Raw genomic sequence first — 57,671 nt, forward strand, 5'->3', positions numbered from 1 at the left:
CAATCGTCCCCACGTTCACATGCGGCTTGGTACGCTCAAATTTCGCCTTGGCCATGACTTCTCCTTTCCGGATCGCGCGCGCCCGCGCGTAGCGTGTTGATCAGGTTGCAAAAAAAGCCCACAACCGGACTTGAACCGGTGACCTCTTCCTTACCAAGGAAGTGCTCTACCGACTGAGCTATGTGGGCGACGTATACCCCCTTCCGTTTGGAGCGGACGATGGGAATTGAACCCACATCATCAGCTTGGAAGGCTGAGGTTCTACCATTGAACTACGCCCGCAATGCTCCGCAAGCCCTGTTGTGTCCATTCCCGGCCGGGTACTCAAGAGATCCAGGGGAGCCACCACCTCGCAAACTGGAGGGGGTAGGATTCGAACCTACGAAGGCTGAGCCAGCAGATTTACAGTCTGCCCCCGTTGACCGCTTGGGTACCCCTCCGTGGACGTAACGTCCCATCATGTCACAACGACTTTGCCGATGTCAACCCGCAGCCCGCGTCGATTCTTGCCCCTGCCTGCCGGGAGACGCATGAATCCATCCATGGAGCTTGCTCCGCCATCCCTGGCTCCAATACTCCCTGCAGGCAGGGGCAAGAATCGACGCTCCCGCTGGTGCGCTTCGGTGCGAATCCGGGAGGACGGGCTGGGGCGAATTGGTTTATTGGAATTATGGTGGAAAATAAGGCCCCATGCGACGCATAACCCTTCCGCTGCTGATCGCCATGATCACCGCCGGACTCATCGCCCTGCTGGTGATCACGCGCCCCAGCATGGCGCCGGTCGAGCAGGCGGAAATCCGGTGGCCGGTGCGGGTCGCCGTCGCGCGGTTCCAGGACCTGCGCCCGGTGCTCGAACTGTACGGCGAAATCGTCGCCGGGCGCGAGAGCGAACTCAGGGCGCTGACGCCCGGGCCGATCGCGGTGGTCGGGGAAAACTTCCGGGAAGGCGCCAGGGTCGCGGAAGGCGAACTGCTGGTGCGCGTCGATCCGTTCGACTACGAGATTGCGCTGGCGGAGCAGAGCGCCGCCGCGGCCGAGGCCGAAGCGCAGTTGCGCCTGAAAGAGCAGGACATGGAGCGCATCGAGGCGCTGTACGCCGAGGGCAACGTCTCGGCCCAGCAGCGGGACACCGCGGAACTGGAGCTGGAAATGGCGCGTGCCGGCCTGGAGCGCAGTCAGGCAGCCGCGCGGCGGGCCGAGCGGGACCTGCGCGACACCCGGCTGGTGGCGCCGTACGACGGCGTCCTGGTGGACGTGAACGCCAACCTGGGCAAACAGTTGTCCACCTCGGACCGTGTGGCGCGCATCGTGGACCCGGCGTCGCTGGAGGTGGGATTCCCCCTTTCCAACGAACAGTATGGCCGGCTGATGTCCGAGGGAAGCCTGATGGGCCGGCCGGCGCGGATCTTCTGGAAGGTCGGCGAAGTCGAACTGGAATACGGCGCGCGGATTGAACGGCTGGGCGGCGAGATCGCCGCGGCCAGCGGCGGCGTGCGGGTCTTCGCGGAATTGCTCGACACCTCGATCGACACCCCGCTCCGCCCCGGCGCCTTCGTGCGGATCGAACTCGACGACCGGCTCTATCCCGCCGTCGCGGCGATCCCGGAGACCGCGCTGTACGGCGAGGACCAGGTGTTCGTGGTCGAGAGCGGGCGGCTGAAGTCCCGGCTTGTCGAACTGCACGGCTACGACGGCGAATTGATGTTGCTGGGCAGGGCACAGGAGAATGCGCTCAGGGACGGCGAGCAGGTGGTCATCACCCAGCTCCGCGAAGCCGGCGAGAACGCCCGGGCGGTGGTCGTCGAGTAATCGGACCGAACCGATATGGCCGCCAACCGCATGCTCGTCTTCTTCGCTCGCCACAAGGTGGCCGGCAACCTGCTGATGGCGCTGATGATCCTGTTCGGGCTGCTGGGACTCACTCAGCTCAACCGCCAGCTCATGCCCGATTTCACGCTGGAACAGATCCAGATCGACATCACCTGGCCCGGCGCCAGCACCCAGGACATCGAGTCGAACGTGATCGAGCCCATGGAACGCGAGTTCATGCTTCTGGACAACCTGGACCGGGTCTATGCCACCTCCTTCGAGGGACGCGCCGTGGTCCAGCTGGACTTCGATTACGGCAGCAACATGGCCAAGGCCCTCACCGACGTGCAGTCGGCGGTGGCGCGGGTGGCGACCTTCCCCCAGGAAATGGAACGCCCCATAGTCCGGCTGCTGACGCCCACCGAGGTCATTTGCAATATCGAGATTTCCGGCCCGTTCACGGAGAGCGCGCTGAAGGCGTACGCCTGGGAAATCCGCAACGCCCTGCTGCAGCGGGGCGTCAGTTCGATCCGCATGAGCGGCCTGCGCAAGAGCGAGCTTCGGGTGGAAGTGCCCGCGGAGACCCTGCGGCGGCTTGACCTGACGCTGGAGGACATCGCCCAGCGCATCGCGCGCTCCAGCCTCGACCTGCCCGGCGGGACGCTCGATACCGACCGCATCTCGCGCCAGATTCGCAGCGAACGGCGGGCCCGCACGGCGGCCGAACTCGGCGAACTGGAAGTCCTTTCCAACGAGTCCGGCGAACGGCTGCAATTGAAGGACATCGCGCGGATCCACGAAACTGCGGCCGACGGCGAGGTGGCCCGGAAGGTCGGAGAGCATGCCTCGATAAACATGAACGTCAGGCGCAGCCGCGGCGTGGATTCGATGCTGGCGCAGCAGGGGGTTGAGTCGTACCTGGACGAATTCCGCGCCACCGCTCCCGCCAGCCTCAAGGTGGAACTGTTCGACGTCTTCGCCGACCAGGTGACCCAGCGCGTGAACATGCTGCTGGTCAACGGCGCCGGCGGGCTGCTGCTGGTGCTGGCGGTGCTTTACATATTCCTGGGCGGACGGCCGGCCTTCTGGGTCGCCATCGGCATCCCGATCTCGTTCCTCGCGGCGATGGCCGGCATGGCGGCCATCGGACTGAGCCTCAACATGATCAGCATGTTCGCGCTGATCATGGGCATCGGCATCATCGTCGACGACGCCATCGTGGTGTCCGAACACGCCGGCACCCTCTACAACGCTGGCGTACCGGGAGGCGAGGCCGCCGAACGTGCGGCGCGCGTCATGTTTCCGCCGGTTCTGGCCGCGTCGCTCACCACGCTGGCGGCATTCCTGCCGATACTGCTGGTCCAGGAGGAAGTGGGCAGCGTCGTCAAGGAACTTCCGCTCACGCTGGGCTTCGTAATTGCAGCCAGCCTTGTGGAGTGCTTCCTGGTGTTGCCCATGCACCTGCGCACGGCGTTGACCAAGCAGGGCAAGCCGGCGCCCTGGCGCATCCGCTTCGACGAGGGCTTCGCGCGCTTCCGCCGGGGCGCGTTCAGCCGCTTGCTCAAGACGGCGCTGCGGCAACGCTACGCGAGCGTGACCACCGCGATTTGCCTGTTCCTTCTGTCGATCACGATGATGACCACCGGAAGATTGGGTTTCGACTTCTTCCCGGCGCCGGAATCCGACCTGGTGTTCGCCAATTTCTCCTTCACCCCCGGGGCCCCGCGGCGCGAATCCGAAGTCATGGTGGCCGAACTCGGCAGGTCATCGCGGGCCGCCGAGCGCAGTCTCGGCTATGCGCCCGGCGATTTGATCGCCTTCGGCGTGGGCTCGGTGGCCACGCGCGATCCCGGCGTGGGGAACGCGCCGCTGGAGGTCAGCGCCGACCACCTGGGCGTGTATACGCTCGAACTGGCGCCCGGCGATACGCGCGAGGTGCGCAACGAGGCGTTCATCGAGGCATGGAAGCGCGAGGTCACGCGTTCTCCCGGCGTCGAAAAACTCATTTTCTTCTCCCGGCAGGTGGCGGGGCCGCCGGGCAATGACGTGGAACTGAGCCTCTCCGGCGCCAGCCTGGAGGACATGAAGGCGGCCGCCGTCTATGCGGCCGGATGGCTGTCGGCGGTACCGGGCGTGGACTCGGTGGACGACGACCTGCCGCGCGGCAAGCAGGAAGTCCTGCTGGAGATCACGCCGGCCGGAGAAGCCATGGGATTCAGCGCGGCCGAGGTCGCGCGCCAGGTGCGCAACGCCTACGAAGGGGCGCTGGCCGACCGGGTTCCGCGCGACGAGGAAGAACTGCGGGTGCTGGTGAAGCTGCCGGAAGCGGGACCGGGCGAGGCCGGCCTGCGCAGTCTTTACCTGCGCTCCCGCTCGGGCGTGGAAGCGCCGCTGACCGAAGTCGTGGACCTGCGCCAGCGGGTGGGCTTCTCCCAGATCCGGCGCACCGACGGAGTGCGCCAGGTCACGGTGTCGGCCGACATCAACCCCACGATGACGACCAGCGGGCAGGTGATACGCGCCATGCAGGAACAGGGCGTCATGCGCACGATACGGGAACGGTATGGCGTCGCGATCAACTTTCTGGGACGCGCCGAGCAGCAGCAGATGGCGCTGGAGGACTTCCAGATGGCGGCGATGGTGGCCCTCGGCAGCATCTACATCGTGCTGGCCTGGGTGTTCGCCCGCTACGCAATGCCGCTGGTGGTGATGAGCGTGATTCCCTTCGGACTGGTGGGGGCGATCCTGGGCCACCTGGCGTTCGGCTTCAACCTGAGCATGTTCAGCCTGGTTGCCCTGCTGGGGCTGGCCGGCGTGCTCGTGAACGACTCGATCATCCTGGTATCGGCCGTGCAGCGCCACCGCGACGAGGGCGAGTCGATGATGGATGCGCTGGTGCACGGCGCGCAGGAGCGCCTGCGGCCGGTGCTGATGACCAGCATGACCACGATCGTGGGCGTTACGCCCATCCTTTTCGAAGGCAGCCTTCAGGCGCAACTGGTGCAGCCGCTGGCGATCACGCTGGTGTTCGGACTGGCGCTGGCGCCGCCGCTGGTGCTGGTATACGTGCCCTGCGTCATGGCGATCGGCGGCGACCTGAGCAGGCGCTCCCGCGCCCGCCGCACGCGCCGGCAACCGCGCGTCTCGCTGGGCGGGAGGGCGTCCTCGCCCTCCACGTAACGCAGCCTTTGCCGCCAGGGCGTCTTGAATACGTCGTGATGATCGAGGAGATGCGCGAAGTTGTCGCGCGCTGGGTGGCGGACCGGCTGGCGCCGCGGGCCGCGCAGATCGATTCCGACAATGAATTTCCGCGCGATCTCTGGCCTGAGCTGGGCGAACTGGGGGTCCTGGGCATTACGGCGGAGGAGGAGTTCGGCGGCGCCGGGCTGGGCTATCTCGCCCATTGCGTGGTCATGGAGGAGATTTCCCGCGGTTCCGGCTCGGTAGGGCTGTCCTACGGCGCGCATTCGAATCTCTGCGTCAACCAGATCAGCCTGCACGGCACCCGCGCGCAGAAAGCGAAATATCTTCCCCGGCTGATTTCGGGAGAGCACGTGGGGGCGCTGGCCATGTCCGAGGCGGGCGCGGGCTCCGACGTCATGTCGATGAAGCTGCGGGCCGAAAGAAAGCCGGACCACTTCCTCCTCAACGGCAACAAGATGTGGATCACCAACGGACCCGTGGCCGAAACCTTCGTCGTCTATGCCAGGACGGATCCGGATGCGGGCTCCCACGGCCTGTCCGCGTTTATCGTGGAGAGAGGCTTTGATGGATTCTCGACCGGACCGAAGCTGGACAAGCTCGGCATGCGCGGCTCCGACACCTGCGAGCTCGTGTTCGAAAACTGCGCCGTGCCCGAGGAGAACCTGCTCGGGGAAATCAACGAGGGCGTCGGGATCCTGATGTCGGGACTGGACTACGAACGCGCGATACTGGCCGCCGGGTCCGTCGGCATCATGCAGGCCTGCCTGGACGTGGCGGTGCCGTATACGCGCGAACGCAGGCAGTTCGGCGAGCCCATAGGTTCCTTTCAGCTCGTGCAGGGCAAGCTGGCGGACATGTACGCGGCGACCGGCGCCTGCCGCGCCTATGCGTATGAAGTCGCCAGCGCCTGCGACCGCGGCGACGCGTCACGAAAGGACGCCGCCGCCTGCATTCTGTTCGTATCCGAGAGGGCCACTCGCGTCGCGCTGGACGCGATCCAGCTACTGGGAGGCAGCGGCTACGTCAACGAGTATCCGACCGGGCGCCTGCTGCGCGACGCCAAGCTCTACGAGATCGGCGCCGGCACCTCCGAAATCCGCCGCATGCTGATCGGCCGCGAACTCTTCGAAGCCGCCAGCTAAAGCCCCGCGACCGCCCACTAAAGCCCTTCGTTCGTCCCCCTCCTCGTGGGAGCGTTGGAGCAGGGACAGCGAGAAACGAGCCAGGGATGGCGTCTCCAACGAGGAGGGGGACGAACGAAGGGCGAGGAAGCGCGAACAGCGGAACCGAGCCAGGATGGCGCCTCCCCAGAAGGGGTGACGCAGAAAAGGGCGAGGGCCGAGGCCCGGCTGTTTAGGCGCCGACGGCGCGCAGGGGTTGGGCGGTGGGCCTGGGCTCCACTAACGGCACCGGGTCCAGCACCCAGGCCTGCGACTTGCGCCGCGCCGGCGACGGAATCGCATAGACCACGTTGCGTTTCGCCCGCATGCGCTTGAGCTCGTCGGCGTCGATGCGCCAGCCCATGTCGTCCCACTGCTGCAGGCGCTCCCGGTAAAGCCAGATCACCTTGTCGGCCGGCATCAGCAACTCGCGGGTGCTGCGTTCGGCCGGCGTGCACACCGGGTCGAGCTTCTCGATCACCGTGCGGTCCTGCTCGGCGATCGCGAAGTTGCGCTTGTCCATGTTGTCGTCGGCGATCTTCAGGAACCACTTGTTCTTGGGGATCATGCAGTTGCGCATGGACACCAGGAAGGTGTGCAGGTAGTGCTCGTCCACCGGAGTCTCCCAGACGTACTGGTGGAACCACTTGGTGGGCGTGAGGTGGATGTAGGTGTAGAGGCCGTTCGGTCCGTGGTGGCCGGAGCCCGCGTCCAGCGGACCGTCGTAGTTGCGGATCCTCTTCATCAGCCAGTTCTTGAGCGGCGGCGACTGGAAAGTGTGCATGAACTCGAACCCATGGTCATGGTGATCGATCCGCAACTCGTTGACCTTGTACTCCGCGCGCTCGCCGGAGTAGCCGTGGGTGGGATGCACGAATTCGTTGTGGGCCGGGTCCAGGCCGTTCTCCACCGCGCGCTCGTAATTGGCGTTCCAGTGGTAGTCCATCGTGTTGGCCCGCCAGCCGTCCTTGCCCCACTCGGGAATCGGCATGATGGGCGGACGCTCCTCTTCCGGCAGGTCGCCGAGGAACACGAAGATCAGGCCGTAGCGCTCCTCTGTGGGATAGCCGTCCACCTGGCCGCGCGGCGGCACCTTCTTGCGGCCTTCGGGACCGAGCGAGGGGATGCTTACGCAGCGTCCGCTGCCGTCGTACTGCCAGCCGTGATAGGGGCACTGCACGCAGTCGCCCATGACCTTGCCGCCGGACAGCGCCGCCCCGCGGTGGATACAGGTGTCACTGAGACAATGCGCCTTGCCTTTGGAGTCGCGGAACAGCACGAATTCGTGGCTGAGCATGCGAACGCGAATCGGCTTGTCGGCAGTGAGCTTTTCGGAACGCTCCGCGGCGTACCAGAAATTGATATACATGATCTGCCTCCTCAAAGAAGGTCGGGTATCTGATTGTAGCGCAGCCCGCGCAGGGGGAAATTCGCCCTTTTCGCGGTTTTCGGATTCACCGGGTCGTTGCCGCCCACGGCCGCGCGTTCCGCCGTGTACCTTCCAGTATCGGCGGTGTCATATCTTCTCGAAGATCACAACAACGCGAAACCGGTGATTCGTGCTCTTGACCATCCCGATCAGGCCGACAATGCGCCATTGGTCTTTCCGATACATCGGCAGCACCTGGTCCAGCCACACGACATGCGTTCCCGCCGATGCCTTCCGCCCGAGGGCGCGCATCACCAGATTGCGCTTCACCATCGTGGGCTGATAGTGGTCCGCATCCTCTATGGAGTAGGGTGGATCGGCAAGAATCAGATCGTATTGGTCAACGGGAACGCCCGCCAGCTTTTGCGCGTCGTCAAGATAGGTCGGCTCGAGATCCGGATTCAGGTCCACGGTATCGCCCGGAAGAACGGACAGGTCCACCCGCCCCGAGAACAGGTGAAGGACCTTTTGCTTTTCCGGGAAAAGGGCCTTGATCCGCCTCAGATACCCGGCGGGATAACCGCCGTAGTAGCCACTGCGAACCTGGTAGTTGTTGCCCATGATCCACATACCAAGCAAGCGCCCGTCTTCCCCTATGTACAGACTTTGGGGAAAGGGCAGCGCCGCGTAATGATTGATACGATCTTCGATCGTTGTCGTCAGGTCCTCATCACGGGAAGGCGGGGTCTGCACAGGCCGCTCTCAGAAGTGGCCGGCCAGCAGCAGGACCAGTTGCCGGATCGATCGCGTAACGGGAATGATGACGGTCTGGAAAATGCTCCAGTTCCTGCCCATCTGGGCGCCCAGCCAGGGCAGCACGAACAACAGCAGCAGCAGGATCGCGAACCCGTGCCGCTCCAGGCGCGCCAGGGGCGCCGCCAGCGAGTTCGGCAACAGTCCCACGGCCACCCGGCCGCCGTCCAGAGGCGGCAGGGGCAGCATGTTGAAGACGGCCAGCAGCACGTTGAAGTAGATGGCCATCTGCAGCACGTCCACCAGCCAGGCGTCGAGGGCGGAGGTCAGCGGCCCGCCGGCGGCGTGCAGCAGCAGGGCGGCGACCCAGGCCTGCAGCAGGTTGCACGCCGGACCCGCCGCCGCCACCTTCACCATGTCGATGCGCGGATTGCGCAGGCGGTGGAAGGCCACAGGAACCGGCTTGGCGTAGCCGAACATGAAGCTGCCGCCGGACAGGGCCAGCAGGATCAGGGGCATGGCCACGGTGCCGATCGGGTCGATGTGGCGCAGGGGATTGATGGAAATGCGGCCCAGTCGCTGGGCCGTGTCGTCGCCGAGCTTCAGCGCCGCGTAGCCGTGCGCGGCCTCGTGCAGCGTGATGGCGAGCAGCAGTGGGACGATCCAGATGGACAGTCCATAGATCAGGTTTCCGAGCGAGTCCATTGTTCCGGGCGAGTCCATCTGCGCTTCCCTGCCGGAAGTCTATACGCGCCTAGTCTTCCCTGAGCAGATCGTCCATTTTCTTGAACCATTGATCGCTCTTGTAGCCGGGAAGCTCGTAGGCCCATCCCGCCAGTGCGGCGTTCAGTTCGCCGGCCCGCTCCTCGGCCGTAACGGGCGACGTCTCCGGCACCACGTCCCCGGCGCTGACGGCCGGCTCTTCCTGATCGGCAGCTTCAGCGGCGCCGGCGCTGAACAGCACCCAGTAGCGCGGGTCGGCGTCGTCTCCGGCAGCCCCGTCGTCCCCCGCTTCGACCGGCGGTTCTTCGCGCACGTCCAGCTCCAGCTCCAGCCCTTCGAAGGTCTCGTACAAAGCGCGGACCGCGCGCGGCAGGGCGGCCACTTCCGCGGCCGGGCGCACGTCGTTGGCCTCGACGTTGGCCAGGGCGCCGGCGATGCTGTTGGCCACGCTGCCGTAGCTCAGCTCCCTTCCCTCGGGAATGTCCCGGGGCGTGAAGTTGATGTCGTCCCGGTCCTCCTTGGCGATCTCCAGCCGGTCGCCTTCGCCGCGGTCCAGCTCTACCCGGCGCACTTCTCCGGAACCGAGATCGATGATGTCCCGGGCCACCCAGTCGCGCGTCTCGTCGGAAAGGCTCAGTTCGGCGCTCACCATCCAGCTCTGCTCCTCGCCGGCGGTGCGGATGTAGATCATTCCCGCGCCGGCCCGGTTGCCCAGGATGAAACGGTCCTCCGGGCGACTGCCGCCGTAGCCGAGTTCGAACAGGTAGCCGCCGGCGTCCGGATCGCTGACGTCCTCGACGCCGATCCGCGGGTAGAACTCGGACAGCGCGGTCTTCCTCTCCACCCGGCGGGCCTCGGACAGCGCGAGCAGGCTGCCCCGGAAGCGTTCGAAGTCCACCGGGTGCCCGCCCCTCTCGGCCACTCCCCAGCCCCGATCGGAACGTTCGATGGTGGCTACGACCTCGTTGCCGGCGCGCGTTACCCGCAACGATTCCAGTTCGCCCAGCCGGTCGGCCAGGCCCGGCGCATGCAGCGCGCCGAGCGAGTCGTCGCTCGGGAAGTCCAGCCGCGTCAGGAGCAGGACCCCCACCAGCACGGCGCCGACGACGCCCAGAACGACGAGCGAGCGCCGGGTCACGATCCGCGCCCTTTCCGGCCGCGGCGGCGCAGGAGGGCCACGGCCAGTCCGCCGACGCCGATCAGCAGCGGAATCAGCCCGATATTGATGACCTTGAGAAATGCGCCCAGGCGCTGGATGCTGGAGTCGAGGTTGCGGCGGACTTCGCGCAGCTCGCGGCGTATGCGCAGGCGCTCGTCGGTGAACTTCTCCAGCTCCGCTTCCTGCTCCGGCGTGAGGCTGAGGGCGAACTGGTCATCGCGCGCTTCCTGCAGCTCCGCCAGGCGGTTCTCCGTGCTGACCAGTTCCTGCTGCAACCGGTCCTCGGTGAGCCGGAATTGCGCTTCCGCCTCGAGACGCAACTCGTCGACTCGGTCGAAGGGCCGGGAAAAGGCGGCCCTTCCGCGCAGACTCATGAGATCGGAACTTCCGGCCAGCTGATCCAGGGCGTTGACGACAAAGTCGCCGTTGCTGGCGAAAGCGGTCACCAGGCGCTGGCCGAAAAGGCTTTGCGCCTGCGCCCACATCCGATCCGATAACAGGTCGGTGTCCGCCACCACGATGAGTTGCACTTCGCCCTCGGCAATATGCTCCGGTAACTCCGGTTCGTCCCCTTCGCCCTCCCCGGAAGACCCTGGGAGCGAGGGCGTCTCGCCCTCTCCCATCGCTTCCGCAAACGGGTTCGCTTCGTCCTCCTCGCCCTCCGCCTCATCCACCGGCGCCTCGGGCCGCCCTTCCGGAAAGGCGCTGGCCACCGTGCCGCTCAGCCTGGCCGCAAAGGTCACGGCCTCGCCCTGCGGGTTGAATCCGGACCACAGGCTGTTGATGTCGGGCGTGAAGGCCAGCAGGTTGGGATCCAGAAACCCGGCGTCGGAACTCGAGCGGACCAGGGGCACGACCTCAAGGGCGGCCTCCTCGCTCGCCTTGAGGTAGCCGGCGAATCCCAGGTTCAGCACGTCCAGTTCGGCGGTCACGACCTCGCCGGAGTCCGTTTCCGCCAGGTCCACGCCGATATAGGCTGGATGGCGGGCCAGGGTGCCGTCGACCTCGCTGACCCGCAGCGCGTAGCGGCCGTCCCCGACCACCGTTTCCGCGGGCATTTCCAGGCCCCAATGGCCGAGCAGGAATTCCAGGTTGGACGAACGGTCGGCGGGCATGCCGGCCATCGGGCCGCCGGGTGGGCTCGCGGGATCGGCCTCGGCCAGGGGATCGATGAAGACCAGCGCCCGGCCGCCGCGGAACAGGTACTGTTCGAACGCGTACAACTGCCGGGGCGTGGCGCCCTTGGGATGCACGAGCATCAGTACATCCAGCTCCCCGTCGATCTCGTCCTCGATAAGGTCGAGGTACCTGAGATCGAACAGATCGCTGATCTGGGACGTGATGATCCAGGGTTCCGTCACGGCAGTCTGCATCGGATCGAAGCCGCCGGCCAGGGGCAGGCTGCTCACCAGGCCCACTACCGGTTCGTCGGAGCGCGACAGCGAATGGACCAGCTTGGCGAGGTCGTACTCGAGGAACTGCTCGCGCTGCGGATCCATGAAGGCGATGAACTCCTCGTCGCCGACGGCGTTCGAGCCCGCCACGCCGAAGTACAGCGGATCGTCGCTGATCTGAAGGCGCACGGCCTGCAGGCCGAAGGCCGCGGCGCGGTCCTCGTCCTCGGAAAACGGCGCGGGATCGATGACGCTCACATCCAGCCGGCCGTCCGAATGGGCTTCGAATTCGTTGAGCATGTCCTCCACGCGGTCCGCCCAGGCGCGCAGGCCTGGGCTGTCGGACAGTCCGCCGCGGGAAATGAAAAAGTACAGCCGCACCGGTTCGGGAATGCCCTCCAGCACACTTCGCGTGCCTTCCGACAGCGTGTAGAGGCCGGCCTCGGTGAGGTCCAGGCGCGCTCCGCGGAATACGACGTTGACCAGCGCCACGGCGGCCAGGAACACCAGCAGCAGGACTCCGAGTCCGAGCTGCCCGTATCGCGGTCTGATGCCCTGGGTCATTCGTCTGTCGTCCCTAATTCCCTCTTCCCAGGTCGAGGACGATGGCGTTGGCGTAGAGGAAGGCTGCGATCACGAGCAGGAAATACAGGATGTCCCGGGCATCCAGCACGCCCTTGCTGATCGCGTTGAAATGCGTGAGGAAGCCCAGCGAGGCGATCGTGTCCACCAGCACGTCGGGCGCCCAGCCGGCGAACGCGTCCAGGACCAGCGGGAAGCCGGCCAGCAGGAACCCGAAGCAGACGACGACCGTCGTGACGAACGCCACCACCTGGCTGCGGCAGGCGGCGGAAATGCAGGCGCCGATCGCCAGGTAGGCGCCGGCCATCAGGACACTGCCGCAGTAGGCGGCGAGGATCACGCCGTTGTCCGGATCGCCGAGATAGTTGACCGTGATCCAGGTGGGGAAGGTGAGCGCCAGCGCCACTGCGATAAAGCACCAGGCGGCCAGGAACTTGCCCAGCACCGCCTGCCAGGGCGCGACCGGCAGCGTCATCAGGAGTTCCACGCTGCCCGACTGCCGTTCCTCGGCCCAAAGGCGCATGGAAACGGCCGGCGCCAGCACCAGGTGCAGCCAGGGATGAAAGCCGAAAAACGGCGTGAGGTCGGCCTGTTCGCGCTCGAAGAAATTGCCCAGATAGAACGTGAACACGCCGCTCAGCGCCACGAAGATCACGATGAAGACATAGGCGACCGGAGTCGCGAAGTAGGCGCGCAGCTCGCGGCGGGCAATGGTCCGCACGTGGCTCATGACCGCTCCCGAGTCGCGCCGGCCCGCGACTCGCCGGTGGTGATCCGGCGGAACACGTGGTCGAGGCGGTTGCTGTCCGACTGCGCGGCCAGCGCCGCGGGGCTGTCGTCGGCGACGATGCGCCCGGCGGCGATGATGATGGCGCGGCTGCACACCGCCTCGACTTCCTCGAGTATGTGGGTGGAGATCACGACGATCTTGTCGCTGGACATGCCGCGAATGAGTTCGCGCACTTCGTGCTTCTGGTTCGGGTCCAGGCCGTCGGTCGGTTCGTCGAGCAGCAGCACCGGTGGGTCGTGAAGGATGGCCTGGGCCAGGCCGACGCGGCGGCGGAATCCCTTCGACAGGGTCTCGATCCGCTGATCGAGCACCGATTCCAGTTGCAGCAGCCCCGTCACCTCGCCGACGCGTTGCGCGCGCCGCTCGCCCTCGAGCCCGCGCACGTCGGCGATGAAGTCGAGGAATGCGCGCGGCGTCATTTCGCCCCACAGCGGCGCTCCCTCGGGCAGGTAGCCGAAGGTTTTCCGGGCGGCGATGGTCTGGGTCAGCAGGTCGAACCCGTGCACCTGCACGCTGCCGGAGGTGGGCGCCAGGTAGCCCGCGCACATGCGCATGGTGGTGGTCTTGCCGGCGCCGTTGGGACCGAGCAGGCCGACGATCTCCCCCGGCGCTATCGTGAAGGAGATTCCGTCAACCGCTCTGATCGCGCCGTAGTGTTTGCTCAGCGACTCCGCACGAATCATGGCCGCGGTATTTTAGAGCTTCGATCCCGCCGTGTGCCGTAGCGGCTTGGACTTCGGCGATTACCTGACGGGCTCACGTTCTAGCGTCTTCGTTCGCCCCATGCCCGCCAGGAGCGTCGGCGGCAGGAGCCGCCGCCGAGCCCCAGGGATGGGTTCATGCGTCTCCGGGCGGGCATGGGGCGAACGAAGACGCGGCGCCCCGGCGAACGAACGTGCTATCAGGCTTCGGGTTTGCGGAAGCGCAGCGTGTAGCGGTCGCTCTCGCCGATCTCCACGTATTTCTCGCGGTCCTCGTCGCCCAGGCGCAACGTGGGCGGAAGCGTCCAGACGCCTTCGGGGTGATCGCGCGTGTCCCTGGGGTTGGCGTTGATCTCGGACTTCGCTTCCAGCACGAAGCCGGCCTTCTCGGCCAGTGCGATCGTGTATTCCTCGGTCACGTAGCCGGACTCGGCCTTCGGATCCTGTTCGCTGCCCGGCGTGCCGCGGTGTTCGACGATTCCCAGAATACCGCCAGGCTTGAGGGCATCGTAGAAACCCTGCATGACCTCGTCCTGAAAGTCGCGGGACATCCAGTTGTGGACGTTGCGGAACGTCAGCACCATATCCACGGGTTCCGGCGCCAGCGCCATATTGCCCGTGTACATCTCGGTGATCTGGGCGTTGCCGTAGGCCTCGGGATTGGCTTCCAGCTTGGCTTTGTAGGCGTCACGTGCCCGATTGAAGAACTCCATATCGGTGCCGCCCGGGAAATGCGCTCCATAGAACTGCCCTTTTTCGGCGACGAAGGGTGCAATGATCTCGGTGTACCAACCGCCGGAAGGCCAGATCTCCACCACGCTGGAGTCGGGCTGAAGCCCCAAGAATTTCAGGGTCTCGGCAGGATTGCGCGCGCCGTCGCGTGACGAATTCGGCACGCCGCTGCGGCTGGCGCCGCGATGATCGCCGGCGAGCACGGCGGCCATGGCGGAATCCCAGGAAGCGCCCGCATCCTCGGCCGGCGCCAGGGCCGGAGCGGTAATGAAAACAAAGGCCGCTGCAGCGGCAATAACGGATCGGTTCATGTTCGGATCTCCAGTTTCAGGAAGTCACTACTTTCAAGCGGCGCAGGCCCGAACCACGCGCGGGCGCAACGCCATTCACAGTTGCGGAAGTGGGCCGGACCCCGCACCGGCAAGCAGCCCGTGAACCGGACCGCCATGCGCGAAGGACGTCCCCTTCCCCTTGTCGTGCCGCATGGGCGATCCCCGCCCATGCGAGCGCGGAATCAATCAGCCGGCAGCTTCCTCGCCGCCTTCGTCACCGCCTTCGTCGCCGGCATCGGCTTCGTCGGCGCCATTGTCACCAGCGTCGTCACCGTCTTCAGCGCCTTCGGCGTTTTCGGCGCCTTCGGCGCCTTCATCGGCTCCGGCTTCGGACATCGCGTCGCCGGCATCGGCTTCTTCGGCCGGCATGGCCTCGGCCGGCGCCGCTTCCTCGGCGGGCATGCTCTCGGCCGCGGCGCCGTTATCCGCCGCAGCGTCGTCGCCCGACGGAGCGCCCCCTCCACAAGCCGCCAGCGCCAGGGCCGCGGATAAAAGTACCAGGTTCAAACGGACCATGGTGTTCCTCCAGAGTTTTTCCTCAAGAAATCAAAGCCGCGCTTTGCGACGCGGCATAAACAAGCCTACCAGAATCAGTCCGGAAATAAAGCCGCCGATGTGGGCGAAAAACGCCACACCGCCCTGTCCCGGCTGAATCATCGCGCTGGAAGCCAGTTGAAAAAGGAACCAGATGCCCAGCACCATCCACGCGGGCACGCGCATCGTGTAGAAGACGATGAACAGCGGAACCAGCACCCGGACCCGGGCGTGCGGATAAAGCCGCATATAGGCGCCCAGCACTCCGGATATGGCGCCGCTGGCGCCGATCATCGGAATCATGGACGTGGTCTCGGAAACCGTCTGCACCAGGGCCGCCGCCACGCCGCAGAGAAGGTAGAAGGCGACGAAGCGCCCCCGGCCGAGCGCATCCTCCACGTTGTCGCCGAAGATCCACAGGTACAACAGGTTGCCTCCCAGGTGCAGCCAGCCGCCGTGCAGAAACATCGAGGTGAAGACGGTGGCCCAGGCCGGCGCCCACTCGAGCTGCGGCGGCAGAAGAGCGCCGTGAACCAGGCGCGCGGGAATGAGTCCGAAGGCGTAGACCGCTGCGTTGCCGGCCTGCAGTTGCCACAGAAAGGCCAGCAGGATGGCGCCCAGCAGCGCGTAACTTACGACCGGCGTGCGGCTGGTCCTGTTTTCATCGCTCAGCGGAATCATTCCGCGGGCTTTTCGCGGCGGCGCCGCTTATTCGCAAACGGGACGCACGCCCCGGCCCTGGGCGGCGTTATACCGTTCCAGTGCCGCGCTCATCCGGCCAATCAGGTTGCCCATGCGGTCCTCGGGGGCCGGATGCGTGGACAGGAACTGCGGCGGGCGCACGCTGCCCGCCTTGTCGTCCATGTTCTTCCAGAGGTTGACGCTGGCGCGCGGATCGAACCCCGCATCGGCCATGTACAGCAGGCCGATATCGTCGGCCTCGCGCTCGTGCTTGCGGCTGAACGGCAGGGTCAGGCCGATCTGCGCGATCGCCTGCATGTCCTGCTGCGGCACGCGCATCGCGGCCCCGGCGACCGCCGCCGCGCCGGTGGTCATCATCCCCCGGTTGACCTGCGCAACCTGGTGCTCGCGCGTGACGTGGGCGATTTCATGCCCGATCACCGCGGCAAGCTGGTCCTGGTCCTGAGCCACGTCAAGGATGCCGTTGAACACGCCGATCTTCCCGCCTGGCATGGCGAAGGCGTTGGCGTCGGGCAGGTCGAACACTTCGATTTCCCAGGCGCGGCTGGCGTAGGGCTCCTCGACCACCCGCAGCACCGCCTGCGCCACGCAGAATATGTAGGCGCGCTCGGCCGGGTCCTGCGAGATCGGCATCTGCCGGCGCATCTGCTGAAATTGCGTGTTGGCTTCCACGCGCAGCGACGACTCGCTGACGCAGCCCACCGCGGCCAGGGCCAGAACAAATACTGCCAGTTTTTTCATTTGCTGCTCCTTCTCCGCGTCTCGGGGCCAGTGCCGTGTCAGACACTGCACTGGGAGAGCGCGGGATTCATCGATTGCAATTCCACCCCTGCATTGTTTCCCATCAAGGCGCGCTCGGCCCGGTAACTCGAACGCACCAGCGGCCCGGCCACGACCTCGGTGAAGCCCGCGGCCAATCCGTACTCGCGCCAGTCGGCAAATTCCTCGGGCGGCACGTAACGCTCCACCGGCAGATGGTGCCGGGTGGGACGCAGGTACTGCCCCAGCGTCAGCAGCGACGCGCCCTGCAGACGCAGGTCGCGCATGGTGCGGGCGATCTCGTCCGGGCGCTCGCCCAGACCCAGCATGATGCCGGACTTGGTCAGGATGCCGTCGCCGTGACGGGCGGCGGCTCTCAGCACCTTCAGCGACTGATCGTAGCCTGCTCGCGGATCGCGCACTCGCGATGTCAGGCGGCGAACGGTTTCGACGTTATGGGCGAATACCGCGGGCTTCGCTGCGAGCACCGTGCGCACGGCCTCCTCGCTGCCGCGAAAATCCGGAGTCAGCACTTCCACGGCCGTCTTCGGACTGCGGCGGCGGATGGCGCGAACGCAGCTTGCGAAATGCGATGCGCCGCCGTCGGGCAGGTCGTCGCGGTCAACCGAGGTCAGCACGACATAGCCGAGGTCCATGATGCGAACGGTCTCGGCGGCGTTGTCCGGCTCCTCGGCGTCGAGCCAGCCGGAGGGATTGCCCGTGTCCACCGCGCAAAAACGGCAGGCGCGCGTGCAGACGCCGCCCATCACCATCAGCGTGGCCGTGCCGGCGTTCCAGCATTCGCCGATGTTGGGACAATGCGATTCCTCGCATACGGTGGCCAGCCGATGCTCCCGCATCAGGCCCTTAAGACGCAGATACCGCGACCCCGACGGCAGCTGCGCCCGCAGCCAGCGCGGTTTGCGCCCGGCGCGGTCCGGCTCCGGGGCTGCGCGCCGCTTCATGCCGTTTCTGACGGCGCTGAATCCCTGTGGCGTGCGGTATTTCTCGCCGCTTACCACCGGTATCGCGGCCAGGGCATTGTGCGCGCCGCCGGTGAAGGTCATGCGGCGGCGATTCCCTCGGCGGCCAGCAGACGGCGTTTTCGGCTGAGGCCGCCGCCGTAGCCGCACAGGCCGCCGTCACCGGCCACGATTCGATGGCAGGGCACCAGCCAGGCAACGGGATTGGCGTTCATTGCCCCGCCCACGGCCCGCGAGGCGCCGGGCTTGCGAACGCGTTGGGCAAGCCCGCCGTACGACTCGGTGCTGCCGGCGGGGACCCCAAGCAGCGCCTTCCAGACGGCCAGCTGGAACGCCGTTCCGCGCAACAGCACGTCCACCGAACCGCCGCCGGAGGAAAACAGGCCGTCCGCCCGACCCTGCGCCCACTCGTCGTCGCGCTCAAGACGGGCTCCGGGCCAGCGCCGCGCCAGCCGTTGCCATTGCCGATTCTCGGCCTCGTCGGCTTCGAGGGCGGGACGGCCGCGAGGGTCATGCCCTCGCTCCCGGGCATCGACGTACCCGACGCGGCACAGCGCGCCGTCCACCTCCGCCAGCATCAGCCTGCCGAGCGGGCTGGAGGCGAACCCCGCGGTCAGCGAGCGGCCCCGTGCGGGCGTCCGGTCGCGGTCTTCAAGGCGGGCTCGAACAGTGGGAGGAACGATATCGATCTTGCGCATGGCGATTACTTCGGAAAACGAATGCTCGCTCAAGTTTAGCCGCTTTCGGCCGCGCTCCCCGGCCAAAGCGGCGGAAGCCTGCTTTCGCCCGGTTCCGTGCGCGTCGCGAGGGACGGCGGACGGCGCGCAGCCCGCAGCAGCACTTCGGCATTCCAGTCCGGGCTGCCCGGCCCGTACACAGCTGCGGACAGGCGCCGGCATTCGGTTTCGGCCGGTTCGCCGAAGCGCCGGCCCAGTTCGCCCAGGTCGCGCGGAGCGTCGCCGGACCACCAGGCCCGCGCCCAGGCCAGCAGGGCCTCCTCGACCTGCCGGGCGTCATTCCTCCGACACGCTGCGGCAAGCGCCTTCAGGGGGCCCGCCACGGCATCCCGGCGGCGGGAGTCGCGGTCCAGGGCCGACTTGATCCTCCGGCGCAGCCGGCGGCCCGCGCCAAGACGGTGCGTAATCCACCATGCGATTCCGGTGAGGAACCAGCCCAGCGCCAGCAGCGGCGCCAGCCAGTCGGCGGGGCCAACGGGTTCCCGCGGCGATTCGTCCGGCTGAAGGACGTCCTGCCCGATCGGCGCCTGCGCCTGCAGGACGCGCCGGGGCAATTCGGAAGTTTCCCAGCTCTCGGTCGTGGTATTCCACCAATTCAGCCGGATGGCCGGCAGCACGACGTCGCCGGCGCGCAGGGCGAGCAGCGCCGCGCGCTGCCGGCGCACGCCCACCAGCCCGCCCGCGGTAACGGTGTCCTCGAACCGGGCGCGTTCGACAAAGTGACGGAAATTCGGGCCGTCGCCGGGCCGGAGTTCGGGTATCTGGCGCGCGGGCTGGCCCTCCACCCGCACCCCCAGCAGCCGGATCAGCGGCTCGCCCGCGACCAGCTCGCCCGGCTCGCGCTCGAACTCCTCCCACACGGTCACATCGCTCGCCGCCAGCCAACGGCCGGCGGGGGGCGACGGCACGGCCCGCACCACGAATCGTTCCGGCCCGGCATCCGGGACGAAACTGCGCGTGCGGAACCCGAAATCCTCGCCGATCCATTGCAGGCTCGCGGGCTGAAGCAGCATTTCACCCGTCGACTGGGGATACAGCGCATAGCGCCGCTCCAGCACCAGCGAATCGGCGTCTTCCGAGCGGAAGTTGTACTGCCGGTCGTTTCCGAGCTGCTCGATGAGCGCCTCGCCCTGGAGCAGCACGGGGTCGTTCAGCCGCCGGATGCGCCCGAAGCGGCGGGCGCCCGCGGTACGGAAAACGCGCACCGTGTAGAGCACCTGCGAGCGTTCCCAGGGGCTGCGGGAACTGATCTCGGCACGCACGACGAACGGGTTCTCCGCGGCCGGAGCCTGCGCCTTCGCGCTCAGCAGCGGCAATGCCGCGATCGCCAGGAGCGGCATTGCCGCGCGCAGCAGCCCCAGCCCTACCATGGCTCGGCCTCGCCGCCCGGCCACAGGGGATTGCCGTCCTGGTCCACGCCTTCGGCCCTGTACTGACGCAGGAACTTGCGCCTCAACAGCCCGCCGGGATCGTCAGGGACCTGCAGCAGCCAGCTCTGCGAGCTTTCCGGGAGCATCTCTCCCTCGGGAAGCTCCGTGTCGCCGGCCAGCGGCAGTGTCTGCTGCTCGCGCTCGGCCTGGTCGGCCGGATCCTCCAGCGCCTCCTCCGGTGGCTGGGCCGCCCGCTCGCTCACCGCCGGCGGCGGGTCGACAAGCTGCTTGAGAACCTCCAGGTTATGGCGCGCGTCGGCGTGGTCGGGCTGATCCAACAGCAGTTCTTCGTAATGGCGAATCGCGGTCTCGATATTGCCGGCCAGGGCCAGGGCCGTGGCCCGGTTGTACCGCGCCGAGACCGCGTTCAGGCCCCGCAGGACTTCCGCGCTCTCAAGAAAGCGGCCCTGGCGGTGCAGGGCGGCGGCACGCCACTCGGGATCGTCGAACAGTTCGGCGGCCCGCGCATATTCGCTGTTCGAGAAAGCGCGCACGCCCTGCTGGTCCGATGTCGTGAACCAGCCGTCCGCGGCATAAGCGCCAAGCGGCATGGCGAAAGCCAACGCCAGGACCCAGCCGCGGCGGAAGGCCAGCGCCGCCAGCGGCAGCAGGAACAGAAGCAACAGCGGGCCCTCGTCGCGCCAGCGCCTGGCCTGCAAACCCTCCCCCCGGCCGCCGTCGCCGGCGCTTCGAGTACGGCCCAGCAAGTCGCGCAAGTCGCCGTTGTCGGCCGTCATCCGCCGGTAGCCGCCCCCGCCCTCGCGCGCCAGCCGCAGCATTTCGTCCTCGTCCGGCCGGCTCACCACAAGGCCCGCCCAGTCGTCGCGCAGAAACCCGCCGCGCATGTCGGGCACCGGAGCGCCTTCGGGTGTGGCGGCGCCCAGGACCAGCAGGCTGTGGCCGTCGGCGCGCAGCGCGCGGGCCGCGTCCACGGCCCTGCGGCCACCGGATCCGTCGGTCACCAGCAGCACCGTTCCGTCGCGGGCGTCCGCCTGGTTCAGCAGGCGGTGGCCCCTGACCAGGGCCGAAGCCACGTCGCTGCCGCGGCTGGGCATCACGTCCGGCGCCAGCACGTCCAGCAGGTTGACCAGCGTGGCCGCGTCGGTCGTGACCGGAGCGACGGTGAAGGCGTGACCGGAAAAGGCCACCAGCCCGTTCTGGCCGGCGGCGCGCATGCGCAGCCCTTCCTTGATCTTCAGCCGGGCGCGGTCCAGGCGGGTGGGCGTCAGGTCGGCCGCCAGCATGGAACGCGACACGTCGAGCACCGCCACCAGCGCATCGCCGCCGCGCACGGCCGTCACCGGCACCTGGCGGTAGGCCGGTCCCGCAAGCGCCAGCAGGCAAAGGGCCAGCGCCAGCGAACAGATCAGCCGCCAGTTCGACCCGGTCCGGGTCCCGCGGCGGTCGATCAGAAACGGCGCCAGCGCGGGATCCAGGACCTTCGCCCACGGCCCCCGGGCGTGCCTGCGCCCGAGCCAAGGCAGCGCGGCCAGCGGCAGCGCCAGCAACCACAGCGGGCGGATCCAGTGCCAGTCGAATTCCACGGGTGCCGCGCCTATGCTCGCCGCGCCCGCCAGGCCAGCGCCAGACCCAGGAGCAGGGCCAGCACCAATGGCGGCAAGTGCGCCGGGCGGCCCGAGCGCAACGCCAGTTCGTCCAGTTCCGCCGGCTCCAGCACGTCCAGCTCCGCGTAGATCTGCTCCAGGCGGCCGGTGGCGGCAGCCCGGAAATAGCGGCCGCCGGTAAGGTCGGCGATGGCCAGCAGGGTTGCCTCGTCGAGTTCCGAGGAAACGCCGGGTTGCGAACCGCGGGACGAACCGATGCCGATCGTGTAGATCTTCAGCCCCGCCTCGCGGGCCAGTTGCGCCGCCTTCAATGGCGTGAGCACCCCGGCGGTGGCGGCGCCGTCGGTCAACAGCACCAGCACCCGGTGCTCGGGCGCGGCGCCTTCGTCCGACATGCGCTTGACGGCCAGCGCAATCGCGTCGCCCAGCGCGGTCTGCCGCCCGGCCAGGCCCACGGAGGATTCATCCAGGAACGCCCTTACCGTGGCGCGGTCGAAGCTCAGCGGCGCCTGCAGATAGGCCTGTCCACCGAACAGGATCAGGCCCACGCGGTCGCCGACGCGCCGCTCGATGAAATCCCCGGCCACGGACTTGATCGCGTTGAGCCTTGACTGGGATCGTCCCGCCAGCCGTGCGTCGCGAACCTCCATGCTTCCCGACAGGTCCACCGCCAGCATCAGGTCGCGCCCGGTGGCCGGGGCCGTCAGCGCGGAATCCAGCAGCAGGGGACGGGCGGCGGCAAACAACAGGCACAGCCACATGAACGCGGCGAGGAGCCAGTCCGGACTGAAGCGCGGCCTGGTTCCGGGCGTCGTTCCGGCGCGCGAAAAGCGGTCGCGCTCCGGCACCTTCAGGGCCTGGCCCGCGCCCCGCCTGAGCGGCGCCACAAGGCGGTACGCGGCCAGCGGGAGGGGCAGCAGGAGCCACGCCCAGGCCCACTCGAAAGCCAGCCTCACGACAAGCTCCCGTTACGGCTGCGCGCGCGCCGGATCCAGGTCGCGGCGCTGCGGACGAAGGCCGCTGCATCCAGCTCGACGCGCTTGCGGTAAGCGCCGTCCACAAGGGCTTCCGCGGGCGCCGGACAGGCGCCCCGGCCGAGTTCCCGCAGGCATTCGATCCACGCCTGTCCGGTCAGGCCGGCGACGTCCGCGCGATCCCGCAGCTTCATCGCGCAGACGCGCAGAAGCACCGAGACGTCCGCGAGCAGGCGGGCCGCGTCGCCATGCCGGGCATAGTCCGCCTCGGCGGATTTGAGCCGCTCCAGCGCCTCGCGTTTCCATGCCGGCAAGCGCCGCAACCACCACAGGGCCGCCGCCAGCAGGACCAGCACGACAAGCCACCAGCCGGGGCGGGGCGGCCACCACGCCGGCGACTGCGGAAGGTGAATGTCGCGCAAGAGAGACGCAAGATCGCCGCTGCCGTTCATCGCGATGATCTCCGCAACCTGGCGCGCGGCCGACGGGTAAAAAGTGGCGGGGCGTAGCGCGGTTCGGCGGGGTCCTCATCGGTACGGAACTGCACGTAGGCGCCGCCGTGTGTGAGGGCAATCTCCGCCAGCGACTGCGACCCGCGCACGAAGTCATCCCGCCAGCGCCGGCGGGCGGCATCCTCGCCGGTATGAAAAACCGCTTCCCCGTTCTCATCACGAACGGCATAGCGTCCGGGCGGCGGCAGGTCGCGATCGAGCGGATCGTGAACGCGCACGATCAGCAGCGGACGGCGGGCCGCCAGCCGCCGCGCGGCATCGATGCATCCTGCTCCCATGAAGTCGCTGACCAGCACCAGGCGGCTGCCGGACGGCGCATGGCGCTGCAACGCGGGAATCGCGTCGATCAGCTCCGCCCGGTCGCCGGCAACGGCCGCGCTCCGGAAGGCGCCGGCCAGCGCGAGGGCGAGACGCTGGGCTCCGCGGCGTCCGGGCAGCGGCGGAGTGATGTCGAAACCCGCCGGCGACAGCACCAGGCCCGACACGCGGTCGCGCGCGGCCACGGCCGCCCAGGCAATCATCATCGCGACCCGCGCCGCCAGCACCGACTTGAACACGCCCACGGTCGCAAAGTGCATGCGTGCGCCGAGGTCCGCGCACACCAGCGTCGGGCGCTCGCTTTCCTCCTGGTAGAGCTTGGTGTAGGGACGGCCGGTACGGGCCGTGGCCTTCCAGTGCATGTGACGCGGATCGTCGCCCGGCTGCCAGGCGCGCACTTCGTCGAACTCCATTCCACGGGCGCGCAGGGGGGCCAGCCTTGCCGGCCCGGAGCGAACGTCGCCGCCGAACTGGAACCAGGACCCGAACGGCGTGTGCCGCAGGGCCAGCAGTTCCGGCAGTCCGATCCAGGTGCGCCCGCGACCGGGAATCGCTCCCGCCGCGCCGTCCTGCACTAGGGCACCGCCACGCAGTCCAGCAGCCGGCTGACGATCTCCTCGGAACTGCGGCCTTCGGCCTCGGCTTCGTAGGTCAGAATGATCCGGTGGCGCAGGACCGGCGGCGCCACCGCCTGAATGTCGCCGGGCGTGACGAAGTCCCGGCCGCGGAGGTAGGCGCGGGCCCGGCTGCAGCGGTCCAGCGCGATCGAGGCGCGCGGGCTGGCGCCGTAGCTCACGAGGCCGGCCAGCTCCTCGTCGTACTTCTCCGGCGTCCGCGTGGCCCGGACCAGTTCGACGATATAGCGCTCGAGTCGCTCGGCCAGGTGCAGTTCGAGCACCCGCGCACGGTCCTTCATGACTTCCTCGACCGAGTAGCCGTCTTCGGCCTTGCTTCCGCCGGTAGCGCCGGCGGACGCTTCCCGGCGAGTGAGCTCCAGTATCCGCTGCTCCTGCTCCGCGCTCGGATAGCTGATCCGGGTCTTCATCAGGAAGCGGTCGAGCTGGGACTCCGGGAGCGGATAGGCGCCCTCCTGCTCGATGGGGTTTTGGGTGGCCATGACCAGGAACGGCTCCGGCAGCGGCCAGCTCTTCTCGGCCACCGTGACCTGCCGCTCCTCCATCGCCTCGAGCAGGGCGGACTGCACCTTGGCCGAGGCGCGGTTGATTTCGTCGGCCAGCACGAGGTTGTGGAATATCGGCCCGGCGCGAAACTCGAACTCGCCGGTCTGCGGCCGGAAAATGTCGGTGCCGGTCAGGTCCGAAGGCAGCAGGTCGGGAGTGAACTGGACCCGGTGGAAGCTGGCCTTGAGGCAACGGCCCAGGACCTTCACCGCCCGCGTCTTGGCCAGCCCCGGCACGCCCTCCACCAGCAGGTGGCCGCCGGCCAGCAGCGCGATGAGCATGTGCTCGATGAACTCCTCCTGGCCCAGCACGTGCGCTTCCATGCGCCGGCGCAGCGCGGCCAGCGGCAGTTGCGCGATTTCCCGCGGCGCGGGTTCGGCCGGTGTCATCTCAATCTGGCCCACAACAAGTCATGCGCGCCCGATTGTAGCGGGTACATACTTGCGCCGTGGAAATCAGGGTTTTGGCACTGGCGATGTTGCTGCTGGCCTGGCAAGCGGCCGGCGGACAGAATCTCGACCGGCTGCCGCAGGCGAAGGGAGTGCTGGCGGCATCCGCGGGGCAGTGCGTGTTCCTGGACTTGTGGCTGGCCCGGACCCGCGAGCAGCAACTCCGCGGCCTGATGCACGTGCGCGACGTGCCCGACGCGTGGGGGATGCTGTTCGTCTACGGCCGTGAACAGGAAATCGGCATGTGGATGAAGAACACCCATGTTTCGCTGGACATGCTGTTCATCCGCGCCGACGGCAGCATCGCCAGCATCGCGACCGACACGCGGCCGCTGAGCCTGAAGACCATCCGCTCCGGCGAGCCCGTCTCCCGCGTGCTGGAGCTGAAAGCCGGCTCGGTGAAGCGCTGGGGCGTCAAGCCGGGCGACCGCCTGCTGTCGCCTTAACGGGTCACGGTTTCAGTCCGTAGAGCGGTTGCTCGCCTTCGACCTCGCCAAGCACGATTGCCGGCTCCCTGCCCTCCGGCCAGGCCTCGACGTGGAGATACACGCGGCGGCGAACGCCCGCTTCCGCATTGCCTTCGAGACTCACCGGCTCGAACACCGATACGTACTGAACGTCGCATCGATCAGGCCTTATGCGCGCTACGAAGAACCCGTGCGCGTCGGCGTCCACGTAGTTCATGTACGGATTCACCTCGGGATCCGAGACCTGGAGAACCTCCGCCGGACCCGCTCCGCTGAACACGGCGTCGGCGGACGCGGCGCCGTGCAGCATCCAGGCGTTCAGCGAAGGCATGATCGCCTGGTCGTGGCCCTGGGCATTGCCGTCGAAGGTCACGAGTCTGCTGACCTCGGGATCGTGGGCGGACAGTTCCCTCTGGATGATCATCCGGCTGACCGCGCTGACCGCGCCGCCCGCGAATTCGGGCATTACGGCCACCGGACCGTCGGCATCGAAGTCATCGTAAATGACCCCCGCCAGGTGCGCGTGGCGGTCGCCGGTCAGGGAAACGACATTGACGATCCGCTCGTCCCGAATGAAGGAACAGATCTCGGTTCGTTCGACCGGGTAGCCGTCCCATCCGTCGGTCCATAGCAGTCCGTTCCTGTGGCCGCCTTCGCGGAAACTGTCGTCGAAACCATGGCGGATCAGGCCCACGTTCAAGCCCAGCAGCTTCCACCTGGCTCCGCTGTTCTTCAGGCCGCTCTTCAACCAGGTCTTCTGACGCCGGCCAAGCATCGAGCCCATCGGCATGTCCCTGCGCGGGTTCGGCAATGTCGTGCCCAGGTAAACGATTTCATCCGGCGGATTGCCGCCATTTGCGGTGCGGCCCGCGTTCAGGGTGCGGATCAGCAACGGATCCACCGGTGCTTCCGGATAGGGGTGGCGCCCGATCGACAGCAGCTCCTGGGACAGCCCGCGCGGTCCCCTGTAGCTGCGGCCGTCGATCACGAACAGTTCCGCGAGATCGCCCCACTTCAGCGAGCGATAGATCGTCATCGAATTGATCGCCGCCAGATTGTTGGGCTCATGGCTGAGGTAGTGATCGTCAAAGTCGCCGGCGGGCGTCGCGGTCACGTCAACCGGCTCGAAATCGCTCGCATGCGATTCCTCGCCGTCGCGGCCCCCGGCGCTCAGCGCCGCGGGAACGTATTCGAACCATGCCTGGTTGGACGCGACCTTCAGTTCCGCGATGGACTGCTCCCGGTAGTAGCTCTGCCAGTAGTCGTTCAGCAGTTCATGGTCGTCCCAGATCTGCACGAACGGATACAGCGCCCTGGCCTCCTGCAGATCGGGGTCCGTCAGGTACCTCTTGTACAGCCAGCGATAGTCGTCCAGATCGACGGGGGCTATCCAGTTTCGTCCCGCCACTCGCCCGCCGGACGGAAACGGCTCGCACCGGCGCACGCTGCCGTCGCTGTTCATCAGTTTCAGGCGGTTGCCGTTGTGGTCGGGTTCCGCAATCGTGTCCGGCCCGCGAATCGATTCGTAGATGTAGTCGCCGACGTGCATCACGAAGTCGATCCGGTCTTCGGGCCGCGCGGCCCGGTCGTCGAGAATCAGCCGCCGATAGGCGGTGAAGTAGCCCTGTTCGTAGTCCTGGCAGGAAAACACCGCGATATTGAGCTGTCTTGCCTTTCCGGCCGGCGCCGTCCGGGTCCTTCCCGTGCGGCTGCTGCCGCCGTCCGGGTCGATAAAGCGGTAGTAGTAGAACCGGTCGGGACCGAGGTCCGTGATCAGGACCCGAACCGTGTGGTCCAGTTCGGGCAGCGCGGCGATCCCGGTCTCGGCGATCACGGAGTCGAATGACGGGTCCGTCGCAATTTGCGCGGTCAGACGCACGGCATCCGTATCCCCTTCCACCCGGGTCCAGATCACGACGGCGTCGGATTGGGGATCGGCCGATGCGACGCCCTGCGGGAAAGAGAACCGCGACGGGCGCCCGCCCGGCCTGGCGCAGCTGCCCAATGCCGCGGGGGCCGCGCCGACCACGAAGCAGCCGGCCGCGGCCGAGAAATATCGGAGCAGATCGCGCCGGGAAATCACGCTTGCCGGTGCCACTGTCACGGTCCGCGCGGCGCGCTCAGGACCCCGCCAGGCGGTCGCGAATCTGCCGCAGCAGGTTGACCTGATGCGCCCGGTCCGCGTCGTCGAAGGTGGTCGCCAGGTAAACCGCGACCAGATCGTGCCGCTGATTCACATAGATCATCTGTCCGAGCCCGCCCGACGCAAGCAGTTCGCCCTCGGAACTGTTCGCCACGCGGAACTGGTTATGGTAGAAGACCGCCGGTCCGAACCGGGCCCGCTCCTCTTCGTTATTCATTGCCTGGCGAACGCCGTCATTGCCCGCTATCGTCCGCCGGATCCATGACCGGGGAACGATCTGCCGGTCGAAGAAATGCCCGTCGCCTTCGATCATCAGTCCGAGCCGGGCAAGGTCGCGCAATGCGGCGCCTATACCCGCGGTCGCGAATCCATGCCCGGCCGGGTCGACAATGACGATGGCGTCGCGTTCCGCGCCCAGCCTCGACCAGAGCTTCTCCGCCAGCACCTCCTGCCAGTTGCGCCGATAGGCGCGCGAAATCCACCAGGCGACAATCTCCGTATTCACGGGCGAGTAGAAGAAATTGCTGCCGTGTTCGCCGTGCGCGGGAACCGTGGCGGCCAGCTCCAGCGTATTGCGATAGGGAAACTCGTCGAAGCGGCGTTGGAAACCTCCGGCCATGAAGTTCAGAAGCCGATAGGAACGCGGGTCGTCCCAGCTCATCAGCGTCTCGACGCCGACGGCCATGTCGAGGGCGTGCTGCAGACCGGCGTTCGCCACGCCGGCGCCCGCCAGTTCGGGCAGGACGTCGCCGATAGGCTGCTCGAGGTCCAGGCGGCCTTCCGCATGGGCGATGCCGGCGAGCAGGCCGACGAACGACTTGGAAACCGAGTTGAGTTGATGGCGTGCGTCCGGCGCAAAGCCGTTGTAGTAGAGCTCGGCCAGGATCGCGCCCTGATGGACCAGAATGAAGCCGTCCGTGCCGATCGAGGCCAGGATCTCCTTCAGCGGCGCAGGTTCGCCGTTCTTCCCGGCGAATGAAGCCGTCGCGAGCGTGCAGTCGCCATAGGGAAGTTCGCTGACCGGACCTTGGCCGCGGCTGATGGGATCGACCCTCAGAATCTTCGACACGTTCTGGTGCGACCACAGCACCTGCTCGTAGTCCCGGGCCCAGGCGAGTCCGTCCGTAACGATCCGGTCCTGTGCGACCGGCACGCCGCGCATGTACTGCGACCTGTTGGCGATTTCGAGCCGTTCCGGTCCGCAGGTTGAAGCCTGCGGTTTTTGGGCGCTTCGATCCCGCCCTGAGCTTCCGGTGGGGTGGCCGCGTTCGAGGGACGCGTCGATTTCCCGGATCAGGTCGACCTGAAAATTGCGCAGCGGCCTCGACGGGGTCACCGACAGAAACACGGCAACGACGTTCGACTCCATGTTCACGTAGATGCGTTGTCCCATGTGCCCCTGGGCGACGAACTCGCCCTGCTCGCCGTTCAGCACCCGGAAGTGATTGCGGTAGAAGGCGACGTGGGGCCGCTTCGCCGCCTCCTCCGAGGCCTGCCAGGCCGCCAGCGCCCGGGCGTCGCCGGTGCGCACGTCGTGCAGCCAGTCCGCGGGCAGGATCTGCTCGCCGTTCAAACGACCTTCCTGCTCCAGCATCAGGCCGAAGCGCGCGAAATCGCGGAGCGTGGCGCTGAACCCGGCCGTGGCGAAACCGTGCCCGCCCGGATCGACCGTGATCAGCGCATCATGCTCGGCGCCCAGCCGGGACCAGATGCGCTCGGCGAACGCCTCCTGCCAGTTCCTTCCTTCCAGCCTCGAAATGATCCAGCCCAGCGTTTCGGTGTTGCCCGGGTTGTACAGGCCGGCTTCGCCATGCGTTCCGGCCTTCTCCACCGACTGCAGGAACTCGAGCGTGTTCGCAAAAGGAAAATCGGCGGACCGCGACTGAAATCCGCCGGCCCTGGAATTGAGGTCCACTTGCGAAGTGGGATCCGACCGGTCGTGGTTCCAGACCACGTTCGTGGTCATGTCCAGGGCCTGGCGAATGGTCGCGTCGCCGTAACCGGAGACCGCCAGTTCCGGCAGGTAATGCTCGACCGTCTGCGCCAGGTCCACGCGGCCTTCGTGAATCAGGATGCCCATCAGCGAGCCGACCAGCGACTTCGTGACCGAGAACCCGATGTGACGGCGGCCCGGCCCGAAACCGTTGAAGTAGACCTCGGCGCGCACGACGCCGTCCTTCAGAAAAATGAACCCGTCGACTCCCATGTCCTTGAGAATCCGCTGGAGCGGCGCGCGCGTCGAGTCCGGAGCCATGAACGGCTGCTGCAGCAGCCCGGTCCGTTCGTAGGCCAGCGGAAGAACCGGCCCGGCGCCCCGGCTGACAAATTCCGTCGGCAGGATCTTGCTTATGTTCTGGAACGACCATTTGCCCTTGTCCGGGTCGAGCGCCCAGGAGTGGTCGCTGTCAACGAGCCTGTCGGGCGGCGGCGGAAGTCCGCCCATGTAGTCCGTCTGGTACTCGCGCTCGACGATCACGTACGGCGGATCGGCAGGCAGGTTCTCCCGGGGAACTTCGCACGCTGCAATTGCGAACATAGTGGCGGTGAGCAGGACGAGCGTGCTCCCGGGAGGGAAGGCGTCCCGCCTTCCCGGAGGACGGGACGTCCTCCCTCCCAGGCGACGCCGGGCGGCCCCGCCGCCTACATCCTTGCCGTATCTTGCGGCTGCCAGCCGGCCGGTCATTGTGTCAGCGGGCCTTTACTTCAGTTGCTTCGCGGAGACGAGAACGCCGTCTTCGTCGCAATAGACCCAGTGGCCCGGCTGGAATCGAACGCCACCGAACTCGATCGGGACATCCACCTCGCCGGCGCCCGTCTTGGAACTCCTGGCCGGGTTTACGCCCAGGGCCTTTACGCCCACCTCCACTTTGGCGACTTCCGACGAATCCCGAATCGCCCCGTTGATGATCACGCCGGACCAGCCGTTGGCCGCGGCACGGGCGGCCAGCATGTCGCCCAACAGCGCCCTGGCGGTTGAAGCGGCGCCGTCGACTATAAGGACGCCGCCATTGCCCGGCTCCCCGAGCATCTCCTTCAAGCGGGCGTTGTCCTCAAAACACCGGACCGTTCGAATCCGCCCGGCAAACCGGGCACGGCCACCGAAGTCGCGAAACTGGGTCGCGCAGGTCGAACTGCTGTCCTCGTGGTCGTCGGACAGGTCGGTGGTAGGCCGCAATGTAGCCTCAGAACGGGGCGGTGGCCCGCAGTCCCCACTCCGCCGGCCTGCCGCGTTGCCGCCAGTTCGCGCCCACGACCCGGCTGTTCACGAAGCCGTTCATGTCGTAGATCTCGTCGGTCACGTTGCGGCCGAAGGCCGTGAGCGACCAACGCTCGAATTCGTAGGTGGCGCTCACGTTCAGGAGACCGTACGAATCCTCGCCGTCGCGCTCATCGACCGCGCCGGTTGCGTCCCACAGCAACTCGTCACGCCAGGAGTAGTCCGCCCGGAGACGCAATTCGTGGCCGTTCGCCAGAGGAGCAGAATAAATCGCCGACAGTGAGTACGAGAGTTCCGGCGCGAACGGGAGCGCCTCGCCGACCACCAGCAGCACGTCGCCACGGAATTCGTCGATCACGTCCTCGTTGTACTGCGTATCGAGGAACCCGACGCTGGCCTGAATGACGAACCGGTCGCTCGCCAGCGCCGAGATCTCGGCCTCCAGTCCGCTGGCCTCGGCGCTGCCGGCATTGAAGAATGTGCGGACCTGGGATCCGCTGTTCGGATCGAACAGCGTGGTGCGCACATGAAGGTCCTCGTAATCCATGAAGAAGGCCGCCAGATTGGCCCGAACCCGGCCGTCCGCCCAGTCCGCCTTCATACCCACTTCGTACGACCAGAGCGTCTCTTCGTTGAACGGGAGCAGGAAGTTGTTGCCCTGACTGTCTACTAGAACGGTGTCGCCGATCCCTCCCGACTTGAACGCCTGGGCTGCGGTGACGTACAGCATGGTCGCGTCGTTGAGGTCGTACTCAAGAGAAACCCGGGGGGACGTATTGGACCAGTCGCCCTTGGCCGATGCGCTGATGGTCGCCGGCCGGGTGCTGCGCCCGCGGGTCGACGAACTGGCTTGCGACTTCTCCTCGTTCATGTAACGAAGGCCGAGCGTCACCCGCGCGCGTTCGGTCAGGGAATAAGTGCCGCTGGCGTAGAACGCGTAGCTGTCGAGATCCTGCTGAATCGAATTGCCCGTGTTGTAATCGCGAATGCGGGGCACGATCCCGACAAACGGAATGGCCGAATTGGAGTTGCCGGCCGCCGCACCGAAATCCAACTCGTCGCGGAGGTAGTAGACGCCGGTCGTCAGGTTCAGCCGGTCCTGCAGGTAAACGCCATTCAGCTGAAACTCCTGGCTGAACGTTTCGCCGTCCAGCCAACGCCGGTTGTTCGACACCTCCAGGACCGAACCGTCGGCGTCGAAGCCATCCGACGTTTCGTAGGTCTTGAACGAGGTAAGCGAAACAATGGTTGCGGCGCCGAATTCGAATTCCAGCCGGCTGGTGACGGATTCCTGGTCGGTCTTGTTTCGCGCCAGCGGGTCGGTGGCGTTCGAACTCAATGGATCGGTGGCAATGGACGATTCTGCGTAGCGCGGACCCGGAATATGGCCCCCGTCCACCAGCGCGTTGTATTGCGCGGGCAACCGCGCGTTCGGGTTGACCCAGGCGTGGTAGATCGGCGATCCGTTGGAATCCGTGCGCATCTGGTCGGCGCTCAGCAACCAGGTCGCCGTATCCGACAGGTTCCAGAGTGCGGCAATGCGAAAGCCCGTATTGTCCTGACTTCCGAAGTCCAGGTCGTTCGGTGTTTCTATGTAGCCGTCGGCATTTCGGGAAATGGCCGACAACTGGATGGCAAGCTGATCCTGGATCAGTGGAATATTCACCGAGGCCCTGGCATCGATCCGACTGAAACTGCCGACGGCAACGGACACTTCCCCGCCCGTCTCGGCCGTGTTCGGACGTCTTGAGATCACGTTGATCGCGCCGCCCAGCGCATTCTTGCCGTAAAGGGTCCCTTGCGGTCCGCGCAGCACTTCGATGCGCTCGACATCGAGCAGGTCGAAAAGGCCGCCCCAAACGTTGGTCCGGTAGATTCCGTCCACGTAGGTGCCGACGCCCTGGTCGAGATTGACGCGGTTGGAGGTCTGCCCGATCCCCCGAATGAAAACGATGGCGTTCTGCGAACCGGTGCCCGACGTTCCGATCTGCAGGTTGGGCGTGGAATCCGCGATGCTGAACAGGTTGCTGATCGTACGATCCGCGAGTTCCTCGCTTGTGAACGCCGTAACGGCCACGGGAACATCCTGAAGGCTTTGTTCGCGTTTCTGGGCCGTGACGATGATTTCCTCCAGTTCCGCCTGGGCCGACGCGGTCTGGACCACGGACAATCCCAGGAGCAGGGCGCCGGCGGCGCCGAACAGCCTTGAAATTCTCGAATGACGCATAATTTCGTCCCCAAAAGAGTATTGGTTTATTCTAATTCAAAATCCAATCCTGTCACAACGTGGAGGAATTGGTAAACTGAACTTTGTATTACTTTGCCGATCGGCGCAATTCATGACCCATACCAGGATGCCGGCATGGCCGAACTGAGAAACGGCGACCTCGCGCGCAGGACGGCGCACGAGATCCTGGTCATGATCCAGTCCGGCGACATCAAGCCGGGCGACCATCTCCGGTCGCAGTCGCTGGCCGACAAGTTCGGCGTTTCCCGCTCACCGGTGCGCGACGCCATGCACCTGCTGTCCGACAAGGGCGTTCTCGAGCAGCGCAGGAACCGCGGCTTTTTCGCGACCGACAAGCGGCCCGGCCGGATCGAGCAGCTGGTGCAGGCTTCGTCGCAAAACCTGGAAGACCAGGACGTCTATCGGCGGCTCGCCGAGGACTGGCTGACCGACGCGATCGACGAAGAGGTCACGGAGCTTTTCCTGCAGACGCGCTACGACCTGACCAAGGCCGAGCTGAAGGACATCCTGCTTCGGGCCACGCGGGAAGGCTGGGCGGAGCGCAAGAAAGGATACGGCTGGCGGTTCCTTCCGGTGGCGAAGACGCCGCAGGCGTTCGAGCAGATCTACCGCCTGCGCATGACGATCGAACCCGCCGCGATACTCGAGCCCACGTTTACCCCCGACCGGAAGCGATTGACGGAACTGCGCGACGACCAGGAACGACTACTCGAAACCGACGTCGAGAAGCTGCGTCTCGAACGTCTTCTGAACACCGGTTCCGACTTTCACGAGAGTCTCATTCAGCTTTCCGGCAACCCCTTTTTCCATATGTCGCTGGTCCAGGCCAACCGCATGCGCCGGCTTCTCGAGTACCGGGCGAAACTCGACGCGGACAGGCTTTATTCGCAGTGCAGGCAGCACATCGAGATCATCGACCTTCTGGCCGCGGGCGAACTCATCGAAGCATCCTATGCGCTGAAGAAGCACCTGCAGGGGGCGCTCGCGAAGAAGACCGGCTCGCGCCGCCCCGACCTCGTCGACTTCTAATGGGTAGCCCTGCCTCGTAGCCCCCCTTTCCGGGAGTTTGTGAGCCAGGGATGGCGGAACAAAGCTCCATGGATGGATTCATGCGGCTCCCGGAAAGGGGGGCTACGAGGCAGGGCGGGCAAGCTAGTGGCGCAGTGCGCGCAGGCGGACTATGGCGGCCGCAACGAAGATCGATACCGTTACGGCGGTCAACGCCAGTGAGATCGGCCGGGTGACGAAAATCCGCAGGCTTCCGTCACCGATCAGCAGAGACTGGAGGAAAGCGTTCTCCGCCATGCCGCCGAGCACGACGGCAAGAACCGTGGCGGCCGGCGAATAACCGAACCGCTTCATGCCGAAGCCCAGCAGGCCCGTCGCGAGCAGGATCCACGTTTCGATCATGCTCGAATGCAGCGCGAACGTGCCCACAATACAAAGCGTCACGATCACGGGCACGACCAGGCGGTAGGGAACGTCCAGAAACTTGATGAACAGGGGAATGGCCACCACGCTCATCAGCACCAGCATCAGGTTGCCCAGGTACATGCTGCCGATCAGGGCCCAGACGAAGTCCGGATTATCGACGATGAGCATCGGTCCCGGCTGCAGGCCCCACATCAGCAGGGCGCCGAGCAGGACCGCCGTGGCCCCCGATCCCGGGATTCCGAGAGAGATCAGCGGCACCATCGCCCCCGCGGACGCCGCATTGTTGGCCGCCTCGGGCGCCACCAGGCCGCGGATGTCGCCCTTGCCGAATTCCCCGGGGTCCCTGGCCACTCTCTTCTCGACCGAATAGGCAAGAATCGAACCAATCGTTGCCCCGGAGCCCGGCAGCACGCCTGCGATGAAACCGATCAGCGATCCGCGCGCGAACGTAAAGCGGGAAATCCGGAAGTCTCCGGCCCGCGGCCAGAACGCCCTGGAAAAAATCGTCACGCTGATGCGCTTCGCGGGCTTCTTGTGTTCGCCGGTGTAGATGCAGTTCAGGAGTTCGCCGATTCCGAACAGCCCGATCGCCACCGGAACGAAGTAGATGCCGTCTATCAGTTCCGGCGAACCGAACGTGAACCGCTGCGCGCCGCTGATGACGTCCACGCCGACGGTTGATATGGCGAACCCCAGGAGCGCGGAGATGATGCCCTTGAGCAGGCTGTCGCCCATCAGCGTAGCCAGCAGCAGCAGCCCCAGGAAAACAATGAGGAAGTATTCGGACGGGCCGAATGACGCGGCGAAACTCGAAAGCGCGGGAGCAAATGCGCATATCAGGACGACGCCGACCGCGCCCCCGACGAAAGAGGCGACCGCCTGCATGACGAGCGCCGGTCCGGCCCGCCCGGCCTGCGCCAGCGGGTAGCCGTCGAGCGTCGACGCCACGGTGGCGGACTCGCCCGGGGTGTTGATCAGAATCGAAGTGATGGTTCCGCCGTACATGGCCCCGTAGTAGATGCCGGCCAGCAGGATGATCCCCGTCGTGGGTTCCAGCCCCAACGTCATCGGAATCAGGATCGCGATTCCCGCGGCCGGCCCGAATCCGGGAAACAGGCCGACCAGCATTCCCACGGACACGCCCACAACGAGGAAGACCAGGTTCTCGAGCGACAAGGCCAGAGCGAGACCCGACGCAAGATTGGCAAAGAGGTCTTCCATTAGTACAACGGCGCCAGCACGCCCTGCGGAAGTCCCGCCTGCAACACGACTTCGAACAACAGGTAGACCGCGGCCGAGAAGGCCACGGCGTATACGGCGTTGAACCATCCCCGGCCGCGATTGAACCGGTAGAGATACAGGCCGGTAAACGCGAATATCGTCAACAGGCTGCCGGCATACGGCAGCAATACCAGGAAAAGGGCGATCAGGCCCGTCATTTCGGCCACGTCGCGCCAGAGCGCGTCAAGCGCCGTCCCCGCCTCCCGTTGCCTGCGATACTCGCGGATGCCGTTGGCGGCGGTCGTGGCGATCAGCAGGACGCCGACGATTGCGGGGAAGAAACCCGGGCCGAGGCGATCCGCCCTGTCAAGCAGGTCAAGGGAATACAGTGCGTATCCCGTATACGACAGGGAAAACGCAAGCAAGGCCATCGAAAAGAGGAAACGCATCGCGGGCCCTGGCGTTCGGTCAGTGGATTGAACCGAACGAATTCAGGATACGGCGATATTCCGAGTCCGTCCTGCCGAGATAGTCCCCGAAGTCATCCCCCCAGAGCACGGCGGCCGACAGGCCCCTGGATTCCAGGTAGTTCTTCCATTCCGGGGTGGCGACCACCTTCTTGAGCACGTCAATCCACCAGTCGCGAACATCGGCCGGAATGTCGGCGGGCATGACGATACCGCGCGGCACCGCGAATTCGACCTCGTAACCCTGCTCGACGAAGGTCGGAACCTCCGGATAGACCGTGCTCCTGGAATCCGCCGAGTACGCAAGCACCCGGAAGTTGCCGGCCGCGACCTGGCCCATGACCTCCGACGGATTCGAGACGAGGGCGTGGAGACTGCTGGACGTTAGGCCGGTCAGCAGGCCCGATCCGTTCTGAAATGGAACGTAGGTGAATTCGATTCCGGCCGACTCGGCTAACAGGCCCGCAACGACCCGGTCCGGTCCGGTCGCCCCGTTTCCGCCGATCTTCATATCAGATTGCCTGGCGCGGGTGACGAACCCGTCAATCGAGACAAACGGGGAATCGGTGCGCACGACCAGGAACATCGCGTCGAGGGCAAGCAATGCGATCGGCGTGAAATCGCGCCAGGTCCAGCTTGTTTCCGACACGATGGGCGTGGTCAGGAAGCTCCCGCTGGTCGATGTAATGACATAGGCGTTCCCGGCCTGCCGCGCCACGCGGCCATATCCGATCGCGCCGCTGCCGCCGGGGCGATTCTCGATCCGAACGTGCTGCTCGCCGTACAGCCCGTATTGCCTGATAATGTCAACGACCGTGCGCGACATCAGATCGTTGCCGCCGCCGGGACCGAATGCAACGGTATAGGTCAACGGCCTGACCGGGTACGCGGACTCCGCCTCGGCATCGGCCCACGCGAAAGCCAGGGCAAGTATCAATGCGACGCGGGACATATCCAGACGATTATGGGTTTTTGCACAACAAAATACACAACCGTCCCCGAAATTCGTTCTTTTGGCACCCATATTGCATTTTGTCACACATTTAGCCAATATGTAACGCTTCGTCACGGCCTGCGGCGCGAATCACGATGAATTTCCTGGTATTACCTTGCGACGGCATCGGACCGGAAATCATAGAAGCTTCGATGACGGTGCTCCGCGCACTGGGCGGCAAAGTCGGGCTGGACCTGGACTACGAGTATGACGACGTCGGCTTTGCGAGTCTCGAAAAGCACGGGACGACCCTGCGCGACGAGGTGCTTGAAAAAGCTCGGGATTGCGACGGCATCATCCTGGGAACCCAGTCGCACGCCGACTATCCGCAGCCGGAAAAGGGAGGGCGAAACGTGTCCGCCGGATTCAGGGTGGGGCTGGACCTCTACGCCAACATCCGGCCTGCGCGCACGCGGCCGTTTATTCCGTCCAATCTCGCCGGGGGCAAGACGATGGACCTCGTGATCATGCGCGAGGCTACCGAGGGCTTTTATCCCGATCGGAACATGACGCGGGGCTGGGGTGAAGTCATGCCGAGCCCGGACATGGCGTTGTCCACGCGGAAGATCACGCGCCACTGCAGCGAGCGCATTGCCCGCCAGGCGTTTGCATGGGCGATGAAGCGCAGGAAGAAGGTCACGGCAATCCACAAGGCCAACAGCTTTCACATGACCGACGGCCTTTTTCTGGAGGCGGTGCGCGACGTCGGCCGGGATTTCCCGGAAGTGGAACTCGAGGAGCTCCTGGTCGATGCGGCGGCGGCTCACCTGGTGCGTACTCCGGAGGCGTTCGATGTGCTGGTGACCACCAATTTCTACGGCGATATTCTGAGCGACCTTACCAGCGAACTCTCGGGCAGCCTCGGACTGGCCGGATCGGTCATGGCCAGCGACACGCTGTGCTGCGCCCAGGCGCAGCACGGTTCCGCACCGGACATCGCGGGCAGGAACATCGCCAACCCGGCGTCGATGATGCTTTCGATCGCGATGCTGCTGTCCTGGATCGGCGAGCACCGCGACCGGCCGAAGTATCTTGAAGCGGGATCGATCATGACCGCCGCCGTGGACAAGGCGCTGGAAGACCCGACTACCAGGACCAGGGATCTCGGCGGCGGCGCATCGACCGCCGCGTTCTCGGAGGCTGTCACGGACGCGATCTGAGGCTGAACGCCGCACCATGGACCAACGGCGAATCACCGTCATTCACGCGACCGAAGCGTCGATGGCGCCCGTTGCCGATGCGATTGAGCGGAACTGGAGCGATACCGAGCTGACCCATGTCCTCGACGACGGCCTGTCGCGGGACCGCCAGCGCCAGCCGCAGCTGACGGAAGATCTGCGCCGGAGAATTCACACGCTCGCGGCTTATGCCGCCGATTGCGGCGCCGAGGCAATACTGTTCGCCTGTTCGGCGTTTGGCGAGGCGATCGAGGCGGCGGCGGGGCAGATGTCCATTCCCGTACTGAAACCCAACGAAGCGATGTTTCGCGCCGCGCTGGATTGCGGCGACGCGCTGGCGCTTCTGGTCACGTTCGAGCCGGCAGGTCCGGCCATGGCCGCCGAGTTCGCGGAACTGGCGGGCTGCGCGCAGCCCTCGGCGCGCCTGACGACCGTTTACGTTCCCGGTGCACTCGACGCCTTGCGCCGCGGCGACGAGACGACGCACAACTCGCTGATTGCGGCCGCCGCCGGCCGGGTATCGGGCGCCGACGCCATCATGCTGGGCCAGTTCTCCATGGCCTGCGCGAACGCGGATTGCGAACGCGCCACCAGCGTCCCGGTCTTCACCAGTCCGGATTCGGCCGTCGTGCAGCTTCGCGCTCTACTTGGCGGGGACTGAGGCGCCGCGATATGTTGCTCGGAGTCATCGCCGACGATTTCACCGGCGCCAGCGATATCGCCAACGCCATCTCGCGCGGCATGGCCGGCGACGACGGACTGGCGGCGACGATTTACCTGGGCGTGCCGGAAGGCGCCGATACCCGGGCGGTCGATGCCGGCGTCGTGGCATTGAAGAGCCGATCGATCGCGGCGGGCCGTGCCGTCAGCGAGTCGTTGCGGGCCCTCGAATGGCTGCTGTCGCAGGGCGCGAGCCAGATTTTCTTCAAGTACTGCTCCACCTTCGACTCGACCCCGGAAGGCAACATCGGTCCGGTTGGCGAAGCGCTGGCCGATGCCCTGGGCGTCATGGGCGTCGTGGCCTGCCCCGCTTTTCCCGAGAACGGCCGCACGGTGTACCAGGGCCACCTGTTCGTCCATGACCGGCTTCTCAATGAGTCCGGAATGGAGAAGCACCCGCTCAACCCGATGACGGACCCGGACATCCGGCGCTGGCTTCGCGCCCAGACGCAGGCGCCCGTGGGCCACCTGCCCCTGGACACCGTTCGCAAGGGACCGGCGGAGGCGTCGCGGGCCCTGAACGAATGCGCCGATTCCGGCAACGTGCTGGTCATCGCCGACGCAGTCGAAGACGGTGATCTCGCGATACTTGGCGATGCCGTCAAACGCTCGCCCCTGGTGACCGGAGGCTCCGCCCTGGCGGCCGCCCTGCCCCGCAACTTTCCGGCCAGCGCCCGATCCTCGGGTGCCATGGACGCCGCCGGGGCGGTCGATGGACCGGGCGTCGTGCTGGCCGGAAGCTGCTCGAAGGCCACGCGGATGCAGGTGGAAATCCATGCCGGGAATCACCCGTCCATCGCCATTGACATTGCCGCCGTGATGGAGGGCCGGTTTGCGGCCGCCGAGTTGTTTGCGTCGCTCGAGCAATATCGCGGCAGGTCGCCGCTGGCCTATTCGAGCGACGCGCCGGACAGCGTCTCCCGGCTCCAGAATCGGTACGGCGTCGAAAGGATCGCCGCAAAACTGGACGGACTGTTCGGAAGCACGGCGGTCATGCTCAGGCAGGCAGGCTTCGATCGCATCGTGGTGGCCGGCGGCGAAACGTCGGGCGCCGTGATCGATGCACTGGCTCCGGCGCGGCTCGCGGTGGGCCGGGAAATCGACCCGGGCGTGCCGGCCCTGTACTCGCCGGATGCGGGCGATGGCTATGCGATTGCGTTGAAGTCGGGGAATTTCGGGGCGCCGGACTTTTTCGAGAAGGCCCTGGCCGTAATGGCGGGACAATAGTGACGTGAATACTGAAAACAGGCTGCGGGACGAAATCGCCCGGCTCGGCCGTTCGCTTTTCGAGCGCGGGCTGACGTCCGGCAGCACCGGGAACCTGTCCGCGCGCCTCGACGACGGCGGATACCTGGTGACGCCCACCGACACCAGCCTGGGCTTTCTCGATCCGGCCAGGCTGTCGCGGCTCGATTCCGAAGGCAACTGGATCGACGGAGACAAGCCGACCAAGGAAGGATTCATGCACCTTTCCATGTATCGCGCGGACGCGGACCGGCGAGCCGTCGCGCACCTGCATTCCACCTACTCCGTGTGCCTGTCCTGTCTTCGCGGCCTGGATACCGAAGACATGCTTCCGCCGATTACTCCCTACGTGCTGATGAAGGTCGGCCGGGTGGCGAAGGTCCCCTTCTTCCCGCCCGGCGATGAAGCGCTGGGCCCGGTCATCGAGGAAAAGGCCCGGACCCATTCCGGCATCATCATCGCCAATCACGGCCCGGTCGTGGCCGCCCGGTCGCTGCGGGCCGCCGTGTTCGGCATCGAGGAGGTGGAAGAAAGCGCGAAGCTGGCTTTTCTCCTGCGCAACGAGGACGTCGAGCTAATTCCCGAGGACTACCGGCAGACCTTGCTGAAGTCGGGGAAGTAGCGTGGACCGAAGAGAGTTTCTTTACCAGGCGGGCCTGTTCTCCACGTCGGCTTTGGTCGGGATGCCGGCCGCAGCGGCTCGGCAATGGTCCGAAGGCCGGATCAGGCACCTGATTCCGTTGTCGAACCACGACAGCATTCGGATCAAGGCGTCGTTTGCCGAACCGCAGTCCGGGCCTCGCCTGAAGATCGGCGCATCGGTATTTCCGGGCCGGCGGCGCGACAGCCAGGGTCGCTTCTGGTCGTTCCATGCCACGGGGCTGGAAAGCGACACCGAGTACGAGTTGCTGCTGCAATCCGCCGGGGGCGGCCCGTTGGCGGAAAGCTGGCCGCTGCGAACGGCGCCTGCCCTGGATGCGTCGAAGGAGCACCTGCGGGTGCTGCTCTACACCTGCGCGGGCGGTCCGGACGATGCGCAATGGCTGAACGGCGAATGGCGGTTCCTGCCGGTCGCCACCCGCCGGAGACTGCTGCGCCGGGCACTGGACTTCAGTCCCGATATCGCGATCGGCGTCGGCGATCAGACCTACTTCGACCAGTGGATTTCGCCCCGCAAGCGCGGCGGGCAGCACGCGGCCAACCGCGAGCGGATCTACGGGAGGTACGGCAAATTCGACCGCGACAGGCCGCTGTTCGGATCGAACAATGAGATCGTGCTGACAAGGTGCCTGAACGAACAGATCGCCAGCCTCTACGGGACCGACTTTCGCTCGGTTCCGCTCATCCTGACTCAGGACGACCACGATTATTTCGAGAACGACGAGGGAACGGACGAATTCGTGACCTTTCCACCCGGCAACTTCAGCGCTCGTCTCGGACGCGCGCAGCAGAGCCTGTACTTCCCGGAATTCCTGCCCGACCCCATGCGCCCGGTCCATCTCGCCGGTTCGCACGCCGACGGCATCAGCGAATCGTACGGCTCCTGTCGCTGGGGACAGCTGGCCGAGTTCCTCCTGTACGACTGCCGCCGGTTCATATCCCTTGCCGGACCGTCGGCACGATTCGTCGAAGAGGACGCCGAACGCTGGATCACGGCCCGCACCCGGGACGAGTCGGCCGTTCGCCACCTCGTGCAAGTTCCATCCACTCCTTTCGGCTGGACGGCTGGCAAGTGGGGCGAGTGGTATCCGGATGTCCTTCAGGCGGACGGCAGCCTCGGAGTGGAACAGGCCAAACCGTATTGGCAATCGGGATGGTTCAGCCAGCACCAGCGGCTGCTGTCGGCAATCGGCGGACAGAAGTCCCGGGTTCCGGTGGTCGTGTCGGGCGATCTGCATGCGGTCGCGGCCGGCCGACTACTCGAGAGCGGCGGGATGGGCCTGGACTCGCCCGTCAACGTGTTTCTTTCCGGTTCGATCGGCACGGGGAACGGTTGGCCAAGCAACGCCCGCGGAATCGGCGCGTCGCCGCCAAATGATGTGACAATCGACGAACGCCTGGAGCCCGTGGAAAGAAACGGTTTCACGATCCTTGACATCGATCCCGACGGCCTGACGGTCAGGCAGTTCGCATGGGACCGTGCTCTGGGAATTGAAGCCATCGACACGCTTGAGCCCCTTTCGGAGATACGACTGGATCGGAAATGACGGAAATGAACCTGAGCCCCAAGGAAATCCAAGCCTTTCACGAGGATGGAGTCGTCCCCTTGCGCGGCGTAGTTGACGCGGAGTGGCGGCGAGTCATTGCCGACGCCATCGAGGACGACATCGCGAACCCGGCGCCCTACTTTCACGGCTATGAGCCGGAGGACGGGAAGGGACGCTTTCACGGCAACCTGCGCACCTGGGAATTCCACGACGGCTTCCGGCGCTTCTGCTTCGAATCGCCCCTTCCGCGCATCGCCGCACGAATACTCGACTGCCGCAGGGTCAACCTGCTCTACGACCAGCTTTTCGTGAAGGAACCCGGCACGGCCAATCGCACCCGCTGGCACAACGACCAGCCGTACTGGTCCGTCAAGGGCTACCAGATCCTGTCGTTCTGGGTGGCCCTGGATCCCACCAACGCCGAGACCGGCGCGCTCGAGTTCGTGCGCGGCTCCCATCGCTGGGGGCGGTTCTATCAGCCGGAGGTTTTCGGGCGGACCAACGTCGACGAATATGAAAGGAACCCGGATTACGTAACGGTGCCGGACATTGAGTCTGCGCGGGACGACTACGACATCGTCAGCTTCGATCTCGAACCCGGGGACGTCTACGCCTTCCATGCGCTGGTGCTGCACGGCGCCGGCGGCAACACCAGCGAACAGGTCCGCCGGCGCGGCTACACGGTCCGGTATACCGGCGACGACGTCATCTATTCCAGCCACCCAGGCACCAACCGGGCCCTGCGCAACAGCCTGCTCAAGGACGGCGACCGTCTCGACAGCGACCAGTACCCGCTCGTCTGGAAAGCCTGACGGCTAACGCGACCGCAAGGCCCGGCGACCCCCCACCTCCAGCCCAGTCTAAAAGTGGACATATAATGTGTCCACTTTTTCATATCAGGGAGTACGTCATGAAGACCGTGGGCGCGGCGAAGTTCAAGCAACAATGTCTGTCCCTGCTGGATCACCTCGATCCCGAGGGCCTCGTAGTTACCAAGCACGGCAAGCCGGTGGCGCGGGTTGTGCCCTACGAACGCGGGTTCGCTCCGCTGATCGGAAGCCTCAAGAACAAAATCGTCGTTAATGGTGACCTGCTGAGTACCGGATCCGCTTGGCAGGCCAATGCTGAATCTTGACACCCACATCCTGATCCACGCGCTCGGCGGTGGACTGCGCCCCCGCGAAAGGGAGTTGCTGGAGCGAAACGAATGGAGTATTTCCGCGATCGTGCTCTGGGAACTGGCCAAGCTGGCGCAGCTGGGCCGCATCAGGCTCGAACTCGATGACCGGGAAGTCATTCGAGTGCTTAGCGGAATTCACCAGTGGCCGATCAGTCTGGATATCGCGCGAACCTCGACCCGGCTCGATTTCACCGGCGACCCGGCAGATGAGTTAATTGCCGCGACCAGCGTCGTGCATCAAGTGCCGCTGCTTACACGCGACGGTGCTATCCTGGATTCCCGCCTCGTTCCGCTGGCTTAGTTGAACCATGGGGCGAGGAGAGAAGCGGGCAGTCCCCTTCTCGTCGAGGGCTGGAAGCACTCAACCCCCAGCGCTCGCCTCTTGGGTCAGGCGTTGCCGCCCGGCGAAACCCGTTGCAAGGGCTCGGGCTTGTCGGCGGCTGCCAGCGCGTACCGAAACACAAGGCTTGAGAGGGCCCAGGATGCGAACAGGCCTCCCGCCAGGAGCAGCGGCGCGAACTCCTGCAGCCGGGGATACATCACCGATGCGGTGAACCAGACGGACACGAGAACGGCAATCACCACGAGTGCGGCAATGTGCGCAATGTCCTGTTGAGGTCGAACCAGGAAAGCCGGACAAAGCAGCGCGCCGATGCCAACAGCGCCCGCCAGAGGCAAGGAGAGATCCGCGGCGGCCACAGGATCCAGCGCGTGGAGCAGCGGAAAGGCCAGCGCCAACTGAATCAGCACGAGGACTGCCGGCAGCAGCGTCACGCAGGCGCCAAGCCTGCTGGTGGAGAGCGGCAGGCCCTTGAGCACGCGGAAATTGGCGAAACGCGGCACCGTTACGGAGAACCCAACTACGACCAGGCAAGCAAATATCGATCCGCGCACCACCGGGTCGGCCAAGTCCATGTGCGAATACGGACCACTCAGCTCCAACAGGTCCCTTATCCAGATATCGATGGCGAAAAAAGCGCCAAGGGCGGCCACGATCGCGATCGGCATCCACAGACAGCCGGCCGTGATTGCGGCGAATCCCGCAAGGTTTCGCGCCAGCGGCAGCCGCTTGCGGATTGCCCGCCCGGGGGCCGCCGATCCTGATCTGGATCGCGACCTGCGCGCGGTCAGCAATGCCCGCGTTCGCGCGTAGCCGACACCCGACAGGGCTGCGCCCAGGGCCAGGAAAACCAGTGGATGCTCCGCTTGCCACGCATCCGGGGACCCCAGAAAACGGAACGTGCCGAGAAACGATCCAAAGAAGGCGTATTCCCCGGCCAGCCATGCCGTGATGAAGAGCGCCCAAGTCGCGATCATTGCCCGGCGTGGCGCGGACTCCCCGCCATACTTGCGCCCGGAATTCTCAAGCGCGTCCATACAGAAGCACAAGCCGGCTATCAGGAACGCTGAGGCAACGGCCATCGGCACGGCAATCCAGCCGACTCCGCCGGCCCAATAGGCAAACAGCCATGCGATCAGCGCGAGTCCCAGAGCCCAGGCCGTGGGAACACCGACAATCACAGCGCAATAGGCCTTCGCAAGTGCGCGTCGATCGATAGGCAGGTGCATCATGGCCCGAGTGAGCCCGCGTTGGTATTCGGCGAGAATGACGCCGACGAGCACGCCCGCGTAAGCCATGCCGGAGAGCGCCAGAGTAGAGCCGAACCCGTCGGGGCCGTTCAAGCTGTAACTCAGCAGCGACACGGCCATGTAGAGCGCACTGCCCAGCAACAGGAACCTGGACCTGCGCGTCAGAAAATCGCGCGCGATGCGGTTAATCATGTTCCCGGCCCTCGACCAGACCCGTGAAGAGTTCCTCGAGCGTAACGGGCTGCACGGATATGCCGGTCGCGCCGCAGCCGTCGAGGGCCTGGCGGTATTGGTCGGCGGAGTCCGTAAGGACGCGCTGCCGGTCGCCGTCGCGCTCGACCAGTCGGGCCCCGGATGGCGGCTCGCCGCCAAGCGTAAAACTCACTTGCCGATGGGTCTCCAGCAGTTGGTCGGTGCGCCCTTCCACCAGCAGCCTTCCGTCGTTGATGACTCCGATGTGATCCGTGAACCGCTCCAGATCGGCAAGATTGTGCGACGAGATCAGAACGGTATGGTCCTCGTCGCCCATCAGGGCCAGCAGTTCCGCGAACAGGTCCTTTTTCGAGAGCACGTCGAGACCGATGGCGGGCTCGTCCATGATCAGGACCCGGGGACGCCGTGCAAGCGCGAGGACCAGACCCAGCTTTGTGGCGCCGCCGAGCGAAAGCGACGCGATCTTTTCGTCCGGATCGATCCGGAAGCGCCTGAGCAGGTGGTCGCAGTAGGCCTGGTCCCAATCCGGATAGAAAGCGCGAATGAAGCGTATTGCGCGCCGCACATATTTCCAGGAAACGAAACTGGTGTGCGGACTGACGTAGGCAGCGGCGAGTTTCAAATCCATTTCGTCCTTCCTGTGGTCGTAATCGAGCACCTGGATTTCACCGGCTTCCGGAAGCCCCAGGCCGAAAATCAGGTCCAGCGTAGTGGTCTTGCCGGCGCCGTTCGGACCCACCAGGCCGTAGATGGCCCCAGCGGGGACGGTCAGATCCAGGGGGCCCAGTCGAAAACGTGGATATGTCTTGCTCAGGCCACGGATTTCGATAGCGTTTGTGCTTAGCATGACTATTCCTCGGAAAGTGTTTCTGTGGTGACCCGGCTTACGAAAGCCCTGGCCTCGGCGGAGCTCAGACCGGCCTCTCTGGCTTCCTGGATTGCCGAACGGATCAGTGCCTCCGCCTGCTCGCGCTTGGCGGCGCGGCTTCGCTCGCGGCCGTTGGCGGCGACGAAGGTGCCGAGTCCCTGGCGGCGGTAGATGATTCCTTCTCTCTCGAGCTCCTCGTACGCGCGGCGCACGGTGATGATGCTGACCAGCAGTTGCTCCGCAAGCAGGCGGAAGGAAGGCAGCGGCGTATCGCCGGCCAGGCGCCCCTCGCCGATCTCGCGCTTGAAGCCGTTGACGATCTGCTGATACAGCGCGCCGGGCGCGGCCGGTGAGATCGGACCGATCTGAACGGCGATTTCCCTGCGCTCACTCATATTGGTGTGTATATATAACATATACAGTTGAGCCAAGCAACGCGAGAGGAGCAGTCAGCATGCGCTTGCTGCCTGGGCTGGTTATTTCAGTGAGGGCGGGACGCCGCGAGGGACATGCCCTCGCTCCCCAGGCTAGTCGTCGCTGGGTTTGAAGGCTTGTTCGAGGGCTTTCTGGATGGGTGGCGGGGCGGTGGCGTAGTGGTCGAATTCCATCGTGTAGGCGCCCTCGCCTCCGGTCATTGACTTCAGCCGGGTCTGGAAGTCGCCCAGCTCGCCGATCGGCGCCTGCGCGGAGATGACCACCTGGTTGCCCGGGACGGAGTTGTTGCCGCTGATGCGGCCGCGCGAGCCGGACAGGTGGCCGGCGATGTCGCCCATGTGCTGGCCGGGCGTCGTGACCTCGATCTTCGCGATCGGCTCCAGCACGATGGGCCGGGCCTTGCCGATCGCGTCCAGGAAGGCCTTCTTGCCCGCGGCTACGAAGGCGACTTCCTTGGAATCCACCGGATGGTGCTTGCCGTCGTACACGGTCACGCGGATGTCCTGCAGCGGGTAACCCGCCACCGCGCCTTCCAGCAGCACCTGGCGCACGCCCTTCTCGACCGCCGGCATGAACTGGGACGGGATCACGCCGCCCACCACCTTGTCGACGAACTCGAAGCCGCCGCCGCGCGGCAGCGGTTCGATGTTCAGGAACACCTCGCCGAACTGGCCCGCGCCGCCGGTCTGCTTCTTGTGCCGGTGATGCCCCTCGGCCTTGCGCGTGACCGTCTCGCGGTATGCGATGCGCGGCTGCCGGGTCTCCACCTCGAGGTTGAACTCCTCGGCCATGCGGTCGAGGATGACGCGCAGGTGCAGTTCGCCCATGCCGCGCAGGACAGTCTCGTTGGCCTGCGAATCGAACTCCAGCAGCAGGCTGGGGTCCTCGGCGGTCAGCTTGGCCAGCGCGTCGGACAGCTTCTTCTCGTCGCCGCGCCGGGTCAGTTCCAGAACGACGCCGTGCATCGGCGCCGGCAGCGGCGCGTCCGCGAATTCGAGCCGGTCATGCGCGTGTTCCGCGTGCAGGACGCCCCCGTACGAGAGTTCGTTGATCTTCGAAAGCGCGGCGATGCCGCCGGGGCCGACCGACTGGACTTCATGCGACTCGGCGCCCTGCAGCGCGTACAGGTGGGCCGCCTTGATCGCCTTGCGCTGGTCGTCGAGATAAAGCGAATCGCCGATGTTCACCTGGCCCTGAAAGACGCGGAAAACGCCCATCTTGCCGACGTACGGATCGACGTTGATCTTGAACAGCAGCGCGACCGCGTCCGCGTCCTTGTCCGCCTTCAGCGTGACCGCCTCGCCGTTCAGCGAACACGCCGGCGGATTGCCCTCGCGCGGCGACGGCGCCAGCAGGTTCATCGCGTTGAGCAGCTGATTAATGCCGGACCCGGTGGCGGCGGATACGAAGCACACCGGCACCAGGTGGCCCCGGCGCAGCGCGCGTTCGAACGCGCCGTGCAGCTGCTCCGGGTTCATGTCCTCGCCCTCTTCCAGATACAGCTCCATCAGGTCGTCGTCCAGTTCCACGACCTGGTCGACGATGGCGGTGTGCGCCCCGGCTACGGAATCGAAGTCGGTGTCGGCGTCTTCCGGATTGAAATAGCAGTCGGCCACCCGCGCGGCATTGTCTGCCGGCAGGTTCAGCGGGATGCATTCGCGCCCGAAGGAGTCGCGTATCTGCTCCATCAGGCCGGGCAGGTCGGCGGTCTCGCTGTCGATATGGCTGACCACGATGAACCGGGCCAGCTTCATCTCCCCGGCCGCGTCCATCGCCCGGCGGGTCATCAGTTCGATGCCGGATGCGGCGTTGATGACCACCATGGCGGTCTCCGCGGCGGGCAGCACGCTCAGCGCCCGCCCGGCGAAATCCGCCGAACCCGGCGTGTCGATCAGGTTCACGCGGGCGTCGTCATGATCGAAATGACAAATCGACACGTCGGAGGAATACTGCAGGCGCTTCTCTTCCGGACGGTAGTCGCACACGGTGGTGCCGCGTTCGATGCTGCCGGGCGTCTTGATCGCACCGGAAGCCGCCAGCAGCTTCTCCGCCAGCACGGTCTTGCCGGCGCCGGAATGGCCGAGGAGAACGATGTTGCGGATGGAAGCGGTGGATGGATGGGTCATGCTCGGCAGTCCTCGGCTTTGCTCGAAGGGGCGGGTCTATGTGGCCAGGCTTTCGGGTTGCGCGGCCCCGGAATCGTCCGGGTCGCCCGGGACGTCCATAATCGCCGGCCCGGGTTCCTGTTGAGGCTGGTTTTCCAGGATTTCCTTTAGATTGGCCAGGCCCTGCTCGTAGGCGGGACCTACCATGCCGTCCATCATCAGCCCGACATAGCGCGCCACCGGGTTGCCGCCCATGTCCGTCTCCAGCGTCCAGGTGAGGATCGATCCTCCGGCGCCGCCGGCATCGATGAGGTAGTCGGCGTTGGCGAGGCCGCCGGTGCCGAAGTCGAGCGCCATGCGCACCCTGGAGTAAGGCTCGCTCAGGGTGATTTCCTGCATCCCGTCGCCCACCTGGGGATGATCGCTGTACCAGGTCATGCGCGATCCGGCGCCGGTGGCGGGTCCCTCGTAAACGTAACGCGTGGTGGGATCGATCTGCGCCCATGGTTGCCAGCGGTTGAACTGCTGGAAGTCGTTCACCATCGTAAACACCGCTTGCGGCGAAGCGTCGATTTCTACCGAGCGCTCGACTCGAACGTCGCGCGGAAGCAGGAAACCGACGACGAAAAACAACACCAGCAGCGCCACGATGCCGAGCAGTATTCTCTTGATGATGACCATGCCGAACCCCTCTTGCCGGAACCCCTGCCCGCGCGTCGGACAGGGTGCGGGAATTTACCACAGCCCCGCCGGTTTGAGGCAATATGCGCTCTCCGGCTTCGTGCCGTGACACCGGTTCGCCTCCTGCAACGAAAAAGGGAAAGTCCATGTCAAACGCTCCACCGCTGCGCTTAAGCCGCGCTTTCGCCGACACGGCCAAGGGCCGCATTCACTACCGTTATCACTTTCCGGGTTCGGCGCAGGGCACGCTGCTGATGCTGCACGCCTCGCCCACGTCGTCGTGGAGCATGCGCACGCTGGGCGGGGCGCTGGCGAAGACCCTGAACGTGGTTTGCCCGGACACGCCGGGCAACGGCGACTCGGACGCGCTCGAGATGGAGCAACCCCGCATCGAGGATTTCGCCACGTCCATGCTGGCGCTGCTCGACACGCTGGGAATCGAAAGCGCCTCGGCCTATGGCAGCCACACCGGCGCGCACACGGCCATCGAACTGGGCATTGCCGCGCCGGAGCGGATCGGCAAGGTCATCCTGGACGGGATTGCGCTGTTCGAGGGCGAGGAGCGTCAGGACATGCTGAGCAACTACGCGCCGGAGGTGCACCCGGACCTGGAAGGCCGGCACTACCTCTGGGCGTTCCAGTTCATGCGCGACCAGAACATCTTCTTTCCCTGGTTCAAGCGCGACAAGGAGCACCTGCGCGGCACGGGCATTGTTGCGCCCGAATTGCTGCATAAGGCCACGGTGGAGGTGCTCAAGGCGCTCACGACCTACCACAAGGCCTACCGGGCGGCCTTCTCCCACCGGGTTCGCGAGCGCATGCCGCTGTTGACCTGCGAGGCGCTCGCGATCTGCGACGAGCAGGATCCGCTGCTCGAACACACTCGCGAAGCCGCGGCGCTCGCTCCCCGCGCGCGCTTCCTGGAGACGCCGGGCTACGAGGACCCGGAGTTCCTGACCCGCAAGGTCGCGGCCATCCACGAATTCGTGACCAGTTGAGGAGGGCGGGACGCCCTCCCACCCAGGAATCAGAGGAGGGGGCCGGGGTCGTCGGGGCCCATCATCGCTTCGCGCAGCGCCGGCAGCGGCGCGTTGCCGAGCGAAAGCAGTTGCTCGTGGAAATCCTTCCAGGCCGTGCGCCCGCCCCGATCCGCGGTCCAGTCCTCGCGCATCTTCACGATGATCAGCTTGCCCAGCGTGTAGACGAAGTAATCGGGATCGTAGGTGCCCCTCAGCGCCTGCTGCTGCGCATTGCCCGGATCCAGGTAGGCCAGTTCCGCGAACATCCGTTGCGAGGTCTCGACATCCATGCCTTCCACGTGCAGGCCGATGGATGACAGGAAACGCACGTCGCGCATCAGCGCATCGAGGATCTGACCGACCCTGAGCAGCGGCTTTCCTTCGCCCAGTCCCGCTTCCTGCATCAGCTCCTCGGTGTAGTGGGCCCATCCCTCGCTGAGCATGGCGTTCCAGATGATCTTGCCCATCCGGTTGCCGGAGCGCTTGATGTAGAGCGAATGCAGGAAATGCCCGGGCCAGACTTCATGCACCGAGGTGTTGAGCAGGTCGGCTTCACCGGGCACGTACTGCCGCTGCACTTCGGGCGGCCACTCCGGGTCCGGGCCGGCGATGTAGTAGATGGCCGGCAGGCCCTCCTCGAAGGCGCCGGGAATTTCGATGTAGGCGGAATTGGTGCGCCGGTAGGCGGGCGCCTCCGCCACGAAGGCGGTCTCGTCGCTGGGAATGCCGACGATGTCCGCATGGAGCAGGAAATCCCTCAGTTCCGGCAACTGTTCGTTGGCGCGCGCCACGGCGCCCTGTGCGGGCTTGTCGTCGCGCACCATGGCGGCGCATTCGGCGATTGTGATTTCCGGATCGACCTGCTTGCAGGCCGTCCGCAAGAGTTCCAGGTTGCGCGCCAGGTCGGCCTGCGCCACGCCCTTCAGCGTCTTCCAGTCCAGGTCGATCCGGTAACGGCGCCAAAGCAGCTCCCGGTAGCGTTCCTCGCCGAGGGCGAAGTCGCCGCTTGCGTCCTCGAGGCGCAGCTCCAGCCAGGTCTCGACTTCACGCAGGGCCTGCACGGCGGGCGCCAGCGCTTCGGCAAACGCGGCCTGCAGATCCTCGTCCGCGACATCGGCGAACAGGCCGGGAACGTCGTCCTCGAAATGCGACGCCAGCCCGCCGAAGTTGACCAGTGCGGTGCGAACGAACGGCCGCGCAAAAGGCGGCTCAAGCGTACCGCGCATCTGCTCCAGATAAGCCGGGACCTTCTGCAGGTGGGCGGTCAACGCCGCCAGCCGCTCGTCCCTGGAGGCGTAATCGCGCGATACGTAAACGCTGGGGCTCAGTCGCCCCGCGTACCAGGCAGGGTTGCGCCGGTGATATTCCGCCACCTCCACGCTGAACAGCATGCTCTCGATGGAGGCAAGGAGATGCCGGCGCTCAAGGTCCTGTTCCGGATCCAGGGCTTCCGCGGGAAACTCCCCCTGGGCCCTTCGGACGTACTGCCGAAGCATGTCGCCGCGCTCGCGGATCGCTTGTGCGCTCACGTCCGGAAGCTGTCCGTCGAATTCGTGCCGGCCGGCCCACACGGCGCGCGTCGGCTCGGCCGCGAACAGGTCCTCGATGAACTCCCCGGTGAATCGTCCCCACCCGGATTCGGCCATGGCCATCGGTTCCTCCTCCGGCGCCTCTCCGCCGCATCCCGAAATCGCGCCGGCCGCCGCCGCCAGGGCGGCAATCAGGCCAATGGAAGTTTCGCGCAGGTTCATTGGAAGAAGCCTGCAAATTGTATCTGGCACGCGGGCCGGCGTCGTTTCGGGCAGCTAGTCCTCTTGCTCGAACCGGAAATCGCGGTGGCAGTTCCGGCAGGCGTCGGCCAGCCGTCTCAGCGACTGCACCATGAATTCCCGGTCCCCGGATCCGGCCGCTGCAACCAGGTTGCGGCCCTCGCGTTCGGCCGCCTCGGCCCTGTTCAGGAACTGCTCGGGCCTTTGCCAGATGCCCGGCAGGGCCGACGTATCGCCTTCGTCGGACCCCGGCGGAAACAGCGAGCTGACCAGTTGCGCATTCAGCCCCAGCGAGCTGGCCTGGGTTTCGACGTGTCGTTCATCCAGCTCCAGGCCGCCGGCCAGCAGTTCCGTCAATGCCGAAAGGTGCGCCGCCATGCTCAGCATGACGTCCTTGCGATAATCGATCATGCCCTGTTCGTCCGCCGCGCCGACGGCCAGCAGAACGACGGCCCCGATGGCTGCCGCAAACCCTCGGGGCATGGCACTAGAGCTCGCGCAGGGCCGCGGTGACCTGCGCCGTCGCCGCCCGCACGGCGGGAAAGATTCCACCCACCAGGCCCACGATCAGGGCCGCGACGATTCCCCTTCCGAGGAGGTCCGGCGTCACCGCAAAATTGAACACGACCTGGCTGAAACTGGAGGCCAGGGTGGAGGCCTGAAAACCGTTCAGGGCGAACCAGGCGATCGCGCAGCCGAGCACGCCCCCAAGGAACGCCAGCACCACCGACTCCAGCAGTGTCGCCAGCGCGGTGGGAAAGGAACCGAAGCCGACCGCCCGCAGCGTGGCCAGTTCGCGCGCCCTGGCGGCAATCGACGCGTACATCGCGTTAAGCGCGGCGAAAACGGCGCCGATGCCCATGAGCACGGATATGGGCAGGCCGATATTGTTGATGAGCGAGGCCGTGTCCTCGGCCTGATCGGAGTAGAACTGCTTCTCGCTCCAGACGTCCACGCTCAGCCGTTGGTCGTCGCCCAGCGCCTCTTCCAGTTGCAGTCGGCCGTCCGCGCCGTCCACGCGGGCGCGCACAACCTGAAACCCGTTGCCTAGCTGATACGCCGACTGGAGCACGTTGACGTCGCACCAAAGCTCCGATTCGAACACCGAACCGCCGGTCTCGAACGCTCCCGTCACGAGCCATTCGGTCTTGCCGAAGCGGATGGTCTGCCCGGGTTCCAGGCCCACGAACTGGTTGCGCGCGCCACGGCCGACGACCAGTTCGAACCGCCCCGGAGTGAATTCCCGCCCCTCCGCCAGCCGATAGTCCTTGCGCAGCGAATAGCCGGTAGGCTGGATGCCGCGCAGCGCCACGTTGGCCTCGGTCCCGGACGACTTGCCCACGGCGTTGACGATCCAGAACAACTCCGCGGAAACCTCGGGCTCTCCTTCCGCGTCCCTGGCAATGCCCGGGGCGTAACGGATCACGTCCGCCTGCTCTCCTGTAAAGCGGCTGTTGAGTTCCGCTGTGGAGCCGCTGCGCAGGACCAGCGCCACGTCTTCCTGCCCGGTCCCGTCCATGGTCTTCTCGAATCCGGAGGCCATCGAAAGCACGCCGGCGAAGACGCCGGTCAGCGCGGCGATCCCGGACATGGCCACCGCGGCCGTGCCGGGCCTGCGCGGCAGGCTGCGCAGGTTAAGCGCCGCGAGGGCCGCCGTCTGCGTCAGCCAGCCGAACACAGCACTACGTGGTGCGCAACAGCGCCACGATGTCCAGCCTGAGCGCCCGGATGACCGGCGGCAGCACGGACCCCAGGCTGATCGCCAGCATCAGCGCCAGACCCAGCGTTATGGAAAAGGCGCCGATTTGCAGGCCGGCCGGGAACATGGCCCCCATGGTGCCGGCCACGAGCGTCAGGGCGCCCCATCCCAGCAGCATCGCCAGGATGCCCACGGGCAGGACCAGCAGCAGGCCCTCCAGGACCGTCAGCCGGAAGATGCTCCCGGAGGTGAAGCCCAGCGTCTTGAGCACGCCCATTTCGTGGATCCGCTCGCGCACCGACTGCGCCATCGTGTGGCCGGTCACGAGCAGGATCATGAACACGACGGCGCTCAGGATCAGGGTCACGATCAGCCCGATGTTGCCGAACTGCTGCGCGTATTCCTGGGCGAAGGCCGCCTCGGTGTTGGTCTTGGTCTCGGCCGGCGAATTCTCGAATTCGGCGTCGATCGAGGCCATCAGGTCCTCGATCGGCATCGAGCCGTCGCCCTTGGACACGTACCAGCCGATGGTGCCCTTGCCGAAGGCCCGGGCCTCGTCGAAATAGTCGTAATGGAACAGCACCACGCCCGCATTCATGCCGGCGTCGGTGTCGTCGAAAATGCCCTCGATATCGAATTCCCAGACGTCGCTGCCCGTGTTGCGCGTCCAGATGCTGGACCTGAGCGGCACCCGGTCGCCCAGCTGCCAGCCGTACTGGTTCGCCACCGGGCGTCCGACTATGGCTCCCATCCGGTTGCCCAGCCAGGCCTGCTTCTGTCCCTCGTCCAGCTTGATTTCGGGGTTGAGCGCCAGGTATTGCTCGGCCTCTACCGGATACTGGGCAAACTCGGGGTTGTCCTGATAGCGGGCCCCGAACCAGGTGCCGTGGGAGACGGCCTCGACGCCCTGAAGACGCGCGATCCGGGACTCATAGGCGATCGGCAGCATCATGATCAGCGAAACCTTGTGCGAAGTCAGCAGCCGTTCCTGGGCCGCCGGACCGACATCGGACAGGGAAAACGCGATCCGCAGGCCCTCGAGCAGGGTAAAGAGGAAGAACACCACCAGCACGGCCAGCATCGTGAAGACGGTGCGGATCGGTTTGCGCCAGAGATTGCGCCAGATCAGTGTGAAACGGTTCATCAGTGGATCTCCTCCGGCGCCGCGCCCAGTTCGCCCTTGTCGAGGTGCAGCACGCGGTGGGCGAAGGAAGCGGCGCGCGGATCGTGGGTGACCATGACGATGGTCTTCCCGTAGTCGCGGTTCAGCCGTTGCAGCAGACTCATGATTTCGTCGGCGGTCGCGCGGTCCAGGTCGCCGGTGGGCTCGTCGCACAGCAGTATGGGCGGATCGGACACGATGGCGCGCGCGATCGCCACCCGCTGCTCCTGGCCGCCCGACAACTCCCGCGGATAGTGCTTGGCCCGGTCCGCCAGGCCCACCAGTTGCAGCGCGGTGTTGACGTGCTTCTTGCGCTGCGAGGCCGAAAGGGACGTCAGCAGCAACGGCAGCCCCACGTTGCGGGCGGCGGTCAGCACCGGCAGCAGGTTATAGAACTGGAAGATGAACCCGATGTTGCTCGCCCGCCATTTCGCCAGCGCGCCCGTCGAAAGCCTGCTGATATTTTTACCGTCCACCTCGACGTCGCCTTTGGTCGGCTTGTCGAGACCGCCCAGCAGGTTCAGAAGCGTGGTCTTGCCGGACCCGGAAGGGCCCATCAGGCCCACGAAATCGCCTTCTTCGATGGCCAGCGAGATGCCTTCCAGCACGCGCACCAGCTCGCGCCCCTTGCGGTAATTCTTGCTGACCTCCGCCAGACGGATCAATTCTCGGGCCATGAATCGCGCTCTTGTATTCCCTGCGGGGTCAAGGATATTGAATTTCCGCCCCGTCGGATAGCCCCGCGGGCGGATCGAGGATGACCCTGTCGCCCGGCGACAGTCCGGAAAGAACCACCACTCTCAGGCCGTCCCGCTCGCCCGCCGCGACGCTGCGGCGCACGGCCCGTCCGTCTTCCGCCACGTACACCCAGTGATTGTCCGCCGGTCCCTGCAGGGCCGACGAGGCGATGCTCAGACGGTCCGGGCCGGCCACGGCAGCCGGCGCCGGCCGTCCCGGCTCGATGAACGAAACCTTTGCGCCCATGTCCGGAAGAATGCGCGGGTCCCGCTGGAGAATGCCCACCCGGACCCGGACCGTGGCCTTCTCGCGGTTGGCCGCCGGCACGATCGCGATCACCTCCGCCGGAATGCGCCAGGAAGGATAGGCGTCCAGTCGCGCGGTCACCGCGCCTCCGGGCTGCACCCGCTGCAGGTAAGCCTCGTTGACGTCCACCTCGATTTCCAGCGATTCCATGTCCACCAGCGTGCAGATGCCGGTGCGGGTGAATCCGCCGCCCGCGGAAACCGGGGAAACCATTTCGCCCGGCTGTGCGTTCTTGTCGATGACCACGCCGGCAAAGGGAGCGCGAATCACCGTTTCGCTGTGCGCCTGCCGCTGCACCGCCACCGCGCGCTCCGCGACGGTAACCGCAGCGTCGTTGGATTCAAGTCGGGCGCTCAGCCGGTCGCGGGCGGCCGTGGCGGCGTCCAGCTCGGCTTCGCTCGCCAGTCCCCGGTCGTGCAGTTCCGACAGCCGGGTGTAAGACAGTTCGGCTTCATGCAGCTCGGCGCGGGTCTCGCCCAGCGCGCTGCGCGCCGAAGTCAATTGCGCTTCGGCCAGGCGCAACTGCGCCAGTTCCGCCGCGTCGTCCAGCTCGGCCACCACCTGGCCCTCCTCGACGGTCATGCCTTCCTCCACGAGCACCCTGCGGATCCTTCCGGTGCGCTGGGACGAAACGGTCGCGGCGCGCCGCGCGGTCACGTAGCCGCTGGCGTCCAGAACGCTGGCCGCAGCGCCGGCCGACGACGAACGCACCGTCTCGACGCGCACTGCCGTCGCCGAGTCGGGCCAGAACCAGGCGGCCAGCAATGCAAGCGCGCCGGCCACGCAAACCGTGCCGATGGACGGCCACAGGAATCGCTTGAAGCGGCTTTCCGGGGGCTGCTCATCCCGCGGAATGCGCAGCCCCTCCAGGCTTGGGCGGTCGCCGGTTTCGCTCATTGAGCGCCGGGCTGGGCGCTGGCGGAATCGGCCTGGGAGGGAAGACGTCCCGTCTTCCCGGAGGGCGGGACGCCCTCCCCCCCGGGTGCGGGATTGCCGGGATGCTGCGACAGGATCGTATCCATGGCCTGGAAGAACGCCTCGATGACCGGTTCGCCGTAGCGGCCCACAGGCGTGCCGTTGTAGATGACCCGCGTCCCGTCCTGCACGAACTCGCGCACCAGGGGCTCGTTCCAGTCGGGATAGTCGATGGGATCGTAGCGGCTGTATTCGTCGAAACCCTCGTAATTGACCATCGCGTGCCCGAAGGCGGTGTCGGTGTTCTCGGCGAAGAACGAGACGGGCAGGTTCACGACGTAGTCGTAGCCGGCGTTGATGCCGTTCCAGTACGCCTCGTTGGTGGACAGGTAGCGGTCGTCGGGATCGTTGAGCGGATCGGCGAAATTCTCCTGGCTCACCACCACCTCGCTGCGGGAAAAGCCGTAACTCTCCAGCACTTCGCGGACGTCGTTCTCAACCGCTTCGAGATACGGCGGCCCCAGTTCCAGCCAGGCCTCGTGCGGAACATTGTCCCAGGGCATTCCATGGCTCGATATCACCACGTTTACCGAATCCG

Annotated in this window: 52 protein-coding genes and 3 tRNA genes (1 of these 55 running past the window's edge); 14 read left to right on the plus strand and 41 right to left on the minus strand. The window is 66.0% G+C overall.

Translation table 11 applies throughout. The annotated features are described in order from the left end of the window. Positions 1–115: 115 nt before the first annotated feature. The 3 genes from F4036_07525 to F4036_07535 form a co-directional block, all read right to left on the minus strand. Positions 116–188, minus strand: a tRNA-Thr gene (locus tag F4036_07525). Positions 189–208: 20 nt separating this feature from the next. Further along, positions 209–282 (minus strand) — tRNA-Gly (locus tag F4036_07530). A 76-nt stretch (positions 283–358) separates the two neighbouring features. Continuing rightward, positions 359–440 (minus strand) — tRNA-Tyr (locus F4036_07535). A gap of 250 nt (positions 441–690) precedes the next feature. Between F4036_07535 and F4036_07540 the strand changes: the two genes are divergently transcribed. From F4036_07540 to F4036_07550, 3 genes are read left to right on the plus strand one after another with little or no spacing between them, the layout of a single operon-like run. After that, entirely contained in the window at positions 691–1,809 is a 1,119-nt protein-coding gene (locus F4036_07540) for an efflux RND transporter periplasmic adaptor subunit (protein MYK37586.1), read from the plus strand. Between the two features lie 15 nt (positions 1,810–1,824). Further along, complete coding sequence (locus tag F4036_07545; protein MYK37587.1) at positions 1,825–4,989, plus strand: efflux RND transporter permease subunit; 3,165 nt, start codon at positions 1,825–1,827, stop codon at positions 4,987–4,989. A gap of 38 nt (positions 4,990–5,027) precedes the next feature. Then, positions 5,028–6,155: an isovaleryl-CoA dehydrogenase gene (locus F4036_07550; GenBank protein MYK37588.1), complete on the plus strand. Its 1,128-nt coding sequence runs from the start codon at positions 5,028–5,030 to the stop codon at positions 6,153–6,155. Positions 6,156–6,366: 211 nt separating this feature from the next. Here the strand turns inward: F4036_07550 and F4036_07555 are convergent, their stop codons facing one another. The 19 genes from F4036_07555 to F4036_07645 all read right to left on the minus strand — a co-directional run bounded on the left by F4036_07555 (position 6,367) and on the right by F4036_07645 (position 24,792). Beyond that, on the minus strand, positions 6,367–7,542 hold the full coding sequence (locus F4036_07555) for an aromatic ring-hydroxylating dioxygenase subunit alpha (protein MYK37589.1): 1,176 nt from the start codon (positions 7,540–7,542) through the stop codon (positions 6,367–6,369). A gap of 147 nt (positions 7,543–7,689) precedes the next feature. Continuing rightward, positions 7,690–8,295 (minus strand): hypothetical protein, encoded by a 606-nt coding sequence (locus F4036_07560; protein ID MYK37590.1) that lies wholly within the window; start codon positions 8,293–8,295, stop codon positions 7,690–7,692. A 9-nt stretch (positions 8,296–8,304) separates the two neighbouring features. After that, the gene (locus tag F4036_07565; protein MYK37591.1) at positions 8,305–9,000 is read right to left on the minus strand and encodes a site-2 protease family protein; all 696 of its coding nucleotides are present in this window, start codon (positions 8,998–9,000) and stop codon (positions 8,305–8,307) included. Between the two features lie 49 nt (positions 9,001–9,049). After that, positions 9,050–10,258, minus strand: coding sequence for a DUF4340 domain-containing protein (locus tag F4036_07570; protein MYK37592.1), 1,209 nt, complete (start codon positions 10,256–10,258; stop codon positions 9,050–9,052). Beyond that, positions 10,153–12,135, minus strand: coding sequence for an ABC transporter (locus tag F4036_07575; protein MYK37593.1), 1,983 nt, complete (start codon positions 12,133–12,135; stop codon positions 10,153–10,155). Before F4036_07575 ends, F4036_07570 begins: the two co-directional genes overlap by 106 nt. 13 nt (positions 12,136–12,148) lie before the next feature. Further along, positions 12,149–12,883, minus strand: coding sequence for an ABC transporter permease subunit (locus F4036_07580; protein ID MYK37594.1), 735 nt, complete (start codon positions 12,881–12,883; stop codon positions 12,149–12,151). Further along, positions 12,880–13,626 (minus strand): ATP-binding cassette domain-containing protein, encoded by a 747-nt coding sequence (locus tag F4036_07585; protein MYK37595.1) that lies wholly within the window; start codon positions 13,624–13,626, stop codon positions 12,880–12,882. Before F4036_07585 ends, F4036_07580 begins: the two co-directional genes overlap by 4 nt. Positions 13,627–13,844: 218 nt before the next feature. Beyond that, entirely contained in the window at positions 13,845–14,687 is an 843-nt protein-coding gene (locus F4036_07590) for a class I SAM-dependent methyltransferase (GenBank protein MYK37596.1), read from the minus strand. A 207-nt stretch (positions 14,688–14,894) separates the two neighbouring features. Further along, complete coding sequence (locus tag F4036_07595; protein ID MYK37597.1) at positions 14,895–15,224, minus strand: hypothetical protein; 330 nt, start codon at positions 15,222–15,224, stop codon at positions 14,895–14,897. A gap of 30 nt (positions 15,225–15,254) precedes the next feature. Further along, on the minus strand, positions 15,255–15,923 hold the full coding sequence (locus tag F4036_07600) for a rhomboid family intramembrane serine protease (GenBank protein ID MYK37598.1): 669 nt from the start codon (positions 15,921–15,923) through the stop codon (positions 15,255–15,257). A 27-nt stretch (positions 15,924–15,950) separates the two neighbouring features. Further along, complete coding sequence (locus tag F4036_07605; GenBank protein ID MYK37599.1) at positions 15,951–16,685, minus strand: M48 family metallopeptidase; 735 nt, start codon at positions 16,683–16,685, stop codon at positions 15,951–15,953. Between the two features lie 38 nt (positions 16,686–16,723). After that, on the minus strand, positions 16,724–17,770 hold the full coding sequence (gene lipA, locus F4036_07610; protein MYK37600.1) for a lipoyl synthase: 1,047 nt from the start codon (positions 17,768–17,770) through the stop codon (positions 16,724–16,726). Further along, positions 17,767–18,384: a methylated-DNA--[protein]-cysteine S-methyltransferase gene (locus tag F4036_07615; GenBank protein ID MYK37601.1), complete on the minus strand. Its 618-nt coding sequence runs from the start codon at positions 18,382–18,384 to the stop codon at positions 17,767–17,769. Before F4036_07615 ends, lipA begins: the two co-directional genes overlap by 4 nt. Positions 18,385–18,419: 35 nt before the next feature. After that, the gene (locus F4036_07620; protein ID MYK37602.1) at positions 18,420–19,793 is read right to left on the minus strand and encodes a protein BatD; all 1,374 of its coding nucleotides are present in this window, start codon (positions 19,791–19,793) and stop codon (positions 18,420–18,422) included. Beyond that, entirely contained in the window at positions 19,787–21,397 is a 1,611-nt protein-coding gene (locus tag F4036_07625; GenBank protein MYK37603.1) for a VWA domain-containing protein, read from the minus strand. The genes F4036_07620 and F4036_07625 overlap by 7 nt, the downstream gene beginning before the upstream one ends. An 11-nt stretch (positions 21,398–21,408) precedes the next feature. Then, positions 21,409–22,368 carry a VWA domain-containing protein gene (locus tag F4036_07630; protein ID MYK37604.1) on the minus strand — a complete coding sequence of 320 codons (960 nt, stop codon included), beginning with the start codon at positions 22,366–22,368 and terminating at the stop codon, positions 21,409–21,411. A gap of 2 nt (positions 22,369–22,370) precedes the next feature. Further along, entirely contained in the window at positions 22,371–22,844 is a 474-nt protein-coding gene (locus tag F4036_07635) for a DUF4381 domain-containing protein (protein MYK37605.1), read from the minus strand. Beyond that, a complete protein-coding gene (locus F4036_07640; protein MYK37606.1) occupies positions 22,841–23,797 on the minus strand; it encodes a DUF58 domain-containing protein in 957 nt (318 codons plus the stop codon). The genes F4036_07635 and F4036_07640 overlap by 4 nt, the downstream gene beginning before the upstream one ends. Further along, entirely contained in the window at positions 23,797–24,792 is a 996-nt protein-coding gene (locus F4036_07645) for a MoxR family ATPase (GenBank protein ID MYK37607.1), read from the minus strand. Before F4036_07645 ends, F4036_07640 begins: the two co-directional genes overlap by 1 nt. Positions 24,793–24,851: 59 nt before the next feature. On the opposite strand from F4036_07645, the gene F4036_07650 reads away from it, so the two are divergent. Further along, positions 24,852–25,298 (plus strand): DUF192 domain-containing protein, encoded by a 447-nt coding sequence (locus tag F4036_07650; protein MYK37608.1) that lies wholly within the window; start codon positions 24,852–24,854, stop codon positions 25,296–25,298. A gap of 4 nt (positions 25,299–25,302) precedes the next feature. On the opposite strand, the gene F4036_07655 is transcribed toward F4036_07650, so the two are convergent. Genes F4036_07655 through F4036_07670 form a run of 4 tightly spaced genes read right to left on the minus strand, consistent with a single transcriptional unit; the run spans position 25,303 to position 32,906 of the window. Further along, on the minus strand, positions 25,303–27,417 hold the full coding sequence (locus tag F4036_07655; protein ID MYK37609.1) for a hypothetical protein: 2,115 nt from the start codon (positions 27,415–27,417) through the stop codon (positions 25,303–25,305). A gap of 22 nt (positions 27,418–27,439) precedes the next feature. Next, a complete protein-coding gene (locus F4036_07660; GenBank protein ID MYK37610.1) occupies positions 27,440–30,145 on the minus strand; it encodes a serine hydrolase in 2,706 nt (901 codons plus the stop codon). A 15-nt stretch (positions 30,146–30,160) separates the two neighbouring features. Further along, a complete protein-coding gene (locus F4036_07665) occupies positions 30,161–30,637 on the minus strand; it encodes an RraA family protein (protein ID MYK37611.1) in 477 nt (158 codons plus the stop codon). Between the two features lie 7 nt (positions 30,638–30,644). Further along, positions 30,645–32,906 carry a TonB-dependent receptor gene (locus F4036_07670; protein ID MYK37612.1) on the minus strand — a complete coding sequence of 754 codons (2,262 nt, stop codon included), beginning with the start codon at positions 32,904–32,906 and terminating at the stop codon, positions 30,645–30,647. A 135-nt stretch (positions 32,907–33,041) separates the two neighbouring features. On the opposite strand from F4036_07670, the gene F4036_07675 reads away from it, so the two are divergent. Then, positions 33,042–33,956, plus strand: coding sequence for a GntR family transcriptional regulator (locus F4036_07675; protein MYK37613.1), 915 nt, complete (start codon positions 33,042–33,044; stop codon positions 33,954–33,956). A 123-nt stretch (positions 33,957–34,079) separates the two neighbouring features. Here the strand turns inward: F4036_07675 and F4036_07680 are convergent, their stop codons facing one another. From F4036_07680 to F4036_07690, 3 genes are read right to left on the minus strand one after another with little or no spacing between them, the layout of a single operon-like run. Next, complete coding sequence (locus F4036_07680; protein ID MYK37614.1) at positions 34,080–35,582, minus strand: tripartite tricarboxylate transporter permease; 1,503 nt, start codon at positions 35,580–35,582, stop codon at positions 34,080–34,082. Continuing rightward, positions 35,582–36,031, minus strand: coding sequence for a tripartite tricarboxylate transporter TctB family protein (locus tag F4036_07685; GenBank protein MYK37615.1), 450 nt, complete (start codon positions 36,029–36,031; stop codon positions 35,582–35,584). Before F4036_07685 ends, F4036_07680 begins: the two co-directional genes overlap by 1 nt. 19 nt (positions 36,032–36,050) lie before the next feature. Continuing rightward, a complete protein-coding gene (locus F4036_07690) occupies positions 36,051–37,073 on the minus strand; it encodes a tripartite tricarboxylate transporter substrate binding protein (protein ID MYK37616.1) in 1,023 nt (340 codons plus the stop codon). 65 nt (positions 37,074–37,138) lie between these two features. Between F4036_07690 and F4036_07695 the strand changes: the two genes are divergently transcribed. The 8 genes from F4036_07695 to F4036_07730 all read left to right on the plus strand — a co-directional run bounded on the left by F4036_07695 (position 37,139) and on the right by F4036_07730 (position 43,874). After that, positions 37,139–38,203 carry an isocitrate/isopropylmalate dehydrogenase family protein gene (locus F4036_07695; protein ID MYK37617.1) on the plus strand — a complete coding sequence of 355 codons (1,065 nt, stop codon included), beginning with the start codon at positions 37,139–37,141 and terminating at the stop codon, positions 38,201–38,203. 16 nt (positions 38,204–38,219) lie between these two features. Next, on the plus strand, positions 38,220–38,882 hold the full coding sequence (locus F4036_07700) for an arylsulfatase (GenBank protein ID MYK37618.1): 663 nt from the start codon (positions 38,220–38,222) through the stop codon (positions 38,880–38,882). A gap of 11 nt (positions 38,883–38,893) precedes the next feature. Then, positions 38,894–40,168, plus strand: a complete 1,275-nt coding sequence (locus tag F4036_07705) for a four-carbon acid sugar kinase family protein (protein ID MYK37619.1) — start codon at positions 38,894–38,896, stop codon at positions 40,166–40,168. Positions 40,169–40,172: 4 nt separating this feature from the next. Continuing rightward, positions 40,173–40,808 carry an aldolase gene (locus F4036_07710; protein MYK37620.1) on the plus strand — a complete coding sequence of 212 codons (636 nt, stop codon included), beginning with the start codon at positions 40,173–40,175 and terminating at the stop codon, positions 40,806–40,808. A gap of 1 nt (position 40,809) precedes the next feature. After that, a complete protein-coding gene (locus tag F4036_07715; protein MYK37621.1) occupies positions 40,810–42,393 on the plus strand; it encodes a hypothetical protein in 1,584 nt (527 codons plus the stop codon). Further along, the gene (locus F4036_07720) at positions 42,390–43,205 is read left to right on the plus strand and encodes a phytanoyl-CoA dioxygenase family protein (GenBank protein MYK37622.1); all 816 of its coding nucleotides are present in this window, start codon (positions 42,390–42,392) and stop codon (positions 43,203–43,205) included. The genes F4036_07715 and F4036_07720 overlap by 4 nt, the downstream gene beginning before the upstream one ends. Positions 43,206–43,270: 65 nt before the next feature. Beyond that, on the plus strand, positions 43,271–43,528 hold the full coding sequence (locus F4036_07725; GenBank protein ID MYK37623.1) for a type II toxin-antitoxin system Phd/YefM family antitoxin: 258 nt from the start codon (positions 43,271–43,273) through the stop codon (positions 43,526–43,528). Further along, complete coding sequence (locus F4036_07730) at positions 43,515–43,874, plus strand: type II toxin-antitoxin system VapC family toxin (GenBank protein ID MYK37624.1); 360 nt, start codon at positions 43,515–43,517, stop codon at positions 43,872–43,874. The genes F4036_07725 and F4036_07730 overlap by 14 nt, the downstream gene beginning before the upstream one ends. An 86-nt stretch (positions 43,875–43,960) precedes the next feature. Here F4036_07730 and F4036_07735 read toward each other — a convergent pair whose 3' ends face one another. The 5 genes from F4036_07735 to F4036_07755 form a co-directional block, all read right to left on the minus strand. After that, positions 43,961–45,355, minus strand: a complete 1,395-nt coding sequence (locus F4036_07735; protein MYK37625.1) for a hypothetical protein — start codon at positions 45,353–45,355, stop codon at positions 43,961–43,963. After that, entirely contained in the window at positions 45,348–46,223 is an 876-nt protein-coding gene (locus F4036_07740; GenBank protein MYK37626.1) for an ABC transporter ATP-binding protein, read from the minus strand. Before F4036_07740 ends, F4036_07735 begins: the two co-directional genes overlap by 8 nt. A 2-nt stretch (positions 46,224–46,225) precedes the next feature. Further along, a complete protein-coding gene (locus tag F4036_07745; protein ID MYK37627.1) occupies positions 46,226–46,639 on the minus strand; it encodes a GntR family transcriptional regulator in 414 nt (137 codons plus the stop codon). A 132-nt stretch (positions 46,640–46,771) separates the two neighbouring features. Beyond that, positions 46,772–48,805 carry an elongation factor G gene (locus F4036_07750; GenBank protein MYK37628.1) on the minus strand — a complete coding sequence of 678 codons (2,034 nt, stop codon included), beginning with the start codon at positions 48,803–48,805 and terminating at the stop codon, positions 46,772–46,774. A gap of 36 nt (positions 48,806–48,841) precedes the next feature. Further along, the gene (locus F4036_07755) at positions 48,842–49,465 is read right to left on the minus strand and encodes an SRPBCC family protein (protein MYK37629.1); all 624 of its coding nucleotides are present in this window, start codon (positions 49,463–49,465) and stop codon (positions 48,842–48,844) included. 83 nt (positions 49,466–49,548) lie between these two features. Between F4036_07755 and F4036_07760 the strand changes: the two genes are divergently transcribed. Then, positions 49,549–50,463: an alpha/beta hydrolase gene (locus F4036_07760; protein MYK37630.1), complete on the plus strand. Its 915-nt coding sequence runs from the start codon at positions 49,549–49,551 to the stop codon at positions 50,461–50,463. 29 nt (positions 50,464–50,492) lie between these two features. Here F4036_07760 and F4036_07765 read toward each other — a convergent pair whose 3' ends face one another. The 7 genes in view from F4036_07765 to F4036_07795 are tightly spaced (at most 54 nt apart) and all read right to left on the minus strand, a layout consistent with a single transcriptional unit that may run on beyond the window. Then, positions 50,493–52,235, minus strand: coding sequence for a DUF885 domain-containing protein (locus tag F4036_07765; GenBank protein MYK37631.1), 1,743 nt, complete (start codon positions 52,233–52,235; stop codon positions 50,493–50,495). A 54-nt stretch (positions 52,236–52,289) separates the two neighbouring features. Next, a complete protein-coding gene (locus tag F4036_07770; protein MYK37632.1) occupies positions 52,290–52,736 on the minus strand; it encodes a cytochrome c in 447 nt (148 codons plus the stop codon). A gap of 4 nt (positions 52,737–52,740) precedes the next feature. Continuing rightward, positions 52,741–53,931, minus strand: coding sequence for an ABC transporter permease (locus F4036_07775; GenBank protein MYK37633.1), 1,191 nt, complete (start codon positions 53,929–53,931; stop codon positions 52,741–52,743). A gap of 4 nt (positions 53,932–53,935) precedes the next feature. Then, complete coding sequence (locus F4036_07780) at positions 53,936–55,096, minus strand: ABC transporter permease (GenBank protein ID MYK37634.1); 1,161 nt, start codon at positions 55,094–55,096, stop codon at positions 53,936–53,938. Beyond that, complete coding sequence (locus F4036_07785) at positions 55,096–55,791, minus strand: ABC transporter ATP-binding protein (GenBank protein ID MYK37635.1); 696 nt, start codon at positions 55,789–55,791, stop codon at positions 55,096–55,098. Before F4036_07785 ends, F4036_07780 begins: the two co-directional genes overlap by 1 nt. A gap of 28 nt (positions 55,792–55,819) precedes the next feature. Further along, the gene (locus tag F4036_07790; GenBank protein ID MYK37636.1) at positions 55,820–57,055 is read right to left on the minus strand and encodes an efflux RND transporter periplasmic adaptor subunit; all 1,236 of its coding nucleotides are present in this window, start codon (positions 57,053–57,055) and stop codon (positions 55,820–55,822) included. Continuing rightward, positions 57,052–57,671, minus strand: partial view of a hypothetical protein gene (locus F4036_07795; protein MYK37637.1) — the 3' end only. It continues 943 nt past the right edge of the window; the window shows 620 of its 1,563 coding nt (coding positions 944–1,563); the start codon falls outside the window, past its right edge; the stop codon is at positions 57,052–57,054. The genes F4036_07790 and F4036_07795 overlap by 4 nt, the downstream gene beginning before the upstream one ends.

This window comes from Gammaproteobacteria bacterium (assembly GCA_009845905.1).
Lineage (GTDB): Bacteria > Pseudomonadota > Gammaproteobacteria > Steroidobacterales > Foliamicaceae > Foliamicus.

Coding starts and splice junctions, on each gene's coding strand:
- F4036_07540 (MYK37586.1), top strand. CDS start 691: ATGCGACGCATAACCCTTCCGCTGCTGATCGCCATGATCACCGCCGGA.
- F4036_07545 (MYK37587.1), top strand. CDS start 1,825: ATGGCCGCCAACCGCATGCTCGTCTTCTTCGCTCGCCACAAGGTGGCC.
- F4036_07550 (MYK37588.1), top strand. CDS start 5,028: ATGATCGAGGAGATGCGCGAAGTTGTCGCGCGCTGGGTGGCGGACCGG.
- F4036_07555 (MYK37589.1), bottom strand. CDS start 7,542: ATGTATATCAATTTCTGGTACGCCGCGGAGCGTTCCGAAAAGCTCACT.
- F4036_07565 (MYK37591.1), bottom strand. CDS start 9,000: ATGGACTCGCTCGGAAACCTGATCTATGGACTGTCCATCTGGATCGTC.
- F4036_07575 (MYK37593.1), bottom strand. CDS start 12,135: ATGACCCAGGGCATCAGACCGCGATACGGGCAGCTCGGACTCGGAGTC.
- F4036_07580 (MYK37594.1), bottom strand. CDS start 12,883: ATGAGCCACGTGCGGACCATTGCCCGCCGCGAGCTGCGCGCCTACTTC.
- F4036_07585 (MYK37595.1), bottom strand. CDS start 13,626: ATGATTCGTGCGGAGTCGCTGAGCAAACACTACGGCGCGATCAGAGCG.
- F4036_07590 (MYK37596.1), bottom strand. CDS start 14,687: ATGAACCGATCCGTTATTGCCGCTGCAGCGGCCTTTGTTTTCATTACC.
- F4036_07595 (MYK37597.1), bottom strand. CDS start 15,224: ATGGTCCGTTTGAACCTGGTACTTTTATCCGCGGCCCTGGCGCTGGCG.
- F4036_07600 (MYK37598.1), bottom strand. CDS start 15,923: ATGATTCCGCTGAGCGATGAAAACAGGACCAGCCGCACGCCGGTCGTA.
- F4036_07605 (MYK37599.1), bottom strand. CDS start 16,685: ATGAAAAAACTGGCAGTATTTGTTCTGGCCCTGGCCGCGGTGGGCTGC.
- lipA (MYK37600.1), bottom strand. CDS start 17,770: ATGACCTTCACCGGCGGCGCGCACAATGCCCTGGCCGCGATACCGGTG.
- F4036_07615 (MYK37601.1), bottom strand. CDS start 18,384: ATGCGCAAGATCGATATCGTTCCTCCCACTGTTCGAGCCCGCCTTGAA.
- F4036_07620 (MYK37602.1), bottom strand. CDS start 19,793: ATGGTAGGGCTGGGGCTGCTGCGCGCGGCAATGCCGCTCCTGGCGATC.
- F4036_07635 (MYK37605.1), bottom strand. CDS start 22,844: ATGAACGGCAGCGGCGATCTTGCGTCTCTCTTGCGCGACATTCACCTT.
- F4036_07645 (MYK37607.1), bottom strand. CDS start 24,792: ATGACACCGGCCGAACCCGCGCCGCGGGAAATCGCGCAACTGCCGCTG.
- F4036_07660 (MYK37610.1), bottom strand. CDS start 30,145: ATGACCGGCCGGCTGGCAGCCGCAAGATACGGCAAGGATGTAGGCGGC.
- F4036_07670 (MYK37612.1), bottom strand. CDS start 32,906: ATGCGTCATTCGAGAATTTCAAGGCTGTTCGGCGCCGCCGGCGCCCTG.
- F4036_07675 (MYK37613.1), top strand. CDS start 33,042: ATGGCCGAACTGAGAAACGGCGACCTCGCGCGCAGGACGGCGCACGAG.
- F4036_07680 (MYK37614.1), bottom strand. CDS start 35,582: ATGGAAGACCTCTTTGCCAATCTTGCGTCGGGTCTCGCTCTGGCCTTG.
- F4036_07685 (MYK37615.1), bottom strand. CDS start 36,031: ATGCGTTTCCTCTTTTCGATGGCCTTGCTTGCGTTTTCCCTGTCGTAT.
- F4036_07690 (MYK37616.1), bottom strand. CDS start 37,073: ATGGGTGCCAAAAGAACGAATTTCGGGGACGGTTGTGTATTTTGTTGT.
- F4036_07695 (MYK37617.1), top strand. CDS start 37,139: ATGAATTTCCTGGTATTACCTTGCGACGGCATCGGACCGGAAATCATA.
- F4036_07700 (MYK37618.1), top strand. CDS start 38,220: ATGGACCAACGGCGAATCACCGTCATTCACGCGACCGAAGCGTCGATG.
- F4036_07705 (MYK37619.1), top strand. CDS start 38,894: ATGTTGCTCGGAGTCATCGCCGACGATTTCACCGGCGCCAGCGATATC.
- F4036_07720 (MYK37622.1), top strand. CDS start 42,390: ATGACGGAAATGAACCTGAGCCCCAAGGAAATCCAAGCCTTTCACGAG.
- F4036_07725 (MYK37623.1), top strand. CDS start 43,271: ATGTGTCCACTTTTTCATATCAGGGAGTACGTCATGAAGACCGTGGGC.
- F4036_07730 (MYK37624.1), top strand. CDS start 43,515: ATGCTGAATCTTGACACCCACATCCTGATCCACGCGCTCGGCGGTGGA.
- F4036_07735 (MYK37625.1), bottom strand. CDS start 45,355: ATGATTAACCGCATCGCGCGCGATTTTCTGACGCGCAGGTCCAGGTTC.
- F4036_07740 (MYK37626.1), bottom strand. CDS start 46,223: ATGCTAAGCACAAACGCTATCGAAATCCGTGGCCTGAGCAAGACATAT.
- F4036_07745 (MYK37627.1), bottom strand. CDS start 46,639: ATGAGTGAGCGCAGGGAAATCGCCGTTCAGATCGGTCCGATCTCACCG.
- F4036_07750 (MYK37628.1), bottom strand. CDS start 48,805: ATGACCCATCCATCCACCGCTTCCATCCGCAACATCGTTCTCCTCGGC.
- F4036_07755 (MYK37629.1), bottom strand. CDS start 49,465: ATGGTCATCATCAAGAGAATACTGCTCGGCATCGTGGCGCTGCTGGTG.
- F4036_07760 (MYK37630.1), top strand. CDS start 49,549: ATGCGCTCTCCGGCTTCGTGCCGTGACACCGGTTCGCCTCCTGCAACG.
- F4036_07765 (MYK37631.1), bottom strand. CDS start 52,235: ATGAACCTGCGCGAAACTTCCATTGGCCTGATTGCCGCCCTGGCGGCG.
- F4036_07770 (MYK37632.1), bottom strand. CDS start 52,736: ATGCCCCGAGGGTTTGCGGCAGCCATCGGGGCCGTCGTTCTGCTGGCC.
- F4036_07780 (MYK37634.1), bottom strand. CDS start 55,096: ATGAACCGTTTCACACTGATCTGGCGCAATCTCTGGCGCAAACCGATC.
- F4036_07785 (MYK37635.1), bottom strand. CDS start 55,791: ATGGCCCGAGAATTGATCCGTCTGGCGGAGGTCAGCAAGAATTACCGC.
- F4036_07790 (MYK37636.1), bottom strand. CDS start 57,055: ATGAGCGAAACCGGCGACCGCCCAAGCCTGGAGGGGCTGCGCATTCCG.